This is a genomic window from Clostridium sartagoforme (assembly GCF_039521405.1).
Classification (GTDB): Bacteria; Bacillota; Clostridia; order Clostridiales; family Clostridiaceae; genus Clostridium; species Clostridium sartagoforme.
In genome coordinates, this window is sequence record NZ_BAAACH010000008.1 from 115,344 (window position 1) to 173,014 (window position 57,671).

At 28.4% G+C, this 57,671-nt stretch carries 58 protein-coding genes and 1 riboswitch (2 of these 59 cut by a window edge); of the genes, 51 read left to right on the plus strand and 7 right to left on the minus strand.

The features are described 5' to 3' along the window. From ABDZ60_RS02800 to ABDZ60_RS02825, 6 genes are all read left to right on the plus strand, one after another. Positions 1-72: the end of a carbohydrate ABC transporter permease gene (locus tag ABDZ60_RS02800; RefSeq protein ID WP_016207567.1), read on the plus strand. The gene continues 783 nt to the left of window position 1, outside the view; 72 of the gene's 855 nt are visible here — the last part of the coding sequence; the start codon falls outside the window, past its left edge; the stop codon is at positions 70-72. Positions 73-89: 17 nt separating this feature from the next. Beyond that, on the plus strand, positions 90-1,853 hold the full coding sequence (locus tag ABDZ60_RS02805; protein ID WP_343775797.1) for an FAD-dependent oxidoreductase: 1,764 nt from the start codon (positions 90-92) through the stop codon (positions 1,851-1,853). Between the two features lie 134 nt (positions 1,854-1,987). Continuing rightward, positions 1,988-3,103 (plus strand): response regulator transcription factor, encoded by a 1,116-nt coding sequence (locus ABDZ60_RS02810; RefSeq protein ID WP_343775800.1) that lies wholly within the window; start codon positions 1,988-1,990, stop codon positions 3,101-3,103. 8 nt (positions 3,104-3,111) lie between these two features. Beyond that, positions 3,112-4,920, plus strand: coding sequence for a sensor histidine kinase (locus ABDZ60_RS02815; RefSeq protein WP_343775803.1), 1,809 nt, complete (start codon positions 3,112-3,114; stop codon positions 4,918-4,920). A 193-nt stretch (positions 4,921-5,113) separates the two neighbouring features. Next, the gene (locus ABDZ60_RS02820; protein ID WP_343775806.1) at positions 5,114-5,449 is read left to right on the plus strand and encodes a rubredoxin-like domain-containing protein; all 336 of its coding nucleotides are present in this window, start codon (positions 5,114-5,116) and stop codon (positions 5,447-5,449) included. 344 nt (positions 5,450-5,793) lie between these two features. Then, positions 5,794-7,818, plus strand: coding sequence for a methyl-accepting chemotaxis protein (locus tag ABDZ60_RS02825; RefSeq protein WP_343775809.1), 2,025 nt, complete (start codon positions 5,794-5,796; stop codon positions 7,816-7,818). A 41-nt stretch (positions 7,819-7,859) separates the two neighbouring features. Here the strand turns inward: ABDZ60_RS02825 and ABDZ60_RS02830 are convergent, their stop codons facing one another. Further along, positions 7,860-9,170 (minus strand): DUF4317 domain-containing protein, encoded by a 1,311-nt coding sequence (locus ABDZ60_RS02830; RefSeq protein WP_343775812.1) that lies wholly within the window; start codon positions 9,168-9,170, stop codon positions 7,860-7,862. A 240-nt stretch (positions 9,171-9,410) separates the two neighbouring features. Here ABDZ60_RS02830 and ABDZ60_RS02835 point away from each other — a divergent pair, with 240 nt between their 5' ends. Both ABDZ60_RS02835 and helD read left to right on the plus strand, forming a co-directional pair. Further along, the gene (locus ABDZ60_RS02835; RefSeq protein WP_343775814.1) at positions 9,411-9,632 is read left to right on the plus strand and encodes a hypothetical protein; all 222 of its coding nucleotides are present in this window, start codon (positions 9,411-9,413) and stop codon (positions 9,630-9,632) included. A gap of 359 nt (positions 9,633-9,991) precedes the next feature. Further along, on the plus strand, positions 9,992-12,235 hold the full coding sequence (gene helD / locus ABDZ60_RS02840) for an RNA polymerase recycling motor HelD (protein ID WP_343775817.1): 2,244 nt from the start codon (positions 9,992-9,994) through the stop codon (positions 12,233-12,235). A 79-nt stretch (positions 12,236-12,314) separates the two neighbouring features. Here the strand turns inward: helD and ABDZ60_RS02845 are convergent, their stop codons facing one another. From ABDZ60_RS02845 to ABDZ60_RS02855, 3 genes are all read right to left on the minus strand, one after another. Next, on the minus strand, positions 12,315-13,244 hold the full coding sequence (locus ABDZ60_RS02845) for a TDT family transporter (protein WP_343775820.1): 930 nt from the start codon (positions 13,242-13,244) through the stop codon (positions 12,315-12,317). Between the two features lie 11 nt (positions 13,245-13,255). Then, a complete protein-coding gene (locus tag ABDZ60_RS02850) occupies positions 13,256-13,741 on the minus strand; it encodes a C-GCAxxG-C-C family protein (RefSeq protein ID WP_343775823.1) in 486 nt (161 codons plus the stop codon). A 204-nt stretch (positions 13,742-13,945) separates the two neighbouring features. Continuing rightward, entirely contained in the window at positions 13,946-14,797 is an 852-nt protein-coding gene (locus ABDZ60_RS02855) for a Cof-type HAD-IIB family hydrolase (protein ID WP_343775826.1), read from the minus strand. Between the two features lie 229 nt (positions 14,798-15,026). On the opposite strand from ABDZ60_RS02855, the gene ABDZ60_RS02860 reads away from it, so the two are divergent. The 25 genes from ABDZ60_RS02860 (at position 15,027) to ABDZ60_RS02980 (ending at position 37,391) form a co-directional block, all read left to right on the plus strand. Next, positions 15,027-15,998 (plus strand): DUF2087 domain-containing protein, encoded by a 972-nt coding sequence (locus tag ABDZ60_RS02860; protein ID WP_343775829.1) that lies wholly within the window; start codon positions 15,027-15,029, stop codon positions 15,996-15,998. Positions 15,999-16,286: 288 nt separating this feature from the next. Next, entirely contained in the window at positions 16,287-17,156 is an 870-nt protein-coding gene (locus ABDZ60_RS02865) for an AraC family transcriptional regulator (RefSeq protein ID WP_016207582.1), read from the plus strand. A 189-nt stretch (positions 17,157-17,345) separates the two neighbouring features. Continuing rightward, a complete protein-coding gene (locus ABDZ60_RS02870) occupies positions 17,346-18,494 on the plus strand; it encodes a 1-propanol dehydrogenase PduQ (RefSeq protein ID WP_047001430.1) in 1,149 nt (382 codons plus the stop codon). 163 nt (positions 18,495-18,657) lie between these two features. Next, the gene (locus ABDZ60_RS02875; RefSeq protein WP_047001429.1) at positions 18,658-19,494 is read left to right on the plus strand and encodes a MerR family transcriptional regulator; all 837 of its coding nucleotides are present in this window, start codon (positions 18,658-18,660) and stop codon (positions 19,492-19,494) included. Positions 19,495-20,009: 515 nt separating this feature from the next. Next, positions 20,010-21,137, plus strand: a complete 1,128-nt coding sequence (locus ABDZ60_RS02880; RefSeq protein ID WP_016207585.1) for a membrane spanning protein — start codon at positions 20,010-20,012, stop codon at positions 21,135-21,137. After that, on the plus strand, positions 21,124-21,390 hold the full coding sequence (locus tag ABDZ60_RS02885; protein ID WP_016207586.1) for a hypothetical protein: 267 nt from the start codon (positions 21,124-21,126) through the stop codon (positions 21,388-21,390). The genes ABDZ60_RS02880 and ABDZ60_RS02885 overlap by 14 nt, the downstream gene beginning before the upstream one ends. 84 nt (positions 21,391-21,474) lie before the next feature. Next, positions 21,475-21,771, plus strand: a complete 297-nt coding sequence (locus ABDZ60_RS02890; protein ID WP_016207587.1) for a BMC domain-containing protein — start codon at positions 21,475-21,477, stop codon at positions 21,769-21,771. 25 nt (positions 21,772-21,796) lie between these two features. Continuing rightward, positions 21,797-22,102, plus strand: coding sequence for a BMC domain-containing protein (locus tag ABDZ60_RS02895; protein ID WP_016207588.1), 306 nt, complete (start codon positions 21,797-21,799; stop codon positions 22,100-22,102). A 62-nt stretch (positions 22,103-22,164) separates the two neighbouring features. Next, positions 22,165-23,655, plus strand: coding sequence for an aldehyde dehydrogenase family protein (locus ABDZ60_RS02900; RefSeq protein ID WP_343775847.1), 1,491 nt, complete (start codon positions 22,165-22,167; stop codon positions 23,653-23,655). A gap of 49 nt (positions 23,656-23,704) precedes the next feature. Beyond that, positions 23,705-26,245: a choline trimethylamine-lyase gene (gene cutC, locus ABDZ60_RS02905; protein WP_343775850.1), complete on the plus strand. Its 2,541-nt coding sequence runs from the start codon at positions 23,705-23,707 to the stop codon at positions 26,243-26,245. A gap of 54 nt (positions 26,246-26,299) precedes the next feature. Continuing rightward, on the plus strand, positions 26,300-27,253 hold the full coding sequence (cutD, locus tag ABDZ60_RS02910; protein WP_343775853.1) for a choline TMA-lyase-activating enzyme: 954 nt from the start codon (positions 26,300-26,302) through the stop codon (positions 27,251-27,253). 37 nt (positions 27,254-27,290) lie between these two features. Continuing rightward, a complete protein-coding gene (locus ABDZ60_RS02915) occupies positions 27,291-27,644 on the plus strand; it encodes a BMC domain-containing protein (protein ID WP_016207592.1) in 354 nt (117 codons plus the stop codon). Beyond that, positions 27,641-28,081: a EutP/PduV family microcompartment system protein gene (locus tag ABDZ60_RS02920; RefSeq protein ID WP_343775857.1), complete on the plus strand. Its 441-nt coding sequence runs from the start codon at positions 27,641-27,643 to the stop codon at positions 28,079-28,081. Before ABDZ60_RS02915 ends, ABDZ60_RS02920 begins: the two co-directional genes overlap by 4 nt. Before the next feature lie 13 nt (positions 28,082-28,094). Continuing rightward, entirely contained in the window at positions 28,095-28,751 is a 657-nt protein-coding gene (locus ABDZ60_RS02925) for a cobalamin adenosyltransferase (RefSeq protein ID WP_343775860.1), read from the plus strand. Continuing rightward, the gene (gene eutJ, locus ABDZ60_RS02930; protein ID WP_343775863.1) at positions 28,733-29,578 is read left to right on the plus strand and encodes an ethanolamine utilization protein EutJ; all 846 of its coding nucleotides are present in this window, start codon (positions 28,733-28,735) and stop codon (positions 29,576-29,578) included. Before ABDZ60_RS02925 ends, eutJ begins: the two co-directional genes overlap by 19 nt. A gap of 14 nt (positions 29,579-29,592) precedes the next feature. Further along, positions 29,593-29,895: a BMC domain-containing protein gene (locus ABDZ60_RS02935; RefSeq protein ID WP_016207596.1), complete on the plus strand. Its 303-nt coding sequence runs from the start codon at positions 29,593-29,595 to the stop codon at positions 29,893-29,895. Next, positions 29,892-30,155 (plus strand): EutN/CcmL family microcompartment protein, encoded by a 264-nt coding sequence (locus ABDZ60_RS02940; RefSeq protein ID WP_016207597.1) that lies wholly within the window; start codon positions 29,892-29,894, stop codon positions 30,153-30,155. The genes ABDZ60_RS02935 and ABDZ60_RS02940 overlap by 4 nt, the downstream gene beginning before the upstream one ends. Positions 30,156-30,172: 17 nt before the next feature. After that, a complete protein-coding gene (locus ABDZ60_RS02945; protein ID WP_343775868.1) occupies positions 30,173-31,501 on the plus strand; it encodes a 4Fe-4S dicluster domain-containing protein in 1,329 nt (442 codons plus the stop codon). 1 nt (position 31,502) lies between these two features. Further along, entirely contained in the window at positions 31,503-32,051 is a 549-nt protein-coding gene (locus tag ABDZ60_RS02950; RefSeq protein WP_343775871.1) for a BMC domain-containing protein, read from the plus strand. Positions 32,052-32,105: 54 nt separating this feature from the next. Next, the gene (locus ABDZ60_RS02955) at positions 32,106-32,765 is read left to right on the plus strand and encodes a cupin domain-containing protein (RefSeq protein ID WP_343775874.1); all 660 of its coding nucleotides are present in this window, start codon (positions 32,106-32,108) and stop codon (positions 32,763-32,765) included. A gap of 24 nt (positions 32,766-32,789) precedes the next feature. Further along, complete coding sequence (locus tag ABDZ60_RS02960; RefSeq protein ID WP_343775877.1) at positions 32,790-33,437, plus strand: BMC domain-containing protein; 648 nt, start codon at positions 32,790-32,792, stop codon at positions 33,435-33,437. Between the two features lie 38 nt (positions 33,438-33,475). Continuing rightward, a complete protein-coding gene (locus ABDZ60_RS02965; protein ID WP_343775880.1) occupies positions 33,476-35,035 on the plus strand; it encodes an acetaldehyde dehydrogenase (acetylating) in 1,560 nt (519 codons plus the stop codon). Next, entirely contained in the window at positions 35,036-35,680 is a 645-nt protein-coding gene (locus tag ABDZ60_RS02970; RefSeq protein ID WP_343775883.1) for a phosphate propanoyltransferase, read from the plus strand. Between the two features lie 87 nt (positions 35,681-35,767). Then, positions 35,768-36,058 carry an ethanolamine utilization microcompartment protein EutM gene (gene eutM, locus ABDZ60_RS02975; RefSeq protein WP_016207603.1) on the plus strand — a complete coding sequence of 97 codons (291 nt, stop codon included), beginning with the start codon at positions 35,768-35,770 and terminating at the stop codon, positions 36,056-36,058. 292 nt (positions 36,059-36,350) lie between these two features. Further along, on the plus strand, positions 36,351-37,391 hold the full coding sequence (locus ABDZ60_RS02980) for a helix-turn-helix domain-containing protein (RefSeq protein WP_016207604.1): 1,041 nt from the start codon (positions 36,351-36,353) through the stop codon (positions 37,389-37,391). A gap of 67 nt (positions 37,392-37,458) precedes the next feature. Here ABDZ60_RS02980 and ABDZ60_RS02985 read toward each other — a convergent pair whose 3' ends face one another. Then, on the minus strand, positions 37,459-37,848 hold the full coding sequence (locus tag ABDZ60_RS02985) for a MerR family transcriptional regulator (protein WP_016207605.1): 390 nt from the start codon (positions 37,846-37,848) through the stop codon (positions 37,459-37,461). A gap of 295 nt (positions 37,849-38,143) precedes the next feature. On the opposite strand from ABDZ60_RS02985, the gene ABDZ60_RS02990 reads away from it, so the two are divergent. Continuing rightward, positions 38,144-38,962, plus strand: coding sequence for an aldo/keto reductase (locus tag ABDZ60_RS02990; RefSeq protein WP_016207606.1), 819 nt, complete (start codon positions 38,144-38,146; stop codon positions 38,960-38,962). A gap of 181 nt (positions 38,963-39,143) precedes the next feature. On the opposite strand, the gene ABDZ60_RS02995 is transcribed toward ABDZ60_RS02990, so the two are convergent. Beyond that, on the minus strand, positions 39,144-39,623 hold the full coding sequence (locus tag ABDZ60_RS02995; protein ID WP_047001419.1) for a DUF6773 family protein: 480 nt from the start codon (positions 39,621-39,623) through the stop codon (positions 39,144-39,146). Beyond that, the gene (locus tag ABDZ60_RS03000) at positions 39,620-39,820 is read right to left on the minus strand and encodes a helix-turn-helix transcriptional regulator (protein WP_047001418.1); all 201 of its coding nucleotides are present in this window, start codon (positions 39,818-39,820) and stop codon (positions 39,620-39,622) included. Before ABDZ60_RS03000 ends, ABDZ60_RS02995 begins: the two co-directional genes overlap by 4 nt. A 292-nt stretch (positions 39,821-40,112) precedes the next feature. Between ABDZ60_RS03000 and ABDZ60_RS03005 the strand changes: the two genes are divergently transcribed. From ABDZ60_RS03005 to ABDZ60_RS03085, 17 genes are all read left to right on the plus strand, one after another. Further along, complete coding sequence (locus tag ABDZ60_RS03005) at positions 40,113-41,243, plus strand: DEAD/DEAH box helicase (RefSeq protein ID WP_016207607.1); 1,131 nt, start codon at positions 40,113-40,115, stop codon at positions 41,241-41,243. A 61-nt stretch (positions 41,244-41,304) separates the two neighbouring features. After that, positions 41,305-41,404: riboswitch (purine riboswitch) on the plus strand. Positions 41,405-41,461: 57 nt separating this feature from the next. Next, complete coding sequence (gene add / locus ABDZ60_RS03010) at positions 41,462-42,457, plus strand: adenosine deaminase (RefSeq protein WP_016207608.1); 996 nt, start codon at positions 41,462-41,464, stop codon at positions 42,455-42,457. 112 nt (positions 42,458-42,569) lie between these two features. Continuing rightward, positions 42,570-43,199 carry a plasmid pRiA4b ORF-3 family protein gene (locus ABDZ60_RS03015; protein WP_343775898.1) on the plus strand — a complete coding sequence of 210 codons (630 nt, stop codon included), beginning with the start codon at positions 42,570-42,572 and terminating at the stop codon, positions 43,197-43,199. 226 nt (positions 43,200-43,425) lie between these two features. Beyond that, the gene (locus tag ABDZ60_RS03020; RefSeq protein ID WP_343775901.1) at positions 43,426-43,788 is read left to right on the plus strand and encodes a hypothetical protein; all 363 of its coding nucleotides are present in this window, start codon (positions 43,426-43,428) and stop codon (positions 43,786-43,788) included. 158 nt (positions 43,789-43,946) lie between these two features. Further along, positions 43,947-44,921, plus strand: coding sequence for a UV DNA damage repair endonuclease UvsE (uvsE, locus tag ABDZ60_RS03025; protein WP_343775904.1), 975 nt, complete (start codon positions 43,947-43,949; stop codon positions 44,919-44,921). Positions 44,922-45,024: 103 nt separating this feature from the next. Beyond that, positions 45,025-46,791 carry a methyl-accepting chemotaxis protein gene (locus ABDZ60_RS03030; protein ID WP_343775906.1) on the plus strand — a complete coding sequence of 589 codons (1,767 nt, stop codon included), beginning with the start codon at positions 45,025-45,027 and terminating at the stop codon, positions 46,789-46,791. A gap of 219 nt (positions 46,792-47,010) precedes the next feature. Further along, positions 47,011-48,648: a SulP family inorganic anion transporter gene (locus ABDZ60_RS03035; RefSeq protein WP_343775909.1), complete on the plus strand. Its 1,638-nt coding sequence runs from the start codon at positions 47,011-47,013 to the stop codon at positions 48,646-48,648. A 264-nt stretch (positions 48,649-48,912) separates the two neighbouring features. Next, the gene (locus ABDZ60_RS03040) at positions 48,913-50,460 is read left to right on the plus strand and encodes a carbohydrate-binding protein (RefSeq protein ID WP_343775912.1); all 1,548 of its coding nucleotides are present in this window, start codon (positions 48,913-48,915) and stop codon (positions 50,458-50,460) included. Positions 50,461-50,651: 191 nt separating this feature from the next. Beyond that, positions 50,652-51,581 carry a DMT family transporter gene (locus tag ABDZ60_RS03045; protein WP_016207615.1) on the plus strand — a complete coding sequence of 310 codons (930 nt, stop codon included), beginning with the start codon at positions 50,652-50,654 and terminating at the stop codon, positions 51,579-51,581. A 22-nt stretch (positions 51,582-51,603) separates the two neighbouring features. Continuing rightward, positions 51,604-52,755 (plus strand): sensor histidine kinase, encoded by a 1,152-nt coding sequence (locus ABDZ60_RS03050; protein WP_016207616.1) that lies wholly within the window; start codon positions 51,604-51,606, stop codon positions 52,753-52,755. 1 nt (position 52,756) lies between these two features. Continuing rightward, positions 52,757-53,401, plus strand: a complete 645-nt coding sequence (locus ABDZ60_RS03055; protein WP_040436767.1) for a response regulator transcription factor — start codon at positions 52,757-52,759, stop codon at positions 53,399-53,401. An 85-nt stretch (positions 53,402-53,486) separates the two neighbouring features. Then, positions 53,487-54,422 (plus strand): ABC transporter ATP-binding protein, encoded by a 936-nt coding sequence (locus tag ABDZ60_RS03060; RefSeq protein ID WP_016207618.1) that lies wholly within the window; start codon positions 53,487-53,489, stop codon positions 54,420-54,422. A gap of 11 nt (positions 54,423-54,433) precedes the next feature. Then, positions 54,434-55,531: an ABC transporter permease gene (locus ABDZ60_RS03065; protein WP_047001413.1), complete on the plus strand. Its 1,098-nt coding sequence runs from the start codon at positions 54,434-54,436 to the stop codon at positions 55,529-55,531. Continuing rightward, entirely contained in the window at positions 55,522-56,592 is a 1,071-nt protein-coding gene (locus ABDZ60_RS03070) for an ABC transporter permease (RefSeq protein WP_343775918.1), read from the plus strand. The genes ABDZ60_RS03065 and ABDZ60_RS03070 overlap by 10 nt, the downstream gene beginning before the upstream one ends. 64 nt (positions 56,593-56,656) lie before the next feature. After that, complete coding sequence (locus ABDZ60_RS03075) at positions 56,657-56,851, plus strand: hypothetical protein (protein ID WP_016207621.1); 195 nt, start codon at positions 56,657-56,659, stop codon at positions 56,849-56,851. Positions 56,852-56,877: 26 nt separating this feature from the next. Further along, positions 56,878-57,087 (plus strand): hypothetical protein, encoded by a 210-nt coding sequence (locus ABDZ60_RS03080; RefSeq protein WP_016207622.1) that lies wholly within the window; start codon positions 56,878-56,880, stop codon positions 57,085-57,087. 204 nt (positions 57,088-57,291) lie between these two features. Continuing rightward, positions 57,292-57,671 carry the 5' portion of a class I SAM-dependent methyltransferase gene (locus tag ABDZ60_RS03085; protein ID WP_052953957.1) on the plus strand. Its footprint extends 214 nt past the window's final position, so the window shows 380 of its 594 coding nt (coding positions 1-380); its start codon is at positions 57,292-57,294; its stop codon lies off the right edge, out of view.

A 57,671-nucleotide genomic window follows, 5' to 3' on the forward strand; every position in this document is an offset into this window, starting at 1 on the left:
GTTGCTTTAATATTTATATTTTTGCAGAGATACTTTATTCAAGGTATTACTTCTGGTTCAGTAAAAGGTTAAATTTGTGAGGTATAAGAATGAATAAAAAAATTATAATTAAAGATTATGAAGTAGTGGTTATTGGTGGAGGTATGGCTGGGGTATGTGCAGCAATAGCAAGTGCACGACATGGAGCAAAGACTGCATTAGTAAGTAATCGTCCAGTACTTGGAGGAAATGCTAGTTCTGAAATAAGAATGCATATATGTGGTGCAGATTATCATGGATTTAGAAAAAATGCTAGAGAAACGGGAATAATAGAAGAAATTTTATTGGACAATAAAAGAGTTAATAGAAGTAATTCTTTTTCAATATTAGATACTATCTTATGGGAAAAAACAAAATTTCAAGAAAATCTTGATCTATATTTAAATACACATATTACAGAAGTAATTAAAGATAAAAATAAAATTACTATGGTCAGTGGAGAGCAGTTAACTACAGAAAAGGTACTTAAGTTGAATGGGAAAATATTTATAGACGCTACAGGTGATGGTACTATCGGTTATTTATCTGGTGCAGAATACATGACAGGGAGAGAAGGAAAAGATACTTTTGGAGAAAAGTTTGCTCCTGATAAAGAAGATAATCATACTATGGGAAACACTCTATTATTTACAGCTATAGATATGGGAAAAAAAGTTGACTTTATAAAACCATTTTGGGCTAATACTTATCATGAGAAAGATTTAGCTTACAGAGAACATCATGAAATCAATAGTGGATACTGGTGGATTGAAATTGGCGGTGATGATTTGGATGTAATACAGGATGGTGAAGAAATAAGAGATGAACTCTTAAAGGCTGTATATGGTGTATGGGATCATATAAAAAACTCAGGAAATCATAATGCAGATAATTTTGCATTAGACTGGATTGGATTTTTACCAGGGAAAAGAGAAAGTAGAAGAATATTAGGAGATTATGTTTTAAAGGAACAGGATTTATTTGATGGCAAAATATTTGAAGATGCGATAGCTTATGGTGGCTGGCCTATGGATATGCATACTGTGGGAGGCATAAGGACTAGAATAGAGCCAAATGACTTTATTATGATGGATGATTTATATACAATACCATATAGATCAATCTACTCTAAAAATATAAATAATTTAATGCTGGCGGGAAGGGACATAAGTGCTTCACACATGGCCTTTGGATCAACACGAGTTATGGCAACATGTGCAGTTATTGGTCAGGCTTCAGGAACAGCTGCTGCTATGTGTATAAGTAAGCAAGTTATTCCAAGAGAGATTAATAAGCACATACATGAACTTCAGCAAATACTAATGAAAGAAGACTGTTATATACCAGGTTTTAAAAATGAAGATAAAGATGATTTAGCATTATTTTCAAGAGTAAGGGCTTCAAGCTTCATTAAAAATTGTGAACCTGAAAATATTATAAATGGATATTCAAGAACAGTTAAAGATCAAATAAATGCGTGGATTACAGATGAGAATGACAAGAATCCATGGATTGAATTATATTTTGATAATAATATTTCACCTAAAGAAGTAATTATAAAATTTGATTCTAATCTATCAAAAGAAATAATGGTTTCCTTGACTCATAGTGTTAGAAATCGCCAGCAAGAAGGCACTCCAAAGGAAATAGTAAAAGATTATGATATTGAGTTTTATAATGGAGAAGTATTAGTATCAAAAAGAGGAGTTAGGGATAATCATAGAAGACGTAGTTGTTCTAAGTTTAATAATATTACCTGTAACAGAATAAGAGTTAAACCTTTAAATACATGGGGATCAGATAATATGTGCATCTATGAAATTAGGATATATTAAGAAGGCTATCTTTTGATAGTCTTTTATCTTTTGAGAAATTTGAGATATTAGATATAAAGGATTTTGAAGTAGTATGAAGAATAATATAAAATGTAAACTAGATAAAATTATTTGAATTACTGGTGGTGATATAAGTGTATAATCTTGTCATAGCAGATGATGAAAAGAACATAAGGGAAGGCTTAAGTAAATTTATTGATTGGAAAGATCTCGGGTTCAATGTTGTAATGAAATGTGAGGATGGAGAAGAGGTAATAGATTATATAAATACCATGTCTGTAGATGTAGTACTTTGTGATATTAGAATGAATAGAAAATCTGGGCTTGATGTAGCTAAGTTTGTGTCTGAAAACCCTAGGGATATAAAGGTTGTTTTAATGAGTGGTTATCAGGAATTTGAATATGCTAAAAAAGCTTTAGAATATAATGTAGTTTCTTATATAGTAAAGCCTATAGAAATGAGAGAAATTAAAGAAAAGTTTATAAAAATAAAAAGTGATCTTGATGTTTTGAAAAATATTAATGAAAAAATGAATGAGGAAAAGAAAAAAGTAATTGATATACAAAGGGATTTTAGTGTGCTTATAGATATGCAGTCTAATTTAATAGAATCTTTTTTGAACTTTGATAAGATTTTTATTTATAGTATTTTCAAGGATATATCAAATAAAGTAGTAAATATGCCTTTTAATTCTGGGATAAAGTTTTTAGAGAATACTTTAGCACTTTTGCTAAATAAAATAATTGGATTTTATTTAGGTTTAAATATAAAAGAAGATTTGATAGATATAATAAGAAATATTAGTGAATCCCAAAATTATAATAGAGCACTTGAAGTCTTTGAATTATGGATAGATTCAGCAGTTAATGGAATTGAAGAAAATAATAATAGTAATTCTAAATTAGTTATAAAAAAAGCAAATAAGTATATTGAAAAAAATTATATGAATGATTTAACCTTAGAAAAAGTCTCTGAAATCGTATTCCTAAGTCCTGTTTATTTAAGTAAGGTTTATAAGAAAGAGATGGGAATTAACTTTATTGACTACGTAACCAAAATAAGAATAGAAAGATCAAAAGAGCTTTTAAGAAATAGAAACCTAAAGGTCTATGAGATATCTGAACTTGTGGGCTATAAAAATCTTAAATATTTCTACAAGATATTTAAAAGATATACAGGATATACTCCGAATAAGTATAGAGAAATTCTTGTTAAGGATAAATGTATTAAATATAAAGAAGATAAATAGGTGTTTTTATGGGGAAAATTAAGAATTTGAATATATGGAAATATATAAAAGAATACAGATTTAACAGTATTTTAGTAAAGTATTTTATAACCATTAATCTTTTTATAACTTTTCCGCTATTTTTATCATTATTTATTGCATTTAATCATTTAAATAATATTTATAAGGATCAGATAATGAATGCTAACTTAGCTGCTTTATCAAGAACAAAAGATAGCATTGATATGATAAGCAGGCAGGTTGAAACTACTCTTTTAAGTCTTGCTACTGATTTGGAAGTAGAAAATATATTAAGATTTAGTAGTAGGAACTATGATGAAAAAAATTCAGATATGCTAAAAAGTATAAACAACATAGAAAAGGTAATAAATACCTATGTATATTATGGAGATTTCATAAATTCTATTTGTATCTATTCTGAAAAAAGTGATTATAAGATTGTTACAAGTAATATGTCCTATATAGATTGGAAGTATAGTGATACTCTTGAAAAAGAATTTTATAAAAACATTTCTAAAAGCTATTGGACATCTGTTATCCCTGAAAAGAATACAATATCATTTTTTAGAGCCATACCTTTATATTCTACCGAAAAAAGCGGAGTAGTTGTAGTTAGCATTGATATTGATAGAATTAATAAACTTATAAATCAAAATAAGGATTTCACTATTGAAGATTTCTATATACTAAATGATGATTCAATTATATTTAATAAAGATGCAAATCTACTAAACAAAAATATTAGTAGCATAAAATCACTACAAGGAATAGATATATCAAATCTAGGAAAAGGAAGCACAATTACAATAGATGGGAAAGAGTACTTTATAAATAATATTAAATCTAATTATAATGACTGGAATTTTATATCTCTTATAAGTACAAAGGATAATAAATTAAGAGTAAATAGAATCAGAGATATAATGATCGGATTTTTAATTTTTAGTATAAGTTTGGTACTAATTATTTCGTTTCTTATAGCTATTAAGCTTTTCACTCCAATAGAAGAAATAGTTAGAATACTAGAAAAGAAAAATTATGATACTATTCCGATTTATAGTAAATCGAACATAAATGAACTTAAAATAATATCTAGAGGTTTGGAAAACTCTATAAGCGATGTTCAATATCTTAAGAAAGAACTTAATAATAGAATGCATTTACTTAAAAAAGCTAGATCTATAGCACTTCAATCACAAATTAATTCTCACTTTCTATTTAATACTTTAGAAAACATAAAGTGGAAGGTTATGGAGTTTACTAATGGAGAAAATGAAGGAAGCCATATGATTTCAAATTTATCGAAACTTTTGAGAATAGGACTTAATACCAAAGGTTATATGAATACTTTAAAAAATGAAATTGAACATGTAAAAATATATTTAGAGATACAAAAAATAAGATATGAGAATAAGTTTGAAGTTTTCTATGATATTCAAGAAAAAACTTTAGAATCCATGATTCCCAAAATAACTTTGCAACCAATTGTAGAAAATGCAATATACCACGGAATAAAGCCAACAAATAAGAGATGTACCTTAACAATAAGATCGTTCCTTTTAGAAGATAAGATTTTAATAGAGATAAATGATGATGGTGCAGGGATGCAAGAAGAAGATAGTAGATCTATTAATAATGAGCTTCAGACAGAATATATAAAAGAGGAAAACCATATTGGAATAAAAAATGTTAACCAAAGAATAAAACTTAGTTTTGGAGAAAACTACGGTATAGAAATAAAAAGTAAGATTAATATTGGAACAAGTATAATTATATCAATACCCTCGGATTCTAAAATTAATTCCAATGAAATTTGATATATATTTGTGAATAAAGATAGAATTTATATTAATATTTCATAGAATTATAACTTCTTTTAAGAGTTAAGAACATACAAATAAATAATAAAAATTATTAGTTGACAATAAATATTATTTAAGCTAATATATTAATATAAAGTTGAATAAAAAAAGTTGAAAATTATAGATAGAATATGAAGGAGAAATGATTATGAAAAAGTTATTTAAATGTACTGTATGTGGATATATACATGAAGGAATGCAAGCACCAGAAGTGTGCCCAAAATGTAATTTAGGAAAAGAAAAATTTGTTGAACTTACTAGTGAAGAAGCTGAAAAGATTTATTCATCAGATAGAACTAATGACATTCATTCTGAAATAATTGTATTAGCAAATAAGATAGCTAAGCTTGCACAAGAAGGAATAGAAATAAACTTAGATCCAAAATGTGTAAATGGCTTTGAAAAAGCAAAAAATGAAGCTTGGACTATGAAACAAAGATGTAAAGCAGAGCTTGCAGGACATATGACTAACGGTAAGTGGTAAGATTACATTAAGATAGTTAAGCAAATTTTAATAGAATATTAGAAAATAAGCTATGTGCGTAAAAACATTTGTCAGTGAAATCTAAAGTGTTTTTTCTTGCATAGCTTTTAAGCTTTTATTCAAAAAAATTAATATATGCGTAAGTAACATTTGTATTTAGAGGAATATCCATTAGGGGTATTCCTCATTATTTTATTATAAATATTAGTTAAAATTATTATTAATAATAATTTTAAAACATATTATTGTCGAAAAAAGAAAAAAGCAAAGGAAATATGTTGAATAAAAGGAAAGGATAATATATAATTTGGGAGGTAACTATAAAATGAATGTGGAGGAGTTTTATGAATAATTTTAATAGTAAATCAATTAAGTTTAAAATTCGTGTTGTTCCAATTATAAGTATTCTATTAGCTATTATTGCAATAACACTAAGTTTAATTTTAATTACTAAACAAGCAATACTTGATCAATTAAAAGAAGATGGTTTAATGGTTGCTGAACAAGCGGTTTCACAAATAGAAATAAGTGATTCAGCATTAGATATAATGAATTTAAATATAGAAAGTAATATAAAGAATTTAGGAAATTTTATAGAAAGTAATGATAAAGTAATAAGCAATGAATATTTACAAAAAATAGCTAAGCAATTTGAAGTTGATGAAATAAATATTGGAAATTCAGAGGGTAAAATCATATATTCAAATTTGCCAAGTAGTATAGGTACAATTTATGAAGAAGATCATAAAGCTAGTATAGTATTAAAAGGCGGAAAAAATGAATATATAGAGGATATCAGAAAAAGCACAGAAACAAATGACTATTATAAATACGGATATATAAAAAGAAGTAATGGTGGAGTTATTCAAATTGGAATATTAGCTAATAAAATTCAAAGCTTTAGTGATAGTGTAGGATATCAAGCCTTAGTTAGCAATATTGGTGAAGATCCTGATATTGTATATGCACTATTTATAGATAAAGATTTAAATGCAGCTGCTCACTCTGAAAAAGATAGAATAGGTATAAAACTTGAAGATGAAGGAAGTAAGAAAGCAGTTCTTGAAGGACAAGTTTATACTTCAGAATATTTTTATGATAAAGAAGGGGTTAACGTATATGATATAATTGTTCCAGTAATGCATGGAGATGATATTATTGGTGCTATTGATATCGGACTTTCTTTAAAAAATGTTGAAGATACTATACAAACTATTATACTTATTATATCAGCAATTGGTATAGTTTCTTTTATAATTATTTTAGTTTTATTAACATTAATTTCCAATAGTGTTATAAAACCTCTTAATAAACTTTCAATTTCATCAAAAAGTGTAGCAAATGGTGAATTATATCATTCTATTGAAGTTAAAAGTAAGGATGAAATAGGTGTTCTTGCTTTAAGTTTTAGAGATATGGTTAATAATTTAAAAGAAATAATAAGTAATATTCAGGGTAAGACAATTGAAACAGATGAAATGGCAGAACAGCTTTCTAGTGCTTCCAATCAATTAAGTTCTGCATCAAGTGAGATAAGTTATGCAATTCAAGAAGTTGCATCAGGCGTTACTAGTCAAGCCAATGATGTTTTAGAAATTACAAATTATATGTCGGCCTTGGCAGAAGAAATTGAAGGCATACATAAAAAGATGGATATTGTAAAGCTTAATGTAGATGCAGCTGAAAACAAAGCCAATATAGGAAAAGAGAATATAGATAATATATTAATTTCATTTAGTAATTTAAGTAAGGGATTTAATGCAGTAAATGAAAAGGTTAATATTTTATCAGCTAGTATATCTCAAATAGGAAATATAACTGAAGTGATAAATGGAATATCAGATCAAACAAATCTTTTAGCATTAAATGCAGCTATAGAAGCAGCAAGAGCTGGAGAAACTGGAAAGGGTTTTGCGGTTGTAGCAGAAGAAGTTAGAAAGCTTGCTCAAGAATCTAGAAACTCCACAGAACAAATAAAAACATTAGTAAATTCAATTACAAGCGAAACAGAAGAAGTAACAAAAACTTCACAAGAAGTTGAAGTACTTATAGGTAGCCAAGTAAAAGCAGTGGAATATACAACAGATTCATTTAAAGAGATTATTGGTGCTTTTTCAAATATTACTCCTTTAATTGATGATACATATGATTATATTGATAGAACCCTTACTTCTAAGAATATTGTTGTAGATAAAATTTACGGAGTTTCAACAGTTTCACAAGAAGTATCAGCTTCTACAGAGCAAATTGCCGCAGCAACAGAAGAAATGATGGCAAGTGCACAAGAAGTATCAGCTTATGCATCAAAGCTAAGAGATACATCAGAGGAATTAACTAATGGAGTTAATAAGTTTAAAGTTAATAAATAATTAATAATAAAAAGGACAGTAGAAACTACTGTCCTTATATATTAAATTAAATCATTTATTCCATTAACTGTAGTCTGTTCATCCTCATCAATAGGAATAACTATGCATTTTTGACCATCAATTATTTTAGATTTAATCTGAGGTATTTTTTCAGGTTTTACTTGAAGAATAACATCATATTCAGGAACTTCATCTAAAACCATATTATCAGTAATACTTTCTAAATCATCATGATCTTCTGTAGATTCAGGATTTTCGTTATCTACTGCAACTTCCTTTTTAACTTGCTCAAGTCTAGTTTGAAGTATTTCTACTTGTTTTTCTAACTGTTTTTCTTTTTTTATTTGTTCATTAGCCTTAAGTACTTTTACATCAATTAAATTTTCTACTAAAGGAAGGTCATCACCAAATGTTTCTAAATAAGATTTTTCAATCTTTGTAGTAATTTCTTCTGGAACTCCACTTTCGATCAATAGGTTTTGTATGTCAGCCTTGGTTAGACTTATAGGTTCAGAATCTGTATCATCATATATAGAATTGTATTCATCAAGCATATTATTTAGGTTTTCTTGTACTTCCATAAAGATTTTCTCGGATTTTTTTTCATCAGAGCTAAAAGTATCTTTAATAATTGATTGGAAGGTTTCTTTTTGTATAGTAGCAGTTTGCTTTGTATAACAACCTAAAGCATTCTCCATTAATTCAGGATGTGTATCCTTTGCATTTTTTGTGTAGTACATAATTGAATTAACGTCTGAGCTACGATCAATAAATGCAGGAAATACAAAACCATTAATTGGAGCTTCAACTACCCAATCTCTAATACGTGCCTTTATTTTATTATCTTCTTCAAAATACCTAAGACCAGGCTCTGAAAGTGAAACAGGGCATATTGCGCATAAAATATATTCATATACTTCTTCTGATTCGTCTATCTTAGCATTATCTTTTGTTTTGGTGATAACATCGTATGCATCATGAAAAATTAGTATTAAAAAATTACCTGTATAATCATAATTATCTATAATTGAGTCATAAAAATTATCAAGAATAATATCGTCCTTTAATTGACTATTTTTGAGCTGCATAAGGAATATTTGCTTTTCATTTATAAGATCTTCATTGGTTGGAAAATTAAGTTCTAGAATATTATTACCAATAGTTCCAGACAAAACCTTCTTAGAAATTTCTAAGTATTTAAAGTATTCATCTTCATCTAAGTTTAGAAAAGTTTCTCTAAACTTTAATATAATATGCTTTTCTCCGTTAACATAGCAACCACACATTTTAGTAAAGGTGCAATGATCTTTCTTTAAACGTCTTTTTAGCTCAAGTATATCTTTTTTTCTCATATATAAACCTCTCAATCTAGTTTTATATTTCTATTACTAATCTATTGAATTGTTAAAGTATTTATATCATTAGTAAGTTTTGTGAATTAAATCAAAGTCTTGTACACTTATTTTAGTATAATATTTTTTTCAAATTAATTAAAGGTATTATTATATGATAAATAAGATTTAATAGTAAAATAATTATGGAAATGATGTTTTAAGTTATATGATAAAAGAAATAGAATTTGGAGGTTAAATATGAGTACAATAAGTGTAAATAATAAGCAAGTAGAGCCACTATCAGATAAGTTAGATAAATATAAAACTCTAAACGTAACCTTAAATAAACTAGACGAAAATAATAACTTATTAGAACATGAAATTGTATTAGATAAGGTTAGAGAACATAATACTGAAGGTAAGGATAAGATATTATCTAATATAAAAAATAATATAGAAAATATTAATTTTAAATTTTAAGAATCTGAGGAGAGTGAGAGGAAAACAATAAGCCAAGATATTGAACTAGTCGAAAATTTTATAGATAACAAAGCTTAGAGTTAATCTAGTTAATTAAAAAGGCTCTTGCTCATGGTAGATATGAGTAAGAGTTTTTATATTTATAGAAAGAAAAAAATATAAAATAAGATAATAGATAAAAAATTAAACAGTAAAATTTTATTGACATGAAAAATGGAAGTGATATAATAAGATTTGAAATCACTTTTTGGAAGGATGTTAATATAATTCCTCAATTGTATTTTACACCTTTAAAAGATTGATGTCAATAGAATTTATAAATTATTTTAATAATTTTATGTTAAGGGGAGTGAAGTAATATGGATAGTAATAACTATGAATGGAATTTTGAAAACCAATGGCTACAAGAGGTACTTAAAGAGGTTAAAAAACAATTTGATGAAAAACATAATTTTAAAGAAAAATTTAGAAAGGAAACACTTGAAACACAAAAGCAGTTATGGGAAGATGTAGGGTCTGTTTCAGTAACTAATGGATTAGATCAAATTGTAGATTTCATGGAATTTATAACTGCAATGAAAATTCAAAAAAGAAGGCACGAATTTACAAGGAAGCTTGAAGAAAAATATGAAAAAATGCTTTTATCTCCTTATTTTTCAAGAATAGATTTTACTGAAGAAGGAAAAGAAATGCCAGAGAAATATTATATAGGAATTTCTAATTTAATTAATGATGATTTTGATTTTTTAGTATATGATTGGAGGGCACCAATATCTAGTATGTTTTATGATTATGAAGTTGGGAAAGCTGGATATACATGTCCTGAAGGCTTAATTAATGGTAACCTTACCCTAAAAAGACAATACAAAATTAACAATGGTAAACTTGAGTATATGTTTGATAGTAATATTAAGATAGATGATGAAATGTTGCAGGATATTTTAGCCAAGAGTAGTGATAGCAAGATGAAGGCAATAGTAACAACTATTCAAAGAGAACAAAACCAAATAATTCGTAATGAAGAATATAAGAATTTGATTGTGCAAGGACCTGCAGGAAGTGGAAAAACTTCTGTTGCACTTCACAGAATTGCTTATTTATTATATAAACATAGAGAAAAAATATTACCTCAAAATATACTAATCTTTTCTCCAAATAATATTTTTAATGACTATATTTCAGATGTATTACCACAGCTTGGTGAAGATAATATGTCTCAAACTACATTTAAAGAATATATGCATAAAGCTTTAGGAAATGAGATTATAAAAGAAGAATATTGCGAGATGATGGAATATATACTTGATTCTAAGAAGGAAGATATATATAAGGAGAGAGTTAAAAGTATAAAATTTAAGTCATCAAAACAATTCATAAGTATCTTAAAGGAATATGTAAATTACTTAGAAAGCGTTAATAGAAAGTTTAGAGATATAGTTTTTAAAGATAATTTAATAATATCAGCTAAAGAAATTGAAGAGTTATTTTTTATGGATTATCGTAATATGCCATTAAAAAGAAGACTTGAAAAGTTAAGAGAAAGAATATTATATCTTTTAGAGCCCTATGAAAAGGGTAGAATAGGGGAAGTAACTAAAGGTATAAAGGAGTATGATAACTATGTGGATGATGAAGAGATTATTAAACAAAGTAAGTCAATTGTAAAAAATGAAATAGAAAAGATACATTCAGAAATATATGAAATGACAGAGTTTAATATAATTGATATCTATAAAAAATTATTTGAGAATATAGAGTACTTTTCAAAGATATCAAATATAGAGTATGATAAAGAAGATATCAATGAAGTTAAAATTTATACATTAGAGATGTTAAAATATAAAAAAATTAATTATGAAGATCAACATGTGCTTCTATATCTTAAAGGAGCATTAGGCGATATTTTGAAAATTTCAGAAATTAAATATGTTATTATTGATGAAGCGCAGGATTATACACCGTTACAATATGAAATATTATATAATCTTTTTAGAAATGCCAATATTACTATACTTGGAGATTTAAATCAATCTATAAACCCATTTATGAATCTTGGAAATTATGAAAATATATTAGATATATTTTCAAAAGATGATACATGTATAATTAATTTAACAAAAAGTTATAGATCCACAATAGAAATTACTGAGTTTTCTAAAAGGCTTCTAAATAACAATATTAATTATGAATCTGTAGCGAGAAGTGGAGATAAGCCAGTTGTTTTTGGATTTTCTAATGAAAATAATATAAAAGAGCAATTACTCAAGGATATAAAAATATATAAAGAACAAGGATATAAATCAATTGGGATTATTACAAAAACTATAAAAGAAGCACAGGATGTTCATAATTTTCTTAAAGATAAGGTACATGTTAATGCTCTTTTAAATGATGAGGATGAGTATGTAAATGATACATTAGTAATTCCATCTTTTCTAGCTAAAGGATTAGAATTTGATGTAGTCCTTATATATAATGCAGGAGATAAAAATTATAATTGTGAGGAAGAAAGATTACTTTTTTATACAGCTTGCACTAGGGCACTTCATATTTTACGTATATACTATTTAGGTAAATGTACAAAATTACTTAAACTTAAGTAGAATTAATAATAAATTAAAAGTTACTAGAAAAAATAGCAGCTTCATTTTAGAAGTTGCTATTTCTATAAATTTATAAGTGCTATTGAGTTACTGAATGTTGAATTTTTTCGGGAATTAAAAAAAGTATAAATCTGTATAATGTATATATTACTAATATAGTTGCTATTATTGTTTGCAATAAAACAACATATTTTAGAAATACTATCGTATATCCTATTTTACTTAAGTAAGCCATAGTCATTTTTGTTGCAATTCCACTTATAACAAAAGGAAACGTGAATGCTGAATAACTTGGAAAAAATGACATTTTTAAATAATTTGGCAATTTAAATAGAACTATAATATATGTTATAAATGCTAAAATAGCTAAAAAACTTATTAGTACTAATGACTTTATTTGTACTGATTGAATATATCCAGCAAGGCAAAGGTTTACAGGAGCTGCATATATACAAAATAATGGCTGGGCTGGATTAGGGATTTCTTTATGTTTGGCATATCTATATGTTACAACTACAAGTAATATCATACACAATATAAATGCGAACCAAAATGCTACTGTTCCTATATTTGTTTTTTCAAATGCTGGAGCTGAGACACTTGCAACAGCTAGTCCAACATAAACTATGAAATATGTTGTAAAAACTTTTTTTATATTAAACTTTAATATAAATTCTATTGAAAAATATATTATTAAGGCTAAATGAAGAAGTATTCCTAAATACCAAATATAAATAGCCTTTTCTCCTGTAAACGGCTTTAAATAAGTAGATAAAAGCATTATGGACATTGGAAATGTTGCAGATACACCAGCAGTAATTGGATTTTTCATGTCTTCTTTTATCATAGATGGATACATTACAATTTTACATATTAAAAGTAATCCTAAAATTAAAGAGATAATGCCGCATACTAAACGTATAGATTCAGAGTAGCTTTGAAGTAAGTTACCTAAAGCTGCAAAGCCAAGCATTACCCCTGAAATAGGAAGTGGTATTTTTTTTATCATATTGCACACTCCTATACTGTAACTAAGTTATCTGTATTAACTAAATTTAATTCTCTTACTATTATTTCAGCAACTTTTCCAGCAACCATGCCTGTAAAATGTATACATTGCTCTTTATGAGCACCAGCTGACATATCAAAACCTTTAGTTAATATGCGGCAGCAAAGAGCATTCTTACCATTAGCTTCTTTAAACCAGTCATGTAATTCTTTTGCAACCTCTAAATTCTTTTCAACCTTAGAATCTCCTTGTTTAGTACGTCCAAAGAATAGTCCTAATGCCATTACACCACCTGAAACTGCGCCACATAGACATTTAGAACGGCCTATGCCAACAGGGAATCCTGATGCCATTGATATTATTTCTTCAGGTACATCTAACTCAAAGTTAGAACGTATTGAACTTATTAGTGCTTCAGAACAAAAAAAACCTCCTCTAAATAAATCTTCAGCATCTTGAGATATTTTTTTTACACTGACCTCTTTTTTCCAATTCATACAAAAAACCTCCATTTTATATATTCATCTTTATTATAAATCAGGAGGAAATTAAATACAAATTTATATTTTAATAATATAAATGATAAAAATTAAAAGAAAAAAGAAGAATTATAGATATATAGAAAATGGCTATCTTAAAGATAGCCAAGTTAAAGATAAAAATTATATTTTAAGTTTTAGTTTCTTAAATTTATATATAGTTTAAATATCTATATCTTTAATATATTTGCTTAGCGTATATGCAATACCATCTTCTTCGTTAGACAAAGTAATTTCATTTGCTATAGCTTTTAAATCATCTACTGCATTAGCCATAGCTACACCAATACCAGCATATTTAACCATAGAAGCATCATTATGACCATCTCCAAAAGCAATCATTTCTTCTTTTTTATAGCCCATAGGAATTAACACAGAATCTAAGGCTTTAGCTTTATCAATTCCTTTAGCAGTAAATTCAAAATAGAAATCTGCTGTAAACATACAATTCAAAGTATCTTTAAATGGTTCCATCATTTCTTTGTAGTGAGCTTTTAAATACTCAGGTTCTCCAGCAGTTAAAATCTTATTTAATGGATAATCAGCAAAAGCTGCTAAATCATCTTTTTCACACAGTTTGAACTTACCACCACGAGCTTCATATTGAATTATATTAAAAGGTACTCCCTTATAATTTATTTCATTGTCAAAAACATTGTTGACATACATATAGTCATCTTTATCTATCATAGGCTTAACGTTAAAATTTTTCATATGCTCTAGAACAGCTTGTCCCTCTTCAATGCTCATAGTTTCATTAAATAAAACTTTATTATTTTCACAGTCAACAACCTTAGAACCGTTAAATGCAACTAAAAGACCATTGTTTTCATTCATTTTTAATTCTTTAGCTAAATCCATTAATCCAGATGTAGGTCTTCCTGAAGCCAAAACTAGTATGGCTCCTTTTTCCTGTGCTTTAATTAAAGCATTTTTAGTTTTTTTAGTTACTATTTTTTTACTATTAGTTAATGTACCATCTACATCTAAAATAATTACTTTTATATCACTCATTTATATTTCCTCCATAGTTCTTTTTATTTAATTATACTAGCATTAAACCTATAAGTGAATTCATTAATTAAATAATGAGTAATTTATATCAAAAAGTAATATAGTTTAAAATAATAAAATTATTAATTCTTGTTAAAAAATATAAATTATAGAGTTAATGAGTTAAATATTTGACTTACACACAAATAAATGTTATTATGTCTATAAAATTAATAGATGAGAGGGAAAAATGAAAGAACTTATGCGTAATGCAACAATAGAAGATTTTAAGCGTGGATATATATGGAATAATGAGAAAGGTGAATTTATATGCTTAATATGTCAAAAGAATATTGGTAAAAATAATATTAGTATAAATAATCACATGTCAATTCATGGGACTTCTATAGAAAGATTACTATTGTTAGATAAGAAATATACTGGTTTGACTGAAATTCAAAAAGAGTTACTTGATATGTTATCTAGTAAATGTAGTGATAAAGAAATAGCAAACAATCTTTCTTGTTCAGAATCTACAGTAAGAAATATTAGATTTGCATTAAGGGAAAGAGCAAGGCAGGCAAGAGCTTTTTTAGCTATTATGGAATTAATTGATGAAAATTCCTCTAAGTCAGTAAATCATAAGATTAGATATTTTCCAGTTAAAGAAGAAAAAAGAAAAGCATTATTACCTAGATTTGCTAATTTGTTTGAGCCAAATAGATTTTATACAGAAGAAGAAGTTAAAAAAATAATTAAAAAAATCTATGATGATGATGCATTAATAAGAAGGTATTTAGTAGATTATGGCTATTTAAAGAGAGATAAGTATGGGGAAAAATATTATAGAGTTGAGGTGGAAAGTACTATGGAAAATGTGAAAAGAAAAGAGCTTATAAATAATTATAAGCAGCAAGAAGTTGAGATGGGAATAATTCAAGTATACAATACAATTAATGGATTTTCATTTGTAGATATATGCCAAAATTTATATAAACCATTTGAATCAATAAAGTTTAAATTGAACTTAGGAAAAATAAGAATTAAGAATTTTCAAGAAGATTGGGATAAGTATGGAGAAAATGTATTTGAGTTTATAATTGTAGAAAAACTTAAGAAAAAAGAAAATTCTACAGACAAAGAAACACTTGATGATTTAAAAGAACTTTTAAATCTTTGGATTGATAATCAAGGGGATAATTTAAAATTATATAATAAGTAAAATAATTAATAGCAACGTAATAAGAAAATATAAGATATCATATTTTGTTTTATACTGATTATGATTTACAACTAATATAAAATATCCTTAGCTACAACTAACAAATAGCTAAGGATATTTTTATAGAATCATATATTTCTTCTATAGTAAATAGATGGTTTTTCCAAATTTATGATATTATATATATTAATTATTTTGCTTTCCCAAATAATATAGTCTGCAAAATGCGGCATGAAAAGTCGAGTAGTATTACTATAAAAAAGATATTATTTAATGAGAGGTGAGGAAATGGATTGGATAAATAAATTAAATGAGTCAATAAACTATATAGAAGAAAATCTTACAGGGGAAATATCTTATGAAGTTATTTCAAAAATTGCTGGATGTTCTGTTTATAATTTTCAAAGAATGTTTTCATATATAGCTGATAAGCCCTTATCTGAATATATAAGAAATAGACGCTTAACTATGGCAGCCTTTGAGTTGTTAAATAATAATGAAAGAATAATTGACATTTCTTTAAAATATGGATACGAATCTCAAGATGCATTTACAAGAGCTTTTAAAAACTTTCATGGGGTATTACCATCAAAGGTTAGAAATGAAACGGTACAGTTAAGATCTTGTCCTAAAATCTCATTTCAAATTACAATAAAAGGAGAAAATCATATGAATTATAAAATTGAACAATGGCCTGAATTTAAAGTAATGGGAATATCACAAAAGTTAAAAACTGAAAAGGCTTTTGAAGTAATTCCAAAGTTATGGGAAGATGCTTGGAAGGATGGGACTATGCAAAATCTTTTAGACAACTTTCCTAACTATAGACCATCAGGATTCTTGGGGATCGCACAAGGAGGAGAATGGGGAGAATCTGAAGATATGGAGTATATTATAGCTGTAACAAATTACGTTGATACGGCAAAATGCGAATATGTTCCAGTAATTGAAGGGATGAAGGAATTTACGTATCCAGCAGCAACATGGGCAGTTTTTGAAGCAAATGGAGAATTACCAGGAGTAATACAAAATGTCTATAAACAATTCTATAGCGAATGGCTTCCAAACTCAGGGTATGAACTAGATAATCTTCCAGTTATTGAATGTTATATGCAAGAAAATCAACAAGAAGTTTGGATTGCTGTTGTAAAAAAATAATTTTAAAGGGATATTGACTTGTAGTAAATTTATATAAGTATTTGCTATATGAAAATGATTGTAGTATAATTAACAAATAAAGATTTATTTTGATTGATATAATTAATTTGTAGGTTAATTATTGTTTTGATTTTAAAGAATAGCTAAATTATTCATATTTCACAAACTTTAAATTAGGGAGAAATTTATATGAAAGAATTTAGTGTTAGCACCAATATTTATTTTGGAGAAGGTTCTTTAAATAGGTTAAGTAAAATAAAAGATGAAAAAGTGATGATTGTATGTGATAAATTTATAGAATCGTCAGGTATGGCTTCTAAAATTCAAGAGAAACTAGTTAATTGTGATGTTACTATATTTAGTGATATAGTTCCAGATCCTTCAGTTGAAATTATTGCATCAGGAATTCAAACATTAAAAAATTGTGGTGCAAGAACTATAATAGCTCTTGGTGGTGGTTCTTCAATTGATGCAGCTAAGGCAATAAGAGAATATTCAAAGCAGCTTTTAGGAGCTGATTTTGAAATAGAAGAATGTTTTGCTATACCAACTACAAGTGGGACAGGTTCTGAGGCTACTCAATATGCAGTAATAACTGATAAAAGCGAAGGGTTAAAATATGCTTTGTCAGATAAATCACTTCTTCCTATGGTAGCAATACTTGATCCATCACTTGTAACATCTGTACCTAAGTCTATTACAGCAGATACTGGTATGGATGTAATTACACATGCAATAGAAGCTTATGTTTCTAAAGATGCAAATGATTTTTCAGATGCATTAGCAGAAAAAGCTATTTCTTTAGCCTTTAAATTTTTGCCAGAAGCTTTTGATAATGGAAATAATTTATTAGCAAGAGAAAAAATTCATAATGCATCTTGTTTAGCAGGGATGGCATTTAATTCAGCTGGACTTGGAATTACTCATAGTTTAGCTCATGCAGTAGGTGGAAAGTTGCATATATCTCATGGAAGAATTAATGCAATAATACTTCCTCATGTTATAGAATATAATGCTAATTTAAAAATAGACAACTATAATAGTGAGTATGATATAGCTGCTAGAAAATATCAAAGATTAGCAAAAGTGTTGAATTTACATGCCTCTACAGTGAATATAGGAGTTAATAATTTGATTAAGTGTATTATTGAACTTCAAAAGAAGTTAATGATTCCTTTAACACTAAAAGATCAAGGCTCAGATTTAGGTTTATTATGTGAAGTAAAGGAAGAAATAATAAACGCAGCTATGAAGGATATTTGTACTGCAACAAATCCTAGAGAAGTAACAAATAAAGATTTATTAAAGATTCTAGATAGATTTACAGGAATTAAGTAATTTAAAAACCACTCATTTTTGGGTGGTTTTCTCTTTTATTTATTTAATTTTTAATGGTAGATATTGAAAATAAATATAAATTTAAGTAAACTATAAACAAATAATATATTACTGAATTTCATTACAGCTAAGATTTTGGGGAGAAAATAGGGGAGGTTGTTTTATGAGAGAAAGTGACTTGTATTCGATAGGGAAGGTAGAGGAATTATGTAATTTATCGAAAAAAGCTCTAAGATATTATGATAAAATGGGGATATTATCTCCTGATAAGGTATCTGATGAAAGTGGGTATAGATATTATAGTAAAAAGACTTTATTATCAGTACCAATGATAAAATACTATAAACAAAGTGGGTTTAAGCTTGAAGAAATGAAAGCATTTCTAGAAGGAACATCTTATTCAGTTTTTGAGAAAAGCTTTAGAAATAAGATAGATGAGTTAAAGGCAGAAGAAAGTGAAATAGGTTTAAAACTTAAATCTATAAAGGATTGGTATGACCTTATAATGGAAGCACAGACGGTTATAGAAAATGAAATTAATGAAGTATCAATAAAATATATAGACAGTTGTAGAATGATATACTTAGATCAAGATTTTAAGTATGATTATATGGATTCTATTATTAATATAGAGTTTACCAACTACATAGAAAGTAAAAGTAATGCTATAACAGGTCCTGTAATAATAAAATTTCCTTCTTTTAAAGACAAGATGAATGGAAAGTGTAATAAGATGAAAATTATGCAAGAGACTATATTAAAATGTAAAGAATGTGAAACTATTGAATATGGTGGATGTATGGTAGCATCTTGTTATCATATAGGATCACATGAAACTATAAATGAAACATATAAAAAAATAAGTAATTGGGCGGATAAAAATAAATACACTTATGAAGAAAGCTCATATGAAAGATATGTTACTGATTATTGGACAACTAAAAATGCAGATAAATTTGTAACAGAAGTAATGGTTAAAATTAGCAAATATAAAAAGTGAACAAAATGAAAACGTTACCCTAAGGGGAATGTATAAATATTAAAAATAGGCATTTTAAGAGATAAATAGTTATAGATTTATCTTTTAAAATGCTTTTTTTATATTTGAAGTTATTATATGAATAAAATTTTATGTAGTAAAATAACAAATATTAGTAGATAAAACCTTTGAATTTACCAAGTTTTAGAATTAATTAAATGAAAAGCTAATACGAAAAATATGAGCCTTAAAATTTATATATAAATATGCATAATTTCATATTGACTTTCCCCTAAGGGGAACAGAATATAATTTAATCAAGAATAAAAAATACCTACAAAACATAAGATAAAAAGCTATTTTTAAATCAAGACATATTAAATAACCATAGATAAAATTATATCAATCATAAATTTAAACAGGTTATATAAGTATATTTTATATTTGTAGAACCCTTGAAATGATCATTATAAATCTTTATTTAATGATAATATAAAACGAAACGTGATAACGTTTAAATGGAGGGAGTTTTATTTATGAGTGAAATGTCAGGAGTGGCTAATTCGTCTGCAATTGCTGCTAAAAAGAAATTATCATCTAATTTTCTTAAAAAAGGTATATCTATTGCACTATTCTCAGGGCTTATGTATGGATTTTATTCAGCATTTATGACACTTGGAATGAAGAAAGGTGTTTGGGCAGATTGGTATGGTGATAATAACACAGGATTATCAGTGCTTGTAATTACATACTTGTTAGGAGCCCTTGGTAGTGCAGTAAATGATACATGTAGTGCTGTATGGGCGATTGCTTATGCAACTATAAAGGGGAAAATTGGTGATTTCTTTAGATGTATTAGAACAACTCCAGGTGGAGTAATGATTTTAGCAGCATTGATTGGAGGACCAATTTCAAGTACTGCTTATGTTGTTGGACTTCAAATGGCTGGATCAATAGTTATTCCAATTACGGCACTTTGCCCAGCTATTGGCGCTATTTTAGGCAGGATATTATTTAAACAAGAATTGAACAAAAGAATGATGGCAGGTATTGTAATCTGTGTTGCATCAAGTTTCCTTATTGGAAGTACTAGCCTTTCGGGAGATGCTCCAGAAGGAATGTTTCTTGGATTGTGTATTGCTTTTATAGCTGCTCTTGGATGGGGATTTGAAGGATGTGTTGCTGGATATGGTACATCAATGATTGATTCAGAAATTGGAATTACAATACGTCAAGCAACTTCAGGTTTATCAAATCTAATAATTTTAGTTCCTATCTTCGGTATGATATTTGGAGATGGTGTTGGTTTTTCAATTAATTTAGTTACTCAAGCATTCACTAGTGGTTCTGCTATGATTTGGTTTGCTTTAAGTGGACTTTGTGCATTTGTTTCATACATGTGTTGGTATAACGGCAACAGTATGTGTGGTGCTGCTCTTGGAATGGCATGTAATGGTACTTATTCGTTTTGGGGACCTTTCTGTTGTTGGATTGTTCTTGGAGTATTTGCAGGAATGGATGGATGGGCATTGCCTCCAATAGTTTGGATAGCAGCTGTTCTTATGATTTTTGGTATTCTAGTTATTGCTATGAATCCACTTGATTTATTCAAAAAGAAGAATAAAGATCATGATAAGGAGGTAGATAATTATGAAACCACTTAATTATGCTATATTAAAGTATTTTACTAATGTTGAAGAAGCTTGTGCTGATGATGTGATTAATGAATTAAAAGGTCAGTATGGTAAATTCAAAGCTCTTAATAAGAAGGATGTAATCACAGCTTTAATGACAGCCGAAGCAAATGGACTCCTTGAAGAAACAAGATTTGACATGGATAAAAATGGTGAATTAAGAGTTTATTATCATGCACATGAAGATGGTGCAGCAACAATAAACAGGTATATTAAAGATTAAAAAGTTAATTAAAAAATTTAGAAATTTTTTAATTAAGGCAAAGTATAATAAAAACTTTCTAAATGTGAGAGGAGGTAATTATAAATGAGATATTATGGTGAAGAAGCTTTAGGACTTGTAGAAACAATAGGATTAGTTCCTGCACTTGAAGCAGCTGATAAAATGCTAAAAGCTGCAAATGTTGAACTGATATCGTATGAAAATGTTGGATCAACTTTGGTAACGATTATGGTAAAAGGCGATGTTGCTGCAGTTAGATCAGCAGTGGAGGCTGGTGCAGAAGCAGCTGCAGCAATTGGAAAGTTAACCGCTAAAAATGTTATGCCAAGACCTATTAGAGAAGTTGGAGATATTGTTTCAGTACATGACATAGATTCTTAATTTTAATGGAAGGAAAGGTGTGTAAATGGCAAGATATGAAGCTTTAGGATTAATTGAAACTTTTGGCTTAGTATTTGTCTTAGAAGCAGCAGATGCTATGTGTAAAGCAGCGGATGTTGAACTTATAGGATATGAAAATGTTGCATCAGGATATATATCGGTATTAGTTCGTGGAGATGTAGGAGCTTGCAAGACAGCTGTTGAGGCTGGAGTAAAGGCAGTTGAAAGTATGGAAGGTGGAAATCTTTATAGTTCAGTTGTTATTGCAAGACCACATCAAGATTTAGAAAAAATCATTGAAAGATATAAAATTACTAATTTAATGCCTTAAATAAAAAGTTAAGTTTAAAAAAGAGTATATTACAATTATTTTTAAGAAAAGGAGAGAAAGAAATGAACATAATAGATAACGATTTACTCTCCATACAAGAGGCGAGAATTCTTGCTGAAAATGCTCGTGAAGCTCAAAAAAAATTAGCAACTTTTTCTCAAGAAAAACTTGATGAAATAGTTGAAAGGATGACTGAAGAAATAGAAAAGCATATATGCGAACTAGCTATCATGTCTTGTGATGAAACAGAGTACGGCAAAATGGAAGATAAATGTATAAAAAATCAATTTGTTTGCAAGTATTTAGGTCACAGGTTAAAAGATATAAAGTGTGTTGGGATAATCAATGAAGATAAAGAAAATAAGACTATGGATGTAGGTGTACCAATGGGAGTAATAATTGCTTTTTGTCCATCAACTAGTCCAGTTTCAACAACTATATATAAAGCTTTGATTGCAATAAAATCAGGAAATGCAATTATATTTTCACCTCATCCAAGGGCTAAAAATACTATTTCAAGAACTTTAGATATTTTGATTCGTGCAGCAGAAGGTTATGGACTACCAGAAGGAGCGCTTACTTACCTTCATAATGTTACAAATAATGGCACATTAGAGCTTATGAATCATAAAGATAGTTCATTAATAATAAATACTGGAGTACCAAGTTTACTAAAAGAATCATATAAATCTGGAAAACCAGTGATATATGGAGGAACTGGCAACGGCCCAGCATTTATAGAGCGTACAGCAGATATAAAACAAGCTGTTAAAGATATAATAGATAGCAAAACCTTTGATAATGGAGTTGTTTCGGCTGCTGAACAGTCAATTGTTGTGGATAGCTGCATAGAGTTTGAAGTAAGAAAAGAATTAGAAAAAAGTGGAGCATATTTTATGACTGAAGAAGAATCAAATATGCTTGGCTTAATCTTTTTCAATAATGATGGAAGTGTTAATTCAGACGTGGTTGGTAAATCAGTACAAGAATTAGCAAAAAGAGCAGGATTTAGTGTAGCTAAAGACATAAAGGTTCTTATTTCAAAACAAAAATATGTTTCTAAGAGTAATCCATACTCTAGAGAAAAGCTTTGCCCAGTATTAGCATATTACATTGAAGATGATTGGATGCATGCATGTGAAAAATGTATTGAATTATTATTAAGTGAAAGACATGGACATACTTTGATTATTCATTCAAAAGATGAAGAAGTTATCCGTCAATTTGCACTAAAAAAACCAGTAGGAAGAGTATTAGTAAATACTCCTGGAGCTTTAGGAAGCATGGGTGCAACTACTAATTTATTTCCATCAATGACACTAGGAAGTGGTTCAGCTGGTCATGGAATGACATCTGATAATGTTTCGCCAATGAATTTAATCTATATCAGAAAGGTTGGATATGGAATACGTAAAATTAATGAAATAGCTAATTTGCAATTGGTAGAAAATGTATCTCTATCTAAGGTGTCAGAAAAAAATAAGGATTATGATTTGGACAGTATAGATTTTCTTGAAAATGTTCTAAAAAGAATTTTAGAAAATCTTAAATAAAAGTCAAGGTATTAATCTTAAAAATTTATAAGAAATGAGAGGTAAGGATTTGGATATTCGTGAATTTTCAACTAAATTTATGGAAGCTACTCAACATATGTCTTCTGAAGAAAGAGCCTCTTTAATGAAGATGTTTGAGAATATATCAAAAGAGATTATAAAAGAAGAACCAGCTACAAATACAGTAGCAAGTGATGAAGGAGATAAAATTCCTGATGGAATTACAGAGCGTTTAGTAAAATTAAAAGAAAATTATTTAAAACAAGTACCAACAATAACAACACATCGTGCAAGAGCCATTACCAAAATAGCTAAAGAAAATCCAGGTATGCCTAAGATTTTATTACGAGCTAAATGTTTTAAGTATTGTTGTGAAACAGCACCATTAGTAATTCAAGATAATGAATTAATTGTAGGGGCTCCTTGTGGTGCACCTCGTGCTGGCGCCTTTTCTCCAGATATAGCATGGAGATGGATGGTTGATGAAATTGATACTATAGGTAATCGTGCTCAAGATCCATTTTATATATCTGACGAGGACAAGAAGATTATGAAAGAAGAGTTATTCCCATATTGGTCAGGTAAATCTGTTGATGAATATTGTGAAGATCAGTATCGTGAAGCAGGTGTTTGGGAACTTTCAGGAGAATCATTTGTTTCAGATTGCTCTTATCATGCTATTAATGGTGGAGGAGATTCAAACCCTGGATATGATGTGATTCTAATGAAGAAGGGCATGCTAGATATTCAACAAGATGCAAAAGATAATCTTGAAAAACTTAACTATGAAAACCCTGCGGATATAGAAAAAATTTATTTCTATAAAGCGGTTATTGATACCACAGAAGGTGTAATGATTTATGCTAAACGTTTATCAGAATATGCTAAGGAATTAGCAGCTAAGGAAACAAACCCTAAGCGTAAAGCAGAATTGGAAAAGATATCTGAAATTAATGCAAGAGTGCCTGCTCATAGACCAAATACATTTTGGGAAGCAATACAAGCAGTTTGGACAATAGAATCTTTATTAGTAGTTGAAGAAAATCAAACAGGTATGTCTATAGGTCGTGTTGACCAATACATGTATGAATTCTATAAAGATGATATTGAATCAGGAAGAATGAATGATTTCCAAGCATTTGAATTAGCAGGTTGTATGCTTATTAAAATGTCTGAAATGATGTGGATTACGAGTGAAGGAGGTTCTAAATTCTTTGCTGGATATCAACCATTTGTAAATATGTGTGTTGGTGGAGTTACAAGAGATGGACGTGATGCTACTAACGAATTAACTTACTTACTTATGGATGCTGTTCGTCATATTAAGATTTATCAACCATCATTAGCATGCCGTATTCATAATAAATCTCCTCATAAATATCTTAAGAAGATAGTTGATGTAGTTCGTGCAGGAATGGGATTCCCAGCATGTCATTTTGATGACGTTCATATAAAAATGATGTTAGCAAAAGGGGTTAGTATTGAAGATGCAAGAGACTATTGTTTAATGGGATGTGTTGAGCCACAAAAGTCAGGTAGATTATATCAATGGACATCTACAGCATATACGCAATGGCCAATATGTATTGAACTTGTTCTTAATAATGGAGTCCCACTTTGGTATAAAAAACAAGTTTGTCCAGATATGGGCAACATAGATAATTTTAAAACCTATGAAGAATTTGAAAATGCAGTTAAGGAGCAAATAAAATATATAACTAAATGGAGCAGTGTTGCTACTGTAATTTCACAAAGAGTGCATAAAGATCTTGCCCCAAAACCTTTAATGTCAATAATGTATGAGGGATGTATGGAAAAAGGTAGAGGTGTTGAAGCTGGCGGAGCAATGTATAACTTTGGACCAGGTGTAGTTTGGAGTGGACTTGCTACTTATACTGACTCAATGGCTGCTATTAAGAAATTAGTATTTGAAGAAAAGAAATATACATTAAGAGAATTAAATGAAGCTCTAAAGGCTGATTTTATTGGATATGAAAAGCTTAGAAAAGATTGTTTAGAAGCACCTAAATACGGTAACGATGATGATTATGCAGATTATATAGCCGCTGATTTAATCAACTTTACTGAAATGGAGCATCGTAAGTACAAGACATTATATTCTGTATTAAGTCATGGAACTTTATCAATTTCAAACAATACTCCATTTGGACAATTAACTGGAGCTACAGCAAATGGGCGTAGAGCATGGATGCCATTATCAGATGGAATAAGTCCATCACAAGGATCAGATTATAAAGGGCCTACAGCAATAATAAAATCTGTATCTAAAATGGCTTGTGACAATATGAATATCGGTATGGTTCACAACTTTAAGCTTATAGCTGGACTTCTTGATACTAAAGAAGGTGAAGATGGAATTATAACTTTATTACGTAGTGCGTGCACTCTTGGGATTGGAGAAGTCCAATTTAACTATTTAGATAATAATACGCTAATTGAGGCACAAAAACATCCAGAACAATATCGTGATTTAATTGTTCGTGTAGCAGGATATAGTGCATTCTTTGTTGAGCTATGTAAAGATGTCCAAGATGAAATAATTAGTAGAACAATGCTTACACACTTCTAAAATATATAGATTTTTGAAGCTTAAGATAATAAAAAAGACTGGAGATTGAATAGTATGGAAAATAAGAACTTAGGAATAATCCAACGAAAAGCAACAATTTTCAATGTACAAAAATACAATATGTACGATGGACCAGGAGTAAGAACTCTTATATTCTTTCAAGGATGCCCACTTCGTTGTAAATGGTGTGCTAATCCAGAAGGCATGATTAAAAAATATAGAGTTATGTTTAAAATCAATTCATGTGTAAATTGTGGCGCTTGTGTTTCTGTTTGTCCTGTTGGAATACATACTATTTCTAATGAAAGCTTAAAGCATGAGGTAAATCGTAATATAGAGTGTATTGGATGCAGAAAATGCGTTGATGCTTGTTTGAACTCAGCATTATCTATAGTTGGTGAAGTAAAAACAATTTCTGAACTTGTAGAAATTGTTGAGGAAGACAGAGCTTTTTATGAAGCTTCAGGTGGAGGAGTTACTTTGGGTGGTGGTGAAGTTTTAATGCAACCAGAAGCCGCAAGTAGTTTACTTATGGCATGTAAACAAGAAGGAATAAATACCGCAATTGAAACTTGTGGATATTCCAAGCTAGAATCAGTATTAAAAGTTGCTGAGTTTACAGATTTATTTCTCTTTGATATAAAGCATATTAATTCTGATAAACACTTTGAGCTAACTGGAGTGAGAAATGAACAAATATTAGAAAACCTAAAGGAACTTCTTCGCCGTAAATATAAAGTTAAAATTAGAATGCCTTTATTAAAGGGAGTAAATGATCGCAAAGAAGATATTGAAGATATCATAAAGTTTTTAATACCTTTTAAGGATTATAAAAATTTTAAGGGAATTGATTTACTTCCATATCATAAAATGGGGGTAAATAAATACAAGCAATTAGGAATTGAATATCCAATTGAAGGAGATCCAAGCTTAAGTAATGAAGATTTAAATAAAATTGAAGGTTGGATTAAAAAATATGATTTATCTGTTAAAGTGATTCGCCATTAAAAATTTCAAATAAATAATAAAATGGAAGGTAAGGTTTATGGGAGAGTTTCTTGAAAGAAATATACAACGTGTTATACAAGAGTCAGTACCAGGAAAACAAATTACAATTGCTCATGTTATTGCTTCACCAATGCCTGATATATATGAACGATTAGGAATCGATGAAAAAGGAGCTATAGGAATTTTGACTTTAACACCTTATGAAACAGCTATTATTGCAGCAGATATTGCTACAAAAGTTGCAGATGTTGAAATTGGATTCTTGGATCGTTTTACAGGATCTGTAGTTATAAATGGTGATGTACAAAGCGTTGAAACAGCACTTAATGCTGTAAATGATAAATTGAAAAATTTACTTGGATTTACTACTGCTCCTATAACAAGAACATGAGAAAGAAACGAGTAATGGTAATAGGTCCATCAAGATGTGGAAAAACTACATTGGTAAATGAACTAAATGATTACCATGGTGAATTAAAAAGAACACAGGATATGATTTATGGCAAAAATACAATTGATATACCTGGATCATATATAGAAAATTCTTGGATGTACAAGCATATAATTGCAGCGGCTCAAGATGCCTCTCATGTATTAATTTTAATTGATCAATCTAGATGTACAGATGTATATCCTCATGGATTTGCAAAATCCTTTAGATGTCCAGTAATCGGAATAATAACTAAATGTGATTTGATGGAAGAAAATAAAGAGATTTGTATAAAGAAACTTAAGCTTATAGGAATTTCTGAACCATATTTTCATATTAGCTCTTCTAAAGGAATAGGTATTGATTCTTTAAAAAAATATTTATTTGGAAGTGGGTAAAGTAAAGGGGGCAATGATGAAATTTATTACTGAAGAGTATTTAAGAGATTTATATAAAAAAGAACCTTTTAGTACTTATCAATTGAATCAAGGAGAGCGCCTTACACCTGGAGCAAAGCAATATCTATCTGATAGAGGAATAAGAATGTCAGATGAAGTTTCATACAATAAAAAAGCTAATGATATAAAAGAATCAAAAACATTGCAAATTGGATGTAAGAAGAGGCTTTATTATAAATTAAAATCTATGGAAGCAGAATTTCTCGTAGTAAGCCGTGATGTTTTAAAGGATGATATTATATTATCTCAAAATATTATTTCATTGGGTAAAAAAATCACAAATATTAGAAATTTTATAGCAGGAGAAACGGAGTTAGAAAAACTTATCTGTCAGGAATGTACAGGAATAAATTCAACTAATTTTTATGATGATATTGATGACTGCTTTGAAATTACAGAATTTTATATGCAACTTAATAAAAGTAATGAAATATTAAAATTGCATGTACTTCGCTGTAAAGTTCATGAATTAGAATTATATCTTTCTGAATTTTATAATGAGGATAATTTAGGTCATGATGTTATAAAAAGTGTTAACTCAATTATTAACTCCTTATCTCAGATAATTTGTTCAATTGTTGGAGGGAAAATATGTCAGAGGAAAAATTAACTTTTGAATATTGTGACAAGCTTGTTCATGATTTTGAAAAAGTTATAGATAAGGCTATTGTAGGAAATTCAGAAGTTTACTATACAGGAGTTGATTTAGGAACTGCATGTATAGTTGTAGCTGTACTAGATGAAAATTATAGACCAGTTGCAGGTGCTTATAGATATGCAGATGTAGTACGTGATGGCATGGTTGTTGATTATATTGGCGCCGTTAGGATTGTAAGGGAGCTAAAAGAAGAAATTGAAGAGAAATTAGGTAAGGAACTACTTTATGCAGCAGCAGCAATTCCACCTGGAACAGATGCATTAGATTCAGGAGCAATTAAAAATGTAGTACAAGCTGCCGGATTTGAACTTACAAATTTGTTAGATGAACCTACTGCTGCAAATGAAGTTCTTAAAATTGAAAATGGAGCGGTTGTTGATATAGGTGGTGGAACAACAGGGATTTCTATTTTAAAAGATGGAAAAGTAGTTTATATTGCTGATGAACCAACTGGTGGAACTCATTTTTCATTAGTTATATCAGGTGCCTATGGAATGACTTTTTCAGAAGCTGATAAGTTTAAAAGAGATAACAGAAGACATAAAGAATTACTTCCGGTATTAAAGCCTGTGGTAGAAAAAGTTTCTTCTATTATTAATCAACATATAAATGGGTATGATGTTAATGAAATTTCTTTAGTAGGCGGAACTTGCTGTTTAACTGGAATAGAAGAAATTATTGAAAAGCAAACAGGAATTTACACTCATAAGCCTCATAATCCAATGTTTGTAACACCACTTGGTATAGCACTTAGTTGTACAAAAGAAATTATTGAATAAGGAGAGTGAATGGTATGGAGTTTAGAATTATAAAATCACCATCTGAAGGTACTTTAGACATTCTAAGACGACGTATGGGAACAAATTGTAAAACTGACTTAGATAGTGCTGATGCAATTGGCCTTGTTCAAGGAAGAATGATAGAAATGATTTGTGCGGCAGATATTGCAGAAAAAGCTGTTGGAGTCACAGTTGAGGATGTTAGAGGAAGTTGTCCACAAAATATGATTTTAATTGCGATTTTTGGAGATACAGCCTCTGTTGAATCAGCAATTAAAGAAATTAAAATCAAGATGGAAGAAGGAAAAACATTATGATAACGGCAAAACTTATTGGCAACGTGTGGGCAACAAGAAAAGCTGAAGCCTTAAGTGGATTTAAACTTATGTTGGCTGAGGAAATAGGTGGAATTAATGAAGGTAGAAGATTAATAGTAGTTGATATTATTAGCGCAGGTATAGGAGATAGAGTAATTATATGCACCGGATCCTCTGCTCGTAGGATGTTAGGGAATGACGATATACCAGTTGATGCGGTGGTTGTAGGAATCATTGATGAAGATTGTAATTTTAAATAAATTCAGGAGGTATAACTATGAGTCTTTTAGATAAAGTAAAGGATGCAGGAGTTATTGGAGCAGGTGGAGCAGGATTTCCTACTCATGCTAAATTAGCAGCAAAGGCAGAATATGTACTTCTAAATGGAGCAGAATGTGAACCTCTTCTGAGAGTTGACCAACAATTAATGGAAATCTTCCCAGATGAAATAATTAAAGGTTTTGAAGTTGCCAGAGAGCTTGTTTCTGCAGAAAAAGGAATTATAGGAATAAAAGGAAAGCATAAAAAAGTAATCTCTATATTAAGAGATAGAATTATAAAACTACAAATTGGAGATGTACTTGAAGTAAAGGAACTTCCAGATATATATCCAGCAGGTGATGAACAAGTGCTAGTTTATGAGCTTACAGGAAGAATTGTTCCAGAAGCAGGTATTCCTATTCAAGTTGGATGTGTAGTTGTAAATAGTGAAACAGCTTTAAATATTTATAATGCATCTATAGGAAAATCAGTTACAGAAAAGTATATAACTGTTTCAGGAAATGTACCAAATCCATTAACATTAAAAGTTCCTATTGGCACAAAAATTATTGATGTATTAAGGCTTAGTGGAATAGATAATTTTAATGATTATGCAGTTATTGATGGCGGACCTATGATGGGACCTGTAATGAAAAGTTTAGATGGTTATGTAACTAAGAAAAATAAGGGATTTGTAATTCTAAAAAAGGAGCATCCATTAATACGTAAAAAGTCTGTTGAAATGAATCAAGCTCGAAGAGTAAATAGAGCTTCTTGTGAACAATGTAGAATGTGTACAGATATGTGCCCACGTTATTTACTTGGACATGGAACTCAGCCTCATAAGATGATGAGGGCTATGGCATATAATCTTGAAGATGTAGAAGGACAAAAAATAGCTCAATTATGCTGCCAGTGTAATTTATGTGAATTATTTTCTTGTCCAGCTGGACTTTATCCTAAAGCAGCAAATTTATATTTCAAGCAACAGCTTATGGAAAAGAATATTAGGTATAAAGCATCAAAAGATAATTTTGAAGTAAGACAAGCTCGTGAATATAGATTAATACCAAGTAAGAGACTTATTGCAAGGCTAGGTTTAAGAGAATTTGATAAACCAGCTCCTTTAACTAATATTACAGTAGAACCTGAAACAGTTTGTATTGCTACACAACAGCATGTTGGTGCTCCAGCTATTTCTAATGTAGTTATAGGTGATTATGTTAAAGCTGGTAATTTAATAGGTAATATTAAAGAAGGAAGTTTAGGAGCTACAATACATGCGAGTATTTCAGGAATTGTTACAGAAATTGAAAATAATTTTATAACTATAAGGAGGGGTTAATGTGGCTAATGCAATAGGAATGGTTGAGTTTACAAGTATTGCACGTGGAATTTATGCAACAGATCAAATGCTTAAGACTTCAGAAGTTGAAATAGTTACAGCTAGCTCTGTTTGCCCAGGAAAATACATTGCAATAGTTAATGGTGATGTTGCAGCTGTAAATGAATCGGTAAGTGTGGGAGAGAAAATGGCAGGAGAGTTTTGGATCGATTCGATGATTATTCCAAATGTGAGCCCATTGGTTTTCCCTGCAATAACAGGAGCAACAATGCCTGATAAAATCCAGGCACTAGGAATACTAGAATCTTTTTCAATAGCTAACATGGTTATATCAGCAGATGCTGTTTTAAAGGCAGCTAATTTAGATCCAATAGAGCTTAGATTAGGAACTGGATTAGGAGGTAAATCATTTTTCACATTTACTGGTGATGTAGCTGCAGTTGAAGCTGGCATTGAAGCTGGAAAATTAATTATGGAAGAAAAGGGATTACTAGTTAATGCAGAGATTATACCATCTCCATCTGAAAGATTACTACAGTCTTTACTCTAAAAATCAGTAAAGACATTGTATAAAATTAATTTTATAATGAAAGGATGTGAGTAAATGAAGAGGTTAATTGTTGCAAAAGATGTTGAAGCTTTAATAAAACAAGGTGAAACAAAATTTTATGTTGATAATGATGTAATTATTACACCATCAGCTAAGGATTTGGCAAAAGCTAGTGGAATAGAATTTTCAACAGAAGTTAATAGATGTGAAGTAAAACAATCTGAAGTACAAAATTTATGTACAAATGGAATGGATAGCGAAATGTTGTTGACTTTCTTTAAGACAATGATGGATAAAGGATTATTACAAGAAATGCTTAATTGTTTGAATAAGCCAAGCACACCATATGTTTCTGAAAACGATAAAGATGGATTAAAGGTTATTAGAGGCAATACAGTTAAAATGGATGTATTTGATACAGGAAATCCAAATGCAAAGGCCTATTATCAAGAATTAGTAAATAAGGACGAATCTAAGATGAGTGCTGGATTTTTAACAATTGAAAATTCACGGTTTGATTGGGAATTAACTTATGAAGAAATTGATTACGTAATTGAAGGAACATTGACAATTGAAATTAATGGAAAAACTTATACTGCATACCCTGGAGATGTACTATTTGTTCCATCAGGTTCTAAGGTAGTTTGGAGTTCACCAGATAAAGCAAGAGTATTCTATACTACTTATCCTGCAAACTGGGCGGATCTTTTATAGCATAACTTTTAGGAGGATTAATCTATGAAAGCACTTGGATTAATAGAAACAAAGGGACTATTAGCAGCAATAGAAAGTGCAGATACAATGTTAAAAGCAGCAGATGTTAGTATTTTTGAGAAGACTTATGTTGGGGGTGGCCTTGTTTCAGTAGCGGTAACTGGAGATGTAGCAGCAGTAAAGGCGGCTGTTGAAGCTGGTGTAGCAGCAGTAAAGAAACTAGATGCTTCATTACTAGTTTCAGAACATGTAATACCACGTCCACATGAAGAATTATATAGTATTATTGGAATCAAAAATATACCAACTACCATAGAAAAATTAGATATTACTCATGGTATTAATAATAGTGAGGTAAATGTCCATGATGAAAATAATATGAATCTTATTACCAATAATGATACTAATACAAGTACTGAAGCTAAGGAAAGTTCAAATGAAGAAACAAATGTTTCTTTACCAATAGATATAGATATTTTACAAAAAAATGACTTAGATGATCTAATAACTAAGGATGGAATAGAAAAGGCTATTGAGGTGTTAAATAAGATTAAGTTATCAGAACTTAGAAGTTTAGCTCGTCAATATGAAGATTTAGAGATTACAGGAAAAGCAATCTCCAAAGCAAGTAAGAAGTTATTAATAACTAAAATAATTGAATATTACAAATAACTTCAATATATAAATACTGTAATAGGAGGAATGACAAAATGGAAACTTTTGATAGAGATTTACGCTCTATACAAGAAGCAAGAAACCTTGCAAGATTAGGAAAAGTTGCTTCAGAAAAAATTGCTGATTATACTGAAGAGCAAATTGATAGAATTTTATGTAATATGGTTAAAGTTGCTGAAGAAAACTCAGTATGTTTAGCGCAAATGGCAGTAGAAGAAACTGGATTTGGTAAAGTTGAAGATAAGACTTATAAAAATCATATGGCATCTACAATTTTGTATGACGCAATAAAAGATATGAAGACTATTGGTGTAATTAAAGAGGATGAAATCAATAAGCTGATTGAAATTGCAGAACCAGTTGGATTAGTAATGGGAATAATACCATCTACAAATCCAACATCAACTACAATTTTTAAATCTATGATTGCAATTAAATCTAGAAATGCTGTAGTATTTTCTCCACATCCATCTGCGGCAGAATGTACAATTAAGGCAGCTAAACTAATGAATGATGCAGCTATTGAAGCAGGGGCTCCTAATAATATTATAGGATGTATTACTACACCAACTATTGGTGCAACTAATGAATTAATGAAAAGCAAAGAAGTTGCAATTATTATAGCTACTGGTGGACCTGGCATGGTAAAAGCTGCTTACAGTTCTGGTAAGCCAGCACTTGGAGTTGGAGCAGGTAATTCTCCAGCATATATAGAAAGAACAGCAAATGTAGAACAAGCAGTTAGAAATATAATTGCAAGTAAGACATTTGACAATGGTACTATTTGTGCATCAGAACAATCAATTATATGTGAAGAATGTAATTATGATAGAGTTGTTGAAGAATTCACAAAACAGGGTGGATACTTCATGACAACAGATGAAACTAATAAAGTTTGTAATTTACTATTTAAAAATGGCCACAACATGAATGCTAAGTTTGTTGGTAGATCACCTCAAGTCATAGCAAATGCGGCTGGGATATCTATACCAGCCGGTACTAAGGTACTTATTGGAAAGCAAGATGGAGTAGGTGAAGGATACCCATTATCTTTTGAAAAACTTACAACAGTACTTGGATTCTATACAGTAAAAGACTGGCATGAAGCATGTGAATTGAGTATTAAATTACTTCAAAATGGAATTGGACATACCATGAGTATCCATACAGAAGATAGAGATTTAGTAATGAAATTTGCTAGAAAGCCAGCTGCTCGTATTTTAGTTAATACAGGAGGAAGTCAAGGGGGAACTGGCGGAAGTACTGGGCTAATGCCATCATTTACACTTGGATGTGGTACTTGGGGAGGAAGCTCAGTATCTGAAAATGTTACTCCAATGCATTTAGTTAATATAAAGAGAGTTGCTTATGGATTAAAAGATTGTGCAACATTAGCTTCTTCAGATCCAACTTTTAATCGTATAAAAACTGCTGATAACTGTCATTCTACACAAAATCAATGCAGAACATTAAGTCCTGCTGAATATGTAGCTTCGTCAAAGAGTACTAGTACTGAAAATAGTACAGTCACTAATAATGATGAGCTTATGAAATTAGTTAATCAAATAGTAAAAGCCATGAAGGGGGAACTCTAAATGGAAGATAGATGTGAAGCTATATTGAAGCTGTTATTGGAAGCTGTAAAAGTTAATACAGAGGTGAAAAGTGATTCATCTGAAATTCCAGTGGGTGTTTCTAATAGGCATGTACATCTTTCACATAAAGATTTAAACATTTTATTTGGTGACAATTATCAACTAACTAAATTAAAAGATTTATCACAACCTGGTCAATATGCATGTAAAGAAACAGTTACTATTTGTGGACCTAAGGGAGCTATAGAGAAAGTTAGAATTCTTGGACCTACAAGAAGTAAAAGCCAAGTTGAGATATTAACTGGAGATTGTTTTAAGCTTGGAGTTATTCCGCACACAAGATTATCAGGTGATTTATGTAGAACACCTGGGATTACTATAATTGGACCTAAAGGTTCTATACAAATTGAAGAAGGATTAATAGTTGCACAAAGGCATATACACATGACTCCAGAAGATGCTATTAAATTTGGTGTTTCTGATGGTCAAATAGTGTCTATAAAATTTGATGATTTAAGAGGTGGTATCTATAGTAATGTAGCCATTAGAGCAAATGATACATCTATACTTGAATGTCATATTGATACTGAAGAAGCAAACGCTATGAATATTAACTCAAAATCAAAGATAAAAATTATAAAATAAACTTACAAGTAGATTATAATTCAAAAATTATAATATAAAAAATAAAAAAATATTAAATAAAAAGAAAGAATTTAGGAGGATTTAAAAATGAAATATGATGCTTTAGGAATGATCGAAACAAAGGGATTAGTTGGTTCAATAGAGGCTGCAGATGCTATGGTTAAGGCTGCAAACGTATATTTAATAGGTAAAGAATATGTTGGAGGAGGACTTGTAACTGTTATGGTTAGAGGTGATGTTGGAGCTGTAAAAGCTGCTACTGATGCTGGTGCTGCTGCAGCACAACGTGTTGGAGAATTAGTTTCAGTTCATGTTATTCCACGTCCACATTCAGAAGTAGAAGTAATACTTCCAACAGCTAAAGAAACTGTAAAGTAAGTATAAGCCACATAATAACATAAATTTAGAAAGAAGCTGTATTAAAGTTAAGTTTAGTACAGCTTCTTTAATGATGAAAAATAGAAGCATATTTTAACAATGGAGTAATTAAAGTAATGTTAACTAAGGTAAATAAAGAAGTTTCTAACATTAATAGAATAGAAATTAAATAATATAACCAGCAGTTAATTTTATTTAATAAAACATGATATAAATTCACTTGTTAGTTTAAAAGGCTTTTGCTATTGTATAAATAGGAAAGGCCTTTTAAATTTATTGAGGAGATGTTCAAATGAAAATTAATGAAGTAATACGTAAATATAGGAAAGAACAAAATTTAACTCAGGAGCAGATTGCTAATCATCTAGGAGTTACTGCTCCAGCTGTGAACAAGTGGGAAAATGGAATATCATATCCAGATATTACTTTATTAGCTCCGTTAGCAAGAATACTAAATATAAATATTGATACTTTACTTTCTTTTAAAGATGATCTTACTGATATAGAAATCAATCAATTTATTAAAGATATTTCAGGTGAAATTAGCTCTTTGGGTTATATAAAAACTTTTAATAAAGTTAGCAATAAGGTTAAAGAGTATCCTAATTGTTATAAGTTAATTTTATATGTGGCTCAAATAATGAATGCTTATTTAGCTATGGGCGTAGAAACAGTATCAGAACAAGAAAAATATCAGAAGCAAATAACAGCTTGGTTTGAAATAGTTACTTTTAGTAATAACAAAGAATTGGCTAATATGGCAATAATCTCTCTATCACAGGAGTATATGAATAAAGGAGAGTATGAAAAAGCACAAAAATTATTAGATAAAATTCCTCCAAGTGGTTTTGATAAAAGAACTACACAGGCCACTTTGTTTATTAAGCGAGGTGAGTATGAAGAAGCATATGAAATATATGAAAAAATGTTATATCAGTATATAAATAATGTAATAAATATCTTGATGCAATTAATATCACTTTTATGTGAAGAAAAAAATTATGAAAAAGCATTAAAGTATTCTGAATTAGTAGATAAGGTAGCAAATAACTTTGACTTAGGCAAATATATAGGGGCATCATCTAAATTGCCAATTTATTTAGTATTGAAAGATAAGAATAAAAGTATAGAAACTTTAGAAGAAATAATAAAGGGAATTGATTCATTAACATGCGCCAGAAATTCTAAACTTTATCAACATATGAGGTTTAAAGAAGAAGATGGAATAGAAGAAATGGAAAAAATGATAAAAGACTCTTTAAAAGTAGATAAAGAATTAGATTTTCTTCGAGATAACCCAAGGTTTAAATTTCTTATGGATAAATTAAAATAAAATTGAAGAATGGTTACTTAACAGTAAACAAAATCTCACCTCTAGGATTAAAATATTAAATTGGAAGTTATTTGGACCCCAGGGGTGAATCTATATGGAAAATTCCAATTTCTTTATAATGATCTATTTTATAATTAATGGTATTTAAGCTTTGTTTTAAATATTCAATTTGATTTAATATATCTTTCTTATGATGTTCTAATATATCCTTTCTTTCTTCACAAGTTTTTTCACCTTGAAGACAAAGATTCATAAATTCTTTAATTTCAGATAAAGACATTCCACTATTTTTTAGACAACAAATTAATTCAAGCCAGTTAACATCATTTTCAGTATATAGTCGTATGCCAGTGGAACTTCTCTTCAATAAAGGCATCAATCCTTCTCTATCATAATATCTTAAAGTATGTTCAGATAGTTTTATTTTTTCAGAAACTTGTTTTATTGTATATTTCATAAATGGAATCCCCCATAAAATTATAATTTATTGATTTAAAGTAAACTGTAATCTTTAGCCTAATTATAGAAGATAAAAAATAAAAGGTAAAGAAAGATTTTATAGTAGCTATAATAAGGACATACAATTTCAGAAATGAAATATATTACTAAATAATAATAAATAAAATAAAGTATATAAGTTAAACTAATATTATAAAGTGAAATTATTTTAAAATAAAATTTGACTTAGAGTAAACTCTAAGGTTTATAATTATGGTAAAGAAAATTTTTACAATAATGTAGGAGGTTATGCTATGAAAATAGACAGTAAGATAAAAATGAATACGGGTACTGAAATTTATCAATTTGGATTAGGGGTTTGGCAAAGTGGACCTGAAACTAAGGAAGCTGTTCTTGCTGCATTAAAAGCAGGATATAGACATATTGATACTGCGGCTATATATAAAAATGAAGAAGCTGTAGGTGAAGCAATAAGAGAAAGTAAAATTCCAAGAGAAGAACTGTTTATAACAACAAAACTATGGAATCAAGATATGAGAGATCATAAAGTAATGGAAGCTTTTGAATTAAGCTTAAAGAAACTTGGCTTGGACTATGTAGATTTATATTTAATACATTGGCCAGTTAAAAATGAATACATTCCATCATATAAAATAATGGAAGAAATTTATAAAAGTGGTAGGGCTAAAGCTATTGGAGTATCAAATTTTAAAACTCATCATCTTCAAGATTTATTAGATAATACAGAAATTGTTCCAGCAGTAAATCAAATGGAATTTAATCCTCAAATGCAAGATTATGATATTTTAGAAATGTGCAGAGAAAAAGGTATTGTATTTGAATCTTGGTCACCACTTGGTTCAGGGGCTTGTCTTGATGATGAAGAATTAAAGGAAATAGGAAGGAAGTACAATAAATCAGTAGCCCAAGTTATTATTAGATGGTTATTGCAAAAGGGAATAGTAGTATTCCCTAAATCAGTACATGAAGCAAGAATAAAGGAAAATGCAGATGTATTTGATTTTGAACTAACTAATGAAGACATAAAATTAATTGATGGAATGAATAAGAACTTAAGAACTGGGGCAGATCCAGATACTTTCACTTTCTAATGATTATTTTAAATTATATATAAATTTAGATTTGCAAAGAATAAATGTAAATATAAAAACACATATAAGTATCAATAAAAAAGCAATCCAATAAAGTTAATGAATGGATTGCTTTTTTATAATAAAATATAAATTTGTAATTTACTTTATTAAAATAGTAGCTGTTATGAAAAGATATATCTTACTCATCACTATCTAATATAGACTGAATTTGTTTTTGCTTTCTTTTATTTATTAGATAAAGAATTTCAAAGCCTATAAAGCTAATAATAGTTGCGCACAAAAAGGTCATGGCTGAAATTAATATAGTATTTAGACTATTTGTTTTAAATAAATCTCCTAGTTTTATATAATTAAGGGTAGTATTTATAATTGCAATTACAAGCCCACTAACAAGACTATTTATCACAACAATTTTTTGGCTGTGTTTTGAAGATTCAAACAGATCATTCCCAACCATTATATTACGAATAATAATATATATAGAAATGGCAATAAATAAAATTATCTCTACTGCATATTGTGAAAACGGTGCATTAAACATATATTGTTGAACTAAAACTGATAAAAGCAATCCATAAAAAGTTATTTGAAATGCATCACTTCCTATTTTCCTTTTTTGCATTAAAATTCTTTCGTCTTGAATTTTTTGATTTCTCATTGAACATCCTCCCAAAATAAATCATTTAATGTTTTACCAAGTGCTTTGCATATTGCAATGCAGAGATTAAGTGTTGGATTATAGGTGCCTGATTCGATTAATCCAATAGTTTGTCTTGTTACTCCAACAATTTTGGCTAAATCCTCTTGTTTCATATCGCATTCTAAACGAGCAATCTTCATTCTTTTATTTTTCATATTTTACCTCCTTATAGCATAAGTGTAACTTAAACATTTCTTAATGTCAACTATATATTGCATTTTGTAATTTATATAAGTTGTTATTATTGTGGATGTAGTTAGTGCTTAATATGTATTTTATAAATTAATTCTATTAATATAATAATAAGAGTCAAAAATTAATAATAAAAATTTTACCCCTGGGGTCCAATTAATTTCCAACTTATAATATACTTTGACAATTTATAAAAGTATTGATAAAGTTAATATGCAAATGAATAAGAGGTAATTTAATGAAAGAGGTATAGTTATGGAAATTAATTTTGAAAGTCTTAAAATAAATGAAAAAATAATTAGTGGATTAAATACTATGGGAATAAAAGAACCTACTGAAATACAAAAGGAAATTATTCTACCGGCTATTAATAAAGAAAATTTAATTGGTCAGTCTGAAACAGGTACAGGAAAAACTCTAGCTTATCTTCTACCTATAATAGAAAATATCGATACAAGTAAAAAAGAAATACAATGTATAATATTAGCTCCAACTCATGAGTTAGCTATTCAAATAAATAATACAATAAATGAGGTAAAAAAATCAGCCAACTTAGAAATCACATCTACACCTTTAATAGGAAGTGCAAATATTAAAAGGCAAATAGATAATTTAAAGGCAAAACCTCATATTATTGTTGGATCAGCAGGAAGAATATTCGAATTGATGGGTAAAAAGAAAGTAACAGCTCATACTATAAAAACTATTGTTATTGATGAAGTTGATAAGCTTTTAGATAAAAATAATCTTCCAGTTATAAAAAATATAATAAAATCTACACAAAATCAAACTCAACTTATGATGTTTTCAGCCACATTAAATAATAAAACTTTAGAAATTGCTAAAGATTTAGCTAAAGATATAAAAGTTATATCAGTTAAAAATAATAAAGTTAATGAAAATATAAAACACAGCTATATAAAAACTGATTATAGGAAAAAAATTGAGACATTAAGAAAACTTTTAAACTCAATTAAAGGTGAAAAAGTCTTAGTATTTAATAATGACAGCTATACAACTAATACCACTATAGAATATTTGTCTTTTAACAATGTGAAAGTAGATGCAATAGGCGGCAGTGGCAAAATGGAAGATAGAAAAAGAGCTTTAGAAAATTTCAGAAAAGGAAAAATCCAAGTTTTAATAGCTTCAGATATAGCGGCAAGAGGACTAGACATAAAAGAAGTTAATTATGTTATTAATTTTGATATTCCAGAAGATCCTAATGATTATTTACATAGAGCTGGAAGAGTAGGAAGGGCAGGCAAGTCTGGAGAAGTATTTTCACTTGTTAATGAAAGAGAAGAAAACTTAATAGAAATATACGAAAAGAACTTTAAAATAGACATTTCAGAAAGGACTCTATATAAGGGAAATATAGAATAAGAAAGTCAAAAATGTATATTGACTATTTTAATATATGTGCTAAAATTAATATTAATTTAAATAGAGATATATTAAATAGCTTCGTATAACCCTAATAATATGGATTAGGGGTTTCTACCAAGAACCAATAATTCTTGATTACGAGGAAATCATTTTATTTGTGATTTCTTCGTAGTCAAGAATTTTTTTTATAAAAATTTAGAGGAGGATTTAATTTCATGGATATTAGTAACTTACCTAAAATAGAACTTCATTGTCATTTAGATGGAAGTTTAAGAGTTGAGACGGTTATAGAGCTTGCGAAAAGAGAAAATATAAAATTAGACAGTTATGAGTATGACTATGTTAAAAATCTACTGGTTGTTTCAGAGAAATGTAATTCATTAGATGAATACTTAAAAAAATTCGATTTACCAAATGAAGTCCTGCAAACAAAGGAAAACTTAAAAAGGGCAGCTTATGAATTATTAGAAGATGCAGCAAAAGAAAATGTGAAATATATTGAGGTGAGATTTGCCCCGGTACTGCATACAAAAAAAGGACTAGCTTTAGAAGAAATAATAGAAAGTGTTATAAATGGAATAAAAGAAGCTGAAAAAGATTATGAGATAAAAGGTAATGTAATAATTTCTTGTATGAGAAGCTTAGAAATATCTCATATATACGATTCAATAAAAGCTGGGAAAAAATATCTTGGCAGAGGGGTTGTTGCAATAGATTTAGCAGCATCAGAAAAAGAAGATTTTGTTTATGAATATATAGATTCGATGAAATTTGCTAAGGAGTTAGGGTTTAGAATCACAGTACATGCTGGAGAAACTGGCTTTGGGAAAAATGTAAGAGATGCAATAAATTTTTTAGGAGCTGAAAGAATAGGTCATGGCGTTTATATATATAATGACAAAGATGCTTATAATCTAGTTAAAGAAATGGGAGTAACTTTAGAAATGTGCCCTAAAAGCAATATTGACACAAAAGCAGTAAAAACCTATGTAGAGCATCCTATATATAAATATCATAAAGATGATATAAAGGTTAGCTTAAGTACTGATAACAGAACTGTATCTAATGTAAATTTGACTGAAGAAACAGAAAAACTAATAGAAACATTTAATGTTAATATAGATGAATATAAAGAAATTTATATAAATAGTATAAATGCCGCTTTTTGTGATGATGAAACAAAAAAACTTTTAATGAAGACTATACCTTAAAATAAATTAATTTCCAATTCTTAAAGGAAAGTAAAACAAACTGAAATTGGAAATATAAAAAATTGCTAAATGGCTAAAATAAAGATATATTATAAGCGTAAGGAGGCCATCTATGAAAGCATATAAGACAAAGATAGAACTTATAGATAGTATTCCATTAATATATAGAAAAGTTATAGTTCCATCAGGAATTACTTTTGAAATGCTACATTATATAATTCAATTTTCAATGGGATGGCAAAATATTTATTTATATGATTTTAATATTAAAGAAGAAAATTTAAGAATAACTTCTGATAAAAAAACTATTTCTGAATATGAATTTTATTCTAAATTGAAATTAAATAATAGAAATGATCCTTACGGTTTTATAAAAGATATGTTAAAGATTAAACTCTTGCTTAGTAAAGAGGTTTATATAGATGATTATTTAAATAAAGAAAATAAAATTGAATATATATATGACTTTGGAGATTATTGGAAACACAATATAACCTTAGAAGAAGTAATTGAAGATTATATATATGATTATCCTAAATGTATAGAAGCAGAAGGAAATTGTCCTCCAGAAGATATTGGAGGAATAGAAGTATATACAGAATTTTTAAAAATAATTAATGATAAAACTCATCCAGAATATGAAAATATGCTTTCATTAGTAAGTAAACAAAATTATCAAGAAGTTTTTGATTGCGAAAGTGCTAACTTATTTATGAGAAAATATTATGAAAAAGATAAGTAGTAATTTAAACTAATGTTAATAAATGAAAATAAGTTCACTCAATTTAATACCTCTTAATCCCAAATATGTACTAGTGGGATAGTGTGAATTTATTTCAACTATAAATTTTAATATAATAACATAAAAATAGCAATTGTATTTTAGAATATTATTATATAAGCTCTTTAGCACCTTTATATATAAATAATGAATATAATATTTATATATAAGTATTTTTGGAGGAGCGATGACAAGTATATATAGATATTGTTTTGAGGATATCGTAACAATTAATATAATTTCAGATGCTGTTAATAGAATTAATAATAAACCGGCTCTAGAAGAATTCCTACGAAAAACTTCATTAGGCCAAGACACATATATTAAAATATTAGAATTAACTTTTGAAGCTGAGCCAATTTTAAAGACATTTATTTATCAAGATAATCTTTTTAGGGTGAAAATTGATGGATTAAATACTAGCAATCCATTTGTGAGAAGAGTCGTAGGTACTAGATTAGTTGAAAGAGAATATACAGATAAAGTTTTATATGATTTATATTATGGTAATAATTTTATGGATAATGTTTTTTGGTATAGAAAAGTATAAAAGTTTAAAATTTTGAGAATGTTAGTATAAAAGGTATGTGTACTCTTTAGGAAATTGTGAGAAGTTTCTTATGAGTATAGTTTTTTATAATTTCATTCTTTTACTTTTTTATAAGAAAATATAATCTTAAATACTTTTAAAAGATTAGGAGAAAATCTATGAAAATTAGACTTGGATATGTTGCTATTTCAAATGTATTAGGAAAAAGAGTAACAAGTTCTAGCACTGTTACTTTCACTAATTATAATAAAATTACATCAGAAGAAAAAAAATTAGAAAAACTAAAAAGTGTTACTAGTTCAAATTTAAATGCTTTACAAGAGTTATTAAGATATAATATAGAAAATAATATACATTTTTATAGAATAACTTCAGCTTTAATACCACTAGTTACTCATCCTGAAGTTGGATACTGGGGACATAGAGAAATATTTAAAAAGGATTTTGAATATATAGGTAGGCTTATTAAAAATTCTAATATGAGAGTTGATACTCATCCAGATGAGTTTAATGTTATAAACAGTAATAATCCAAAAGTAGTGGAAAATACTCTAAAAAATTTAATGAGACAAGTAGAATGGTTTGAAGATATGAATTATAAAGATGGTAAAATGGTAATTCATGTAGGGGGAGCAACAGGAGGCAAAGAAGATGCAATAGAAAGATTCATTAAACATTTCAATGAGTTTCCTAAAGAGTTAAAAGAAAAATTAATTATAGAAAATGATGATAGAACATATACAGCAAAGGAAACTTTGAACTTGTGTAAAACATTAAATATTCCAATGGTTTTAGATATTCATCACCACAATTGTAATAATTATGGAGAAGATATCAAAGATATTCTAGATGATATACTTAATACTTGGAAAAATGAAAGTTTACCGCCTAAAATGCATTTTTCTTCACCAAAAGATAGAAATTTAATAGATAAAGTTGATAAAAGACATTCAGATTTTATAGATGCTAAAGATTTCATAACTTTTATAGAAACTTTAAAGGGTTTTAATAAAGATATAGATATAATGTTAGAATGTAAAGAAAAAGATGTAGCATTATTTAAATTAGTACAGGATATAAAAAGCATTAAGCCAGCATATAACTGGATGGATGGAACAATATTCATTATTTAACAATTAAATTTATTTTTTAATAATTTATTTAAATATGTAGATAATTTTTGAGTCTTCCCTTAGAATATAAGTATATTAAAATAATGTGCTAAGGAGGATTTTTATGAAAAAAGTTAGATATAAATTAATTATGCTTACTGTTTTTATTTCACTTGTAACAGCTATAATTGTAAGTGTTACAATAACTTTTAGAAATATACAAACGGATGATAAGCTTTTGAAAATTCAAAAGGAGAATTTGAATAATGATTATGATGAAAGAATTAAAGAGCAAGTAGAAATTGCGATATCTATGATAGATGCAATTAATGAGAAAGCGAAAAATGGAGAAATTACTATTGATGAAGCTAAAAAACAAAGTGCGGATTTATTAAGAAAATTGAAATTCGGAAAAGAAGGATATTTTTGGGCTGATAATATTGATGGAACTAATATTGTTCTTTTGGGTTCAGAGACTGAGGGAACAAATAGATTAGACACTAAAGATAGTACAGGAAAATATATAATAAAAGAAATTATTGAAAATGGCAAAAAAGAAGGTGGTGGGTACACAGATTATTGGTTTCCTAAGAGTGGAGAAACAGAGGCATCACTTAAAAGGGGATACAGTAAATTATATACTCCATACAATTGGATTATAGGTACTGGAAACTACATAGATAATATAGATGAGGTTATATTAGAAAGAGAATACATATTAAAAAAGGATTTTCAAGTAGGAATGATAATTAATATATTTATAGTTATAGGGGCATTGATTATAGCCGTTATGTTATCCTTAATAACTAGCAAACAATTAACAAACCCATTAATTAAAATCAAAGATTTTGCAGTAAGATTATCTGGATATGATTTTAGTGATCCAATTTATATAAAAAGTAAAGATGAATTTGGACAAACAGCAGAAGCTTTAAATGAAGCACAAGAAAATGTAAAAGTATTAGTATCTTTAATAGTTGACGAATCTCAAAACATAGGAGCATCCTCAGAAGAACTTTCAGCAACAGTAGAAGAGTTATTTTCTAAAATTGTAATTATAGATGAAGCTATAGAATCAATTACATCTGCTATTCAAGAATCAGGTGCTGTTACAGAAGAGATAAGTGCCTCTATCGAAGAAGTAGATTCAAGTATAAATGTATTATCTGGTAAGTCTATGGATGGAAGTAACATATCAAATGCTGCAAAGGAAAGAGCTTTAGCAGTTAAAGATAATAGTAACAAAGCTATTGAAGAAACTAGAGAAATATATAACGAAAAGAAAGAGAAAATGGAAAAAGCAATTGAAGCAGTAATGGTTGTAGAAAGTATAAAGGTTATGGCAGATACTATTGGAAATATAGCAGATCAAACTAATTTACTTGCATTAAATGCAGCAATTGAAGCAGCTAGAGCAGGGGAACAAGGTAAGGGATTTGCTGTTGTTGCAGATGAAGTAAGAAAGCTTGCAGAGCAGTCATCTAATGCAGTAGGAAATATTCAAGAAACTATTTTAAAAGTACAATATGCATTTAAAAATAGTATTGAAGCAGGAAGTGAAATATTGGAATTTATTAATAGCAATGTAAATATGCAATTAGATGCGTATGGAGAAACAGGAGCTAAATATTATGATGATTCAGAATTTGTAAGCCAAATGTCAGATGAAATTGCTGCAATGTCTGAAGAAATAACAGCTACAGTTGGACAAGTTAGTGAGGCTGTGCAAAGTATGGCTGAATCCTCTCAAGAGTCTAGTGAAAAAGCAGAAGATATAAGAGAAAGCATGAGAGAAACTACAAAAGCAGTTGAACAAATCGCAAAGACAGCTCAAAGCCAAGCAGAACTTGCTCAAAAGTTAAATGAAATGGTACAAAAATTTAATATATAATCTTTAAGGGAAGTCCATTGACTTCCCTTAATTTAACTTTTAAGTTTCCATAATTTCATCTCAAATTATTATATAATCCTTTGAATTTAATTGCTAAGATTGGAATTTGTGAATCAATAAAGTATATCTTTATTTAACATAACTTGTATTATTTTATAAGTAGAGGTAAAATACCTATGGACAACATATGAACAAAGTATGAAGAAGGGGATGAATATAATGTTTAAAAGTTATATTAAAGACATTAAAAATGAATTCAAGGGATATGGTTTGTTAAATTTCAAACAAGATATAATGGCAGGAATAACTGTTACAGCAGTTGCATTACCACTAGCATTAGCTTTTGGGGTTAGTTCTGGAGCAACAGCAGCAGCAGGATTAATAACAGCTATATTATCTGGGGTAGTAATAGGGGCACTATCTGGAGGATCTTTTCAAATATCAGGACCAACAGGAGCTATGAGTGCAATTTTAGTTGCATTATTTCAAAAATATGGACTAGAAGGTGTATGGATAGCAGGTGCGCTTGCAGGCATTATTCTTATATTAGCAGGTATATTTAAATTAGGTAAGATTGTTTCATATATACCAACACCAGTAATAACTGGCTTTACATCAGGTATTGCATTAATAATAGCAATAGGGCAATTAGATAACTTTTTCGGAGTTTCAACTAAATCATCTGAATCAGCAGCAATAAAAGTATTGAATTTTCTTAGTACCCCATTACACCCAAATTGGTATGCTATCTCAATTGGGTTGTTGGTTGTTATTATTATGATGATATGGCCTAAAAAATTTAATAATATAATTCCATCATCTTTAATTGCATTAATAATAATCTTGGTAATAAATATGATATTTAAATTACCAGTAGATATAATTGGTGATATACCTCAAAAGTTACTTTTAGATGACAGGCTTCATATTACTTCAATAAACTTTGAAATTGTAAAAAGCGTGTTAGTACCAGCTATAAGTATTGCAGCATTAGCAATGATTGAAAGTTTATTATGTGGTGAAGTTGGAAAGAAGATGAAAGGAGATACTTTTGATGCAAATAGAGAATTAATTGCACAGGGAGTTGGTAATTTTATAATACCTTTCTTTGGAGGAGTACCTGCAACTGCAGCTATTGCAAGAACAAGTGTAGCTATAAAGTCAGGTGCGCAAACTAGGTTAGTGAGTATGTTTCATTCTGTATTTTTAATGTTGTCAATGTTTTTATTAGCACCAGTGATGTCTAGTATTCCATTATCAGCACTTGCAGGAATTCTTATGGTAACGGCTTGGAGAATGAACGAATGGGAAAATATAAAATACATATTCTCTAAAAAGTTTAAAGGTGCAATATTAAAATTTTTAATAACTATGTTTGCAACAGTAGCACTAGATTTAACTCAAGCAATATTAATAGGAGTAATATTTTCTAGTTTATTATTTATAGTAAAGATTGCAAATATGGATATATCAGTAAGTGAAGTAGATGAAAAAAGGTTAGATAATATAGTATCAAAAAGTAATAATTTATCAAGTATTAAAGTTATGTATTTTACCGGCCCATTATTTTTTGCAACAACAGAAAAATTTAAAAAGGAAATTTTATCAATAAGAGATGCTAAAGTTATAATATTATCAATGAGGGGAGTTCCGCTAATCGATACATCAGCACTGCAAGCATTATCAGAAGTTATTGAAGAAATAGAAAGTAGAGGCTGTAGAATTATGTTATGTGGTCTGCAGCAGTCTGTTAAAGATATTATTGATAAATCAGGATTTGAAGAAAAATTAGGCAGTAATATGATTTTCTGGAGTGCAGATCAAGCAATTAAAAGTGCAAAAACAATAGTAGCGTAATTATATATCAAAGAATAAATAACATAAACTAGCTGAAATTTAAGTAAGCTAGTTTATTAGTTTTATAATAAAGATTAAAAATATATTGCATAAAATGTTTACATAATATCAAAATATTGTAAAATATAAGTAAGGGCGTTAGTTATTTTATTTGTGGAGGTGATGTTATATAAAATCTTAAAGATTATATCTTAAAGATAAAAGTTAAGATTGTGATAGACGGAAGATAAATAATTTTTTAGTTGGTATAAGGGAAGGGATAATATGTATAAAGATTTCAAAAAATTCTTATCACTGTTTATTGTTACACTAATAATAATGACTATTACGCCAAGTTCAAAATTTAAAGCTGACACCAACATAGCTGGTAATGGAAGATTACTTGTTGGTTATTGGCATAATTTTGATAATGGAGCTGGAATTGTTAAAATAAGAGATGTAGATCCAGCATGGGACGTAATAAATGTTTCATTTGGAGAAACTTATAGCGATAGAGCAGTTGTAGAGTTACATCCAGTTTATAATGAAAAGGAGTTTATAGCTGATATCGATTATGTACAAAGTAAAGGTAAGAAGGTAGTCTTATCTTTAGGTGGTGCAGAAGGTACAATTCAAATTCCAACAGATGCCGCAAGAGAAAAGTTTATGACATCACTTACAGGTTTAATAGATAAGTATGGATTTGATGGAATAGATATTGATCTTGAAGGTGGAAGCGGAATGATACTTCAACCAGGAGATACAGACCTTAAGAATCCTATTACACCTCAAATAGTCAATTTTATTAAAATTATTAAAGCTTTAGTTGCAAAATATGGAGATGATTTTATTATAAGTATGGCTCCAGAATTATCATACGTTCAGGGCGGAAACACTGGTTATGCAACTAATTGGGGAGCATATCTTCCGCTTATAGATGCAGTAAGAAATGAACTTGATTATCTTCAAGTTCAACATTATAACTGCGGAGGTAATATGGCTCTTGATGGAGTTACCTATAATCAAGGAACAGCTGATTTCCAAGTTGCTATGGTAGAAATGCTACTACAAGGTTTTCAGACAAGAGCATCAAAAAACAGCTTCTTTGCTCCATTAAAGCAAGAGCAAGTAGTAATTGGTGTTCCAGCATCACAAAAAGGAACACTAAATCCAAATTCAGGATATATTCCACCAACAGAAATGCTTAAAGCTTTAAATTATTTAATAAAAGGACAATCCTATGGTGGTTCTTATAAAATGATTGGAGAAAAGTATCCAAATTTAAGAGGAATAATGGCTTGGTCAATAAATTGGGATAATGTAAATAATAAGGAATTCGTTAAAAGCTATAGACCATTTTTTGATTCATTATCACCAATAGTCCCAGAAAGACCATCACTAAAAGCGCCATCAATTAAAGCTTCAACAGTTTCTAATAAAAACTATTCATTAACTATTGATGTACCTGCTTATAATACTGCAATATCATATGAATTATTTGAAGATGGTAAATCCATAGCAACAGGTACATTAACATCAGGATTAACATCTAACCAAGTAGTTAAAAGAGATTTTATTAATAAGAGTTATGGAACCTATAATTATTCAGTAACAGTTAAGGATACAGCTGGGGTAGCTGTAACTTCAGCAAATTGTGTTGTAGAAGTTAAAGAAGTTGAAGTGCCATCAATACAAGAATGGCAACCAGGAGTTAGTTATAAAATAGGAGATAAGGTGACTTATCAAAGCAAAACTTATGAATGTATATTTACTCACACATCAAATATAGCTTGGATACCAGGAACAGTTCCTACTTTATGGAAACAATTATAATACTATAAAAAATTAATATTTAAAGTTTGGTATAAGGTAGCTAACTATATTTTTATAGTTAGCTACTGAAGCTAAACTATGGATTAATGAAGAGCAAGTAATAATAACAATTATAGTCCCTTTTTATTATAAACCAGTGTATAATAAATTCTATGAACTTTATAAATAGTTTCTAGAAGGGATGAATATACTTGGATAAATCGAAATTTTATACTAATAGGATAAATATAATTATAATTTCAGGAATTTGTACATTTTTATGGGGGAGTGCTTTTCCTGCTATAAAAGTAGGATATGAAATATTTAATATAGCAAGTAGTGATATTGGTTCAAAGCTTATTTTTGCTGGATATAGATTTTCCTTGGCAGGAATTTTTGTATTAATAATAAAATTATCAATAAAGCAAAGTATCTTTAATTTATCCATTAAAGATGTAAAAGAAATTACTATATTAGGATTCGTACAAACAACTTTTCAATATATATTTTTTTATTTAGGAATGACATACACAACTGGAGTAAGAGGTTCAATTATAAATGGAACAGGTACTTTTTTTAGTATTATATTGGCACATTTCATATATAAAAATGATAAGTTAAATTTAAGTAAGATTTTAGGTTGTATAGTAGGATTTACTGGAGTTGTAATAATAAATATTGGAAAATCTTCTGTCTTAGAAGGAGGATTTTCTCTTAGAGGTGAAGGATTTATAATGCTTGCAGCCTTTATGACTTCAGTTTCAGCAATATATAGTAAGAAGATAAGCCAAAATAAAGATGCATATACTGTAACTGGATATCAATTAGCAGTAGGAGGACTAGCTTTAATATTAATAGGACATTTATTAGGAGGAAATCTTTCAAACTTTAATGCTAAATCTACTTCATTATTAATGTATATGTCGTTATTATCATCAGTAGCATTTGCATTATGGTCACAACTTTTAAAATACAATAAAGTCGGAGTAATTTCTATTTTTAATTTTCTAATTCCTATCTTTGGAACTATACTTTCAGCTATAGTACTTAAAGAAAACATATTTGATATAAAGATATTTGTAGCTTTAATATTAGTTTGTGTTGGAATTTATTTAGTATATAAAAAGAAGGATATTTTATAAATAAAAAAGCTTGGAGAAGAACATGGAAAAAAGTAAAGAACTTTTATTAATACGATATATATCTTTTATTATTCTGATAGCTCAAATTTTCATTGAGGAAGGAAACACAGGCATTTTAAGTATAATATTTGTTTTATTATTTATACTTAACAATAATCTTAGAATATTTCATTTTAGTAATGATAAATTAATTATTATCTCAATGATTATTGAAATAATAATATCACCAATAGCCTGTTTAAACTTTGGAGGAAATATTTTATTTTACTTAATAGGATTAATAATAGATGCATTTACATTAAAATATAAGAAAATAAAGTATATATTTATAGTTTTAATATCTTTGATAGCATTATCTATCAGAAGCAATAAAAGTATTGAAGAAGGTTTTGTTAATTTAGTTATTATGTTTATTTTTATAATTCTTTTGAATTACATATCAAGATTATATAGCACAAAAAATGAAGCACAAAAATTATATGACAAACTTAAAATGTCTGAAGAAAAATTAATTGAAGTAAATAGCCAGTTGGAAGAATATCTCACTTCAATAGAAGAGCTAACAGTACTTAAGGAGAGAAATAGAATATCTAGAGAAATACATGATAGTGTTGGACATTCTTTATCAACAGCTATGATTCAACTATCTGCAATGGAAAGTATAGCTAATAAAGAAGGAAGTATGTTAAGGAATATGGCAAGAAACTTAAGAGAATTTATAAATGAAAGTTTTCAAGATGTTAAAAAGGCAGTAAGTGAACTTAAGTCTGATGATTATGATAATTATAGAGGAATAATTAGAATCCAAGATTTGTGCAAGAATTTTGAGAAAATGTCAGGAGTAGAGGTAAATATTACTTTATCAAAGGGAAATTGGACGCTTTCTACAAAGCAAAGCAGCCACTTATATAGAATAACCCAAGAAGTATTATCTAATGCTTTAAGACATGGAAAATCATCCAAAGTTAAAGTAATTATAAACTTTATAGAAAATGAGGTTGTAATATCTTTTAAAGACAATGGAGTAGGAACTGATATTATAAAAGAAAGTGGCTTTGGGCTTAAAAATATAAGAGAAAGAGTTGAAGAAATAGGTGGAACAATTGATATGAATTCAGAAGTTGGAGCGGGATTCTTTATAAAACTTGTAATTCCAAAAGAAAGTGAGAGCTGAAATTATGAAAATAAAAATATTAATTGTAGATGATGAAAAATTAATTAGAGAAGGCTTGAAAATTATGCTTTCAACTTTTGATGATATAGATGTTATTGGCACTGCTGAAAATGGATATAAAGCTTTAGAAATATGTAAAAGTAAAGAAATTGATGTAGTTCTTATGGATATAAGGATGAAAGATTGTGATGGCGTTATGGGAACTAGACTTATTAAGGAGCAATTTACTAAGATTAAAGTTATAATATTAACTACTTTTAAGGACAAAGAATATATTCAAGATGCATTGAAGTATGGAGCATTTGGATATTTATTAAAGGATAGTTCTCATGAAGTTATTTATGAAGGTATAAAAACAGCTTACATGGGAAACATGGTTGTTCATCCTGAAGTTGCAAATGAAATTCTTATTAATAGTAATTATAGTTTAAATAATAAGGAAATAGGAAAGTATGATTTTTCAGATAAAGAAATTCAAATTATCAAGTACATCGCTGAAGGATTAACAAATAAAGAAATTTCAGAAAAGCTTTATTTATCTGAAGGAACTATAAAAAATAATATTACAAACATATTATCTAAATTAAATCTTAGAGATAGAACACAAATTGCAATTTTTGCATTTAAAAATAGAATAGTGACTTAAGTCATTTTGATAGTGACTTATAGTGATGGCAAGCCCCCTAGCTTTATCTTATTATATAATTAAGAAAAGATTAGGGGGCATTTATATGAATATAATAGAAGTAAAAAATGTTACAAAAAGATTTAATGATAAATTAGTTTTAGATAATGTAAGTTATGAAGTTAAGAAAGGAGAAATATTTGGATTTATAGGACCTAACGGAGCTGGGAAATCAACACTAATAAATATAATGACTAGCCTATTAACCCCAGACAGCGGAACTGTTAGAATTTGTGGTTATGATATTTTGAAGAATCCAATAAAAGCTAAAGAATGCATAGGTTATGTGCCGCAAGATATTTCATTAATAGAAGAGCTAAATGCTTATGATAACTTAGAGTTTTTTGGTGCATTATATGGCTTAAAGGGAAAAGAGCTTAAAGAAAGAATAAAAGAAGCTTTAGAAGTTACTGGACTTTATGATAAGAAAAAAGAAAAAGTAAAAAAATTTTCAGGTGGAATGAAAAGAAGACTTAATATTGCAGCAGCCATTATGCATCATCCTAAAGTATTAATAATGGATGAACCTACTGTTGGAGTTGACCCACAATCAAGAAATCATATATTTACTTTTACAAAAAATATCTGTACAGAATGGGGAACAACTGTTATATATACTTCTCACTATATGGAGGAGGTAGAGGAGTTATGCAAAAGGGTTTTTATTATAGATTTAGGTAAGGAAGTGGCTTATGGAACTAAGGAAGAAATTAAGACTTCTGTTTTTCCTAATAACAAGGTAATAATAGAAGGAAGTGATATTACAGGAGAAATTATTTTGAAAATAGAAAAATTAGTTGGAGTAATAAAGGTTAAAGAGCAAGAAAGTAATTTATTTTTAACTATAGATTCAAACTTTAAACTTCATAATGTATTGAGTATTATAGAGGAATATGGAATTAATATAAAAAAGATAAGTTATGAAGATGTAAGGCTTGAAGATGTATTCTTAGCCTTAACAGGAAAAATGCTAAGAGATTAGAGGTGAGATAAGTGAAATTAATATATTATACGAAGACGACTTTAAAAGGAATGATATCTAATGGGGTTCTAACAATCTTATATTTTATACTATTTCCAGTTTTATTAGCATCTTTCATGGGATTTTTTCAGAAAGCAATTACGGAAAGTCCATTAAAATTGAAAACTTTAAAGGTACAAATAAATGATATGGATAATAGTAATATGTCTAAAGATTTAATAGCATTTTTAGAAAGTGATGATATGAAAGAACTTGTTTTAATAACTGATAAAAAAGCAAATATAGAAATTTTGATACCAAAGGGATATGAGAGTAATGTAGTATCTTTAAAAGGTGGAAAAATAAATATAAATAAGTTAGGAGAAGGATTTAATAACTCTACAAATACATTAAAAACTATTTTAGATAAATATCATGAAGGTCTTTATATTAATTTATCTGGTGGATCAAATAAAAATTTGCAGACAATTACAGAAAATTCAGTAGTTGAAAAGATTGATATAAACTCTAAAAAATCATCAACTACCTATGAAAAAATGGCTGCATCAATGATTTCTTTTGTAATTAGTATGCTTATTCTTGGACTTATACAATCTAATTATACAGAATCAAGTATAAATTTTGATAAAAGAATAAAATCAACACCTATAACTAAAAATCAATATTTTTATTATGATTCTTTTGCTTTACTTGTATATTCAACTATAATCATTTCTGGATATGTATTTTTCTTTAGAATTATAGGAATAAGCTTTAAAGGCAGTATCTTTCCTTTAATTACATTAATTTTAACTACATCTATTTTAGTAGTTTCAATAAGCAAATGTATTTATACTTTCTTTGGAGCTGTATATGGTAAAGTTGTTGGGATATTAGTTTTTACATTTCCTATATTAGGTATGGTAGAAACCTTTACTGGAGCAGGAGCTGAACTGAGAATTTTAGATCCAACTCATTATATTTCAAAACTTTTTACTTTATACAATTTAAATGGAAATTTTAGTTTAAATAATAAGGATTTAATATTAATACTTTGCTTTTCACTAATATTATTTATGATTTCAGTGTTAAAAATAACTTTATCTAAGGGGGGAAGAAGATGCGCTTAATAAGATTAATATTAATTAATTTAAGAAGAAATTTAAAAAGTCCAGTTATTTTAATGATGACCTTTCTTCTTCCTATGGTAGTTTTATTTGGAGTAGTTGGTCCGAAATCTGATGATCCATCTTTAGGTAAAATAGGAATATTAGATAAATCTCCAGGAAAATATTCGAAAGATTTAATAAATATATTATCTGAAAAGTATGATATAAAAGAGCTAAAAGGAGAAGTAGAAGATAATTATAATGATTTAAGAGATAAAAAATTAGGCGTTATATATGTTATAGACGAAGATTTCGAGGAATTTATAGATAATGGTGAAATGCCTAAAGTAAAATGTTATAGTATTGAAGCTGACATTGGAGCAGTTCTTGGAGATAATATTATAAGTGATTATGTTAATAATTTACTTAAAGAAGGTATAAATGATGGGCTTAGCACTAATACGGTAACAACTATAATAGTAGATAAATTTCAAGAAAATAAAACTGATTATGTTATGGCTATTCTTATGATATGCTATTTTATGATGATAGGAGGTTCTATATTAATTGATGATATAATTAAGCTTAAGGCACAGAAGGTATTAAGAAGAACAATATCAACCGGTAATTCTGATAAAGTAATTTTAGGCTCCTTATATCTATCAGCATTTATTCTTCAAAGTTTAATAAGTTCAATAACTTTAATTTTAGCAATTAAATTATTTAAAATACAAAACTATAATTTAGGTGAAGGAATATTAGTTATAACTTTATGCAGTTTAGTTACTACATCATTAATTGTATTTACTACTAGATGGTTAAAAAATCAAACTATAGCAAGTTTAGCAGTTGTAATCTTTGGATTATTATCCTTTGGACTTGGAATATTTGGTGGAGGCATAGAAGAATTTGATAATGTTCCACAGATAATAAGTAGTTTAAGTATAATATCACCTTTTTCTTGGTTAATTCAAATTATTAATGAAGGGAAAATATTAATTCCAATTATAGTAATAATATTAATGTCAGGAGTATTCTTTACAGCAGGAAGCTTTAGACTTAGAGATTATGTTAAAGAGTAGTAATAGACACATTTTTAGTTATTTGCTAAAATGTAGTGAATAAAACTTATGGAGGGGAATTAAAATGATTTCTAAAAAGCAACTTAAAGATGAAATAATAACTTATGATATAATAACTTACAAAGATGAAGATGGAAAGCAAGTAGAATATGTTGAAGTTATCTTAACAGATAGAATTATTGAAGTTTATATGGATATTAGGGAGGTTAATATAGGGCTTATAGCAAACAAAATTATAGAAGATAATTTATATAAATAGATTAATAGTATTGGAGTTGATAATTTATGAGAAAATTTAATAAATATCTTAAATGGGGATTATTAGTAAATTTAATATGGTTAGTATCAAGTCGTTTCAATTTACTTCCAGACTTTATAGAAGGCTTTTGCGTTGGGCTAGGTATTGTTCTATTATTAAATGGAATTTATATTGAAAGCCATAATTTAAAAAAGTTAAAGAAATATAAAAGAAATTTTTTAAATAAGATAAAGTAAAGATCTAAATTGTAGATATAAAGGCTAAGGTAAATAGATATGATTATTTCACATATTCTATTTATCTTAGCTAATTTTTTATATTTATTATTTATAATAAAATACATATGTTAGAAAAAATTAAGAAATATATTTTAAATTTGTAAGAGCTACATGTTATCATATAGTTAGTAAAAATTAACAAAGGTTTTAAGGGGATATTAAATGAGTTATTTATTTAAATATTACAGTAAGCAATATGATAAATTCATGAAGATATTTCATTTAGATAAAAATAAAGAAATAATAAAGGTAATTAAGGATGTTAATAATTTAGATATTTTAGATATAGGTGGAGGTACAGGGACTCTTTCAGATATTTTAATAAATCTAGGTGCGGATGTAACTATTCTTGATCCAGAAAAAAAAATGACTAATATAGCTAAGGTGAAAAATAATAAAGTTAAAATAATTAATGGATATTCAACTAATATAGATTTGAAAGATAATTCATTTGATTTAATTATAATGAGAGATTCATTTCATCATATAAAAGATAAAGAAGAAACTTTAAAAGAATGTAATAGATTACTTAATAATAATGG

Bases quoted from the DNA above. Each gene is read 5' to 3' on its own strand.
- ABDZ60_RS02805 (WP_343775797.1), top strand. From the start codon at position 90: ATGAATAAAAAAATTATAATTAAAGATTATGAAGTAGTGGTTATTGGT.
- ABDZ60_RS02815 (WP_343775803.1), top strand. From the start codon at position 3,112: ATGGGGAAAATTAAGAATTTGAATATATGGAAATATATAAAAGAATAC.
- ABDZ60_RS02820 (WP_343775806.1), top strand. From the start codon at position 5,114: ATGAAAAAGTTATTTAAATGTACTGTATGTGGATATATACATGAAGGA.
- ABDZ60_RS02825 (WP_343775809.1), top strand. From the start codon at position 5,794: ATGAATAATTTTAATAGTAAATCAATTAAGTTTAAAATTCGTGTTGTT.
- ABDZ60_RS02830 (WP_343775812.1), bottom strand. From the start codon at position 9,170: ATGAGAAAAAAAGATATACTTGAGCTAAAAAGACGTTTAAAGAAAGAT.
- ABDZ60_RS02835 (WP_343775814.1), top strand. From the start codon at position 9,411: ATGAGTACAATAAGTGTAAATAATAAGCAAGTAGAGCCACTATCAGAT.
- helD (WP_343775817.1), top strand. From the start codon at position 9,992: ATGGATAGTAATAACTATGAATGGAATTTTGAAAACCAATGGCTACAA.
- ABDZ60_RS02845 (WP_343775820.1), bottom strand. From the start codon at position 13,244: ATGATAAAAAAAATACCACTTCCTATTTCAGGGGTAATGCTTGGCTTT.
- ABDZ60_RS02850 (WP_343775823.1), bottom strand. From the start codon at position 13,741: ATGAATTGGAAAAAAGAGGTCAGTGTAAAAAAAATATCTCAAGATGCT.
- ABDZ60_RS02855 (WP_343775826.1), bottom strand. From the start codon at position 14,797: ATGAGTGATATAAAAGTAATTATTTTAGATGTAGATGGTACATTAACT.
- ABDZ60_RS02860 (WP_343775829.1), top strand. From the start codon at position 15,027: ATGAAAGAACTTATGCGTAATGCAACAATAGAAGATTTTAAGCGTGGA.
- ABDZ60_RS02865 (WP_016207582.1), top strand. From the start codon at position 16,287: ATGGATTGGATAAATAAATTAAATGAGTCAATAAACTATATAGAAGAA.
- ABDZ60_RS02870 (WP_047001430.1), top strand. From the start codon at position 17,346: ATGAAAGAATTTAGTGTTAGCACCAATATTTATTTTGGAGAAGGTTCT.
- ABDZ60_RS02875 (WP_047001429.1), top strand. From the start codon at position 18,658: ATGAGAGAAAGTGACTTGTATTCGATAGGGAAGGTAGAGGAATTATGT.
- ABDZ60_RS02880 (WP_016207585.1), top strand. From the start codon at position 20,010: ATGAGTGAAATGTCAGGAGTGGCTAATTCGTCTGCAATTGCTGCTAAA.
- ABDZ60_RS02885 (WP_016207586.1), top strand. From the start codon at position 21,124: ATGAAACCACTTAATTATGCTATATTAAAGTATTTTACTAATGTTGAA.
- ABDZ60_RS02890 (WP_016207587.1), top strand. From the start codon at position 21,475: ATGAGATATTATGGTGAAGAAGCTTTAGGACTTGTAGAAACAATAGGA.
- ABDZ60_RS02895 (WP_016207588.1), top strand. From the start codon at position 21,797: ATGGCAAGATATGAAGCTTTAGGATTAATTGAAACTTTTGGCTTAGTA.
- ABDZ60_RS02900 (WP_343775847.1), top strand. From the start codon at position 22,165: ATGAACATAATAGATAACGATTTACTCTCCATACAAGAGGCGAGAATT.
- cutD (WP_343775853.1), top strand. From the start codon at position 26,300: ATGGAAAATAAGAACTTAGGAATAATCCAACGAAAAGCAACAATTTTC.
- ABDZ60_RS02915 (WP_016207592.1), top strand. From the start codon at position 27,291: ATGGGAGAGTTTCTTGAAAGAAATATACAACGTGTTATACAAGAGTCA.
- ABDZ60_RS02920 (WP_343775857.1), top strand. From the start codon at position 27,641: ATGAGAAAGAAACGAGTAATGGTAATAGGTCCATCAAGATGTGGAAAA.
- ABDZ60_RS02925 (WP_343775860.1), top strand. From the start codon at position 28,095: ATGATGAAATTTATTACTGAAGAGTATTTAAGAGATTTATATAAAAAA.
- eutJ (WP_343775863.1), top strand. From the start codon at position 28,733: ATGTCAGAGGAAAAATTAACTTTTGAATATTGTGACAAGCTTGTTCAT.
- ABDZ60_RS02935 (WP_016207596.1), top strand. From the start codon at position 29,593: ATGGAGTTTAGAATTATAAAATCACCATCTGAAGGTACTTTAGACATT.
- ABDZ60_RS02940 (WP_016207597.1), top strand. From the start codon at position 29,892: ATGATAACGGCAAAACTTATTGGCAACGTGTGGGCAACAAGAAAAGCT.
- ABDZ60_RS02945 (WP_343775868.1), top strand. From the start codon at position 30,173: ATGAGTCTTTTAGATAAAGTAAAGGATGCAGGAGTTATTGGAGCAGGT.
- ABDZ60_RS02955 (WP_343775874.1), top strand. From the start codon at position 32,106: ATGAAGAGGTTAATTGTTGCAAAAGATGTTGAAGCTTTAATAAAACAA.
- ABDZ60_RS02960 (WP_343775877.1), top strand. From the start codon at position 32,790: ATGAAAGCACTTGGATTAATAGAAACAAAGGGACTATTAGCAGCAATA.
- ABDZ60_RS02965 (WP_343775880.1), top strand. From the start codon at position 33,476: ATGGAAACTTTTGATAGAGATTTACGCTCTATACAAGAAGCAAGAAAC.
- ABDZ60_RS02970 (WP_343775883.1), top strand. From the start codon at position 35,036: ATGGAAGATAGATGTGAAGCTATATTGAAGCTGTTATTGGAAGCTGTA.
- eutM (WP_016207603.1), top strand. From the start codon at position 35,768: ATGAAATATGATGCTTTAGGAATGATCGAAACAAAGGGATTAGTTGGT.
- ABDZ60_RS02980 (WP_016207604.1), top strand. From the start codon at position 36,351: ATGAAAATTAATGAAGTAATACGTAAATATAGGAAAGAACAAAATTTA.
- ABDZ60_RS02985 (WP_016207605.1), bottom strand. From the start codon at position 37,848: ATGAAATATACAATAAAACAAGTTTCTGAAAAAATAAAACTATCTGAA.
- ABDZ60_RS02990 (WP_016207606.1), top strand. From the start codon at position 38,144: ATGAAAATAGACAGTAAGATAAAAATGAATACGGGTACTGAAATTTAT.
- ABDZ60_RS02995 (WP_047001419.1), bottom strand. From the start codon at position 39,623: ATGAGAAATCAAAAAATTCAAGACGAAAGAATTTTAATGCAAAAAAGG.
- ABDZ60_RS03000 (WP_047001418.1), bottom strand. From the start codon at position 39,820: ATGAAAAATAAAAGAATGAAGATTGCTCGTTTAGAATGCGATATGAAA.
- ABDZ60_RS03005 (WP_016207607.1), top strand. From the start codon at position 40,113: ATGGAAATTAATTTTGAAAGTCTTAAAATAAATGAAAAAATAATTAGT.
- add (WP_016207608.1), top strand. From the start codon at position 41,462: ATGGATATTAGTAACTTACCTAAAATAGAACTTCATTGTCATTTAGAT.
- ABDZ60_RS03015 (WP_343775898.1), top strand. From the start codon at position 42,570: ATGAAAGCATATAAGACAAAGATAGAACTTATAGATAGTATTCCATTA.
- ABDZ60_RS03020 (WP_343775901.1), top strand. From the start codon at position 43,426: ATGACAAGTATATATAGATATTGTTTTGAGGATATCGTAACAATTAAT.
- uvsE (WP_343775904.1), top strand. From the start codon at position 43,947: ATGAAAATTAGACTTGGATATGTTGCTATTTCAAATGTATTAGGAAAA.
- ABDZ60_RS03030 (WP_343775906.1), top strand. From the start codon at position 45,025: ATGAAAAAAGTTAGATATAAATTAATTATGCTTACTGTTTTTATTTCA.
- ABDZ60_RS03035 (WP_343775909.1), top strand. From the start codon at position 47,011: ATGTTTAAAAGTTATATTAAAGACATTAAAAATGAATTCAAGGGATAT.
- ABDZ60_RS03040 (WP_343775912.1), top strand. From the start codon at position 48,913: ATGTATAAAGATTTCAAAAAATTCTTATCACTGTTTATTGTTACACTA.
- ABDZ60_RS03050 (WP_016207616.1), top strand. From the start codon at position 51,604: ATGGAAAAAAGTAAAGAACTTTTATTAATACGATATATATCTTTTATT.
- ABDZ60_RS03060 (WP_016207618.1), top strand. From the start codon at position 53,487: ATGAATATAATAGAAGTAAAAAATGTTACAAAAAGATTTAATGATAAA.
- ABDZ60_RS03070 (WP_343775918.1), top strand. From the start codon at position 55,522: ATGCGCTTAATAAGATTAATATTAATTAATTTAAGAAGAAATTTAAAA.
- ABDZ60_RS03075 (WP_016207621.1), top strand. From the start codon at position 56,657: ATGATTTCTAAAAAGCAACTTAAAGATGAAATAATAACTTATGATATA.
- ABDZ60_RS03080 (WP_016207622.1), top strand. From the start codon at position 56,878: ATGAGAAAATTTAATAAATATCTTAAATGGGGATTATTAGTAAATTTA.